The organism is Vagococcus changpingensis (assembly GCF_058211775.1).
In genome coordinates this window covers 115,343-173,013 of record NZ_JBYVZB010000002.1, presented here as the reverse complement: position 1 = coordinate 173,013, position 57,671 = coordinate 115,343, and the positions used below count along the sequence as shown (strand labels likewise).

Below are 57,671 nucleotides of genomic sequence, written 5' to 3'. Positions count from 1 at the left end.
GTTTACCGACGATATTACTTCGACCAATAATCACAACTTTTTTCCCAGCAAGTTGAACATTATGCTCTTTTAACAAAGTAATAATGCCATATGGAGTACATGGATGCATGTCTGGATCTCCTACAAATAATTTTCCAACATTTAAAGGATGGAAACCATCCACATCCTTTCTAGGATCAATGGCTAATAATACTTTTTCTTCATCTATATGTTTTGGTAGCGGTAGTTGAACTAAAATACCATCTACTGAATCATCTTGATTGTATGATTCAATAATTGATAAAAGATCTTCTTCTTTAATCGTTGTATCTAATCGTCTCACAATTGAATTAAATCCTATTTTTTGTGCTGATTTCTCTTTATTTTTAACATATACCTTACTTGCACTATCTTCTCCGATTAAAATGACCACAAGTGTTGGTATACGATAACCTTTAGTTTTCCATTCTGCCACTTCATTGGCTAAATCTTCTTGCATTTTATTTGCTAATGCTTTCCCGTCTAAAATTACTGTCATAGTCTCCATCCCCTCATTTTTTCATTTCGTTCTATTGTATCATAAGCTATTTTTGATAAAAAATATCATCTCGTTTAATAAAAAAACTAATTATGATAATATTCCTTAGTTAAAGGTCATCTTATCATAATTAGTTCTTATTATACTATGAATTTATATTTCAACAATAAAAATTACTGAATACTTTCATTTCTATTTACGTTAGTTGAAGACATTATCTACTTTATTTTTATACATAAACATATTAAACTAGCCATTAACACTTACTTACAAAAACTCCTAGTAGCTTATTTAAAAAGACAAAAAGAAATTAATCTTTTTGTCTTTTATGATTAAACAGTTTCTGTTTCTATATCTTCTAATACTGATGACAAAACACCATTAATAAAACGTTTCGATTCGTCATCGCTATACGTTTTAGCTAATTCAAGCGCCTCATTCAATGATACTTTGTTAGGTATATCTTTTAAATATAGCATTTCAAAAATGGCTAGACGTAAAATAATCAAATCAGCTTTAGCTAAACGATTAATTTTCCATCCTTTCAAATGTTTTTCAATCACTTCGTCAAGTATGTCTTGTTTTTCCGTAATCCCAGTTACAACCACTTCTAAATAAGTAGGAATCACTAAATCTTCTTCCTCTAACTCAAAACTCTTATCCATTAGTGATAGTGTATAACTAATGGAATCAATAATTGCAGCATCTTCTTGATACATCATTGAAAAAATTGTTTGAAAAGCTACTTCTCTTAATTGGTGTCTTGTTAATCCCACTCTAATCTTCCTCATCTTCTGAATCAAATAATTCATTTAAATCTGGCAATGTTGTTTTTTCAGGAACAACGCCAACAACATGGACATTTACTTCTGCTATCTCTAAATCTGTCATATAAAGAACCTGTTGTTTCACCTTTTCTTGCATATCAATAGCTGTTTTAGGCACTGATACACCATAATTCAAGAAGCAATACAGGTCAATTTTAATCTTGCCAGCATCATTTGTTAAATACACACCTTTGTCATGAACAGAACTTCCAAACAGTTCAGCAACGTTAGATGCTAAGTTACCGCGCATACCATAAACACCAGATACTTTGGATGCAGCAATACCAACAATAACTTCTATGACTTCAGGAGCAACGACAATTTCTCCATCAATCGCTTGATTTTGGTTACTTAATACCAAATTTTTATTTTCTGACATTAAACTTCCTCCTTTAGTTTATCACTATGCACGAGAAACATATGACCCATCAGTTGTATTAATAATCAAACGGTCACCAGCATTAATAAAGAATGGTACTTGGACAACTAACCCTGTTTCCATAACAGCAGGTTTTGATCCCCCTGATGATGTATCTCCTTTAATTCCTGGTTCTGTTTCTTTGACTTCTAATTCTACCGTATTTGGAAGATTTATTCCAATAGTTTCTGTTCCATACATCATAATATGACATTCGCTATTTTCCAATAAGTAATTTAATTCTTCTGCTATCTGTTCTTGTGGTAACTCTAGTTGCTCATAAGTATCCATATCCATAAAGACATAACTGCCTCCAGATTCATAAAGATATTGCATTTTTTTATTATCTATTTGAGCTTTTGCGACTTTTTCTCCACCACGAAATGTTTTTTCAGCAGTATTTCCATTTCGTAAATTTTTTAATTTTGTTCGAACAAACGCTGCACCTTTTCCTGGTTTAACATGTTGAAATTCAATGACACGATAAATATTACCATCTACTTCAATTGTTAAGCCTGTTTTTAAATCATTAACTGATATCATAACGGCCTCCTAAAATACTATTTTTCACATGAATTATCTATAAAATAATAAGCTCTTTTGGAGAATGTGTCAATCGGTCAATACCATCTTCTGTCACTAACATATCATCTTCAATTCGAACCCCACCAATTCCTGGCAAATAAATTCCTGGTTCATTTGTGATAACATTTCCTGGAACAAACATTTTTTCAGCTAATTTAGAAACATTTGGTCCTTCATGAATTTCTAAACCAATTCCATGTCCTGTTGAATGACCAAAAGCATCACCATATCCTTTTTCAGCAATATAATCCCTTGCTACTGCATCTAATTCTATACCAGTCATACCTGGCTTAGCTGTATCCAAAACCAATTGTTGTGCTTCTTTAACAATTTGATAGATTTCTTTCAATTTTTCACTTGGTTCACCTAAAGAAATCGTTCTTGTCATATCAGAAACATACCCATTATAATAACAACCAAAATCAATCGTAATAAAATCGCCAACTTCGATAACTTTATCACTTGCAACACCATGTGGCATAGCTGAACGTAATCCACTTGCGACAATTGTATCAAATGATACACCACTTGCTCCTAAACTTCTCATATAAAAGTCTAATTCATTTGCTACTTGTATTTCAGTCATTCCAGGTTTGATGTAAGTTAAAATATGTTCAAAGGCAGCATCAGCAATTTGACAAGCTTTACGAATGGTTTCAATCTCAGCGATATCTTTTACTTCACGTAAAGTTTCAATCACTCCTGTTACTGGTATTAAATCAACATCTACTAATTCTTCTAACACAGTGTATTGGAAAAACGATACTGTTTGTTCTTCAAATGCCATATTTTGAACTTTAGATTGATTCACTAGATCAGCAGCAACATTAAAAGCTGGTTCAACATTTTTAACAATTTCATATCCTACACATTGTTCACTTGCTTGTTCAGTGTATCTGAAGTCTGTAATAAAATATGCTTTGTCTAGAGTGATTAACGCAATACCTGTTGTTCCAGTAAAGCCTGTTAAATATCTTAAATTATATGAATTTGTAATTAAAAAACTATCTATTCCACGTTCCACCATTTTACTTCGTAATTTTTCTACACGTTCCATCATTTACGTCGCCCTCTTTTCATTATGCTACTTTTTATTATAACAAACTTATCAAGGAAATAAAATCAAACAAAATAAAAAAGCAACTTATCCCAACGAATAAGCTGCTTTAGAGTTTTAATTATTTAGCCACTGGATAAACTGATACTTGTGTTTTTTCGCGACCTTTGCGTTCGAAACGAACAACTCCGTCCACTTTTGCATACAATGTATCATCTCCACCACGACCAACATTTTCACCTGGATAAATTTTTGTTCCGCGTTGACGGTATAAAATTGATCCACCTGATACAGTTTGACCATCAGCACGTTTAGCACCTAAACGTTTTGATCTTGAGTCACGACCGTTAGTAGTAGAACCTCCACCTTTTTTATGGGCGAATAATTGTAAATTCATTTTTAACATGGATTTGCACCTCCTTGACTGAGTTTAACTTGTATAAATGCTTGATTATCAGCTTCAATTGAGCGTAGCCCAATTAATAAACTGTGAACCAATAAATTTGTTATATCAATTTGTTTATCTGATAAAGAATCCAATCTTTCAAAATAAAGATATCCTGACTCCATTTCATAAATGGGCATATAGTCTGCTAGTTCGTTAATACTATTTATCGTATTAATTGACAAAGCAGATGCTGCTGCACACACTATGTCGTATCCATAAGGACCTGATTCAGCATGTCCATCCATTTCAAATGATAAAAAGTCACCGGTCTCAGTTTGCTTAAATTTAGCCTGTATCACAAGCATACCTACTTTCTAAAAATTAGGCATTAATTGCTTCAATCATAACTTTTGTATAAGGTTGACGATGACCTTGTTTACGATGACTGTCTTTTTTAGGTTTATATTTGTAAGTGACAACTTTCTTTTGTTTTCCTTGTTTTTCAACAGTTCCTTCAACAGTTGCTCCTTCAACAAGTGGTGTTCCAACTTTTGTTGATTCTCCACCTACTAAAACGACTTCATCAAACACAACTTTACCGCCAGCTTCTACGTCTAATTTTTCAACGTAAATGGCTTGACCTACTTCTACTTTAACTTGTTTTCCACCAGTTTTTACAATAGCGTACATGTTTGTTCCGCACCTCCTTCTTCTATACTTAGACTCGCCGTTACAAGCGACTTGCGTTCTTAATACTTGTTTCGTGCGGTTGTAGTTGTGGTGCACACAAATACAACATTAACATTCTACCAAAAAAAAAGAGAACGGTCAATAACTTTTGACCATTCTCTATAAATTAGAGTGTTTCAGATACAAAAAAGTCGGACAACCCAACTTCAATAAACAATTCAGAGCGATACATTTTTGATACCATTGCGGCAATATAATGATTCGCGTAAATCTGACCTTCACTAACCCACGCATTTGAAATACCTAGCAACGAGTATACAACAAAGTTATTTACCAATTCTTTTGGCATTTTTCTAACTGGGATAGAGTTACCATAGTTCACATGAGCTAATACGTAGTCATATAAACGTTCACTAAATAATACGCGGTAATCTTCTGCATCGTTTTCATTTAGTAACGTAACAAAAAATTCTGGTGAGTTACCAATATAAGCAAACACACGATCTAAAACAATTCGTGGAATTTGTTTTTCTTCATCACCTTGATAAGGAATGTACTCCACCACTGATTCATAGAAATCTTCAATGATTTCTTCCATAATGGTTTCAATAAATGTATCTTTATCTCGATAATGTAAATAAAAAGTACCTCTAGTAACACCTGCTTGATTTGTTAAATCTTTGATGTTCATTTCACTCAAACTACGTGTTTTTAACAAATCTAGAAAAGCTTGTCTTAATTTTTTACGAGTTTTAATGACTCGTGGATCGATTTTCCCCATATTGTATATTCCCCTTACACATAAATTAATTGTTATATTGTTTAATTTCCCCATAATATCAACAATACTTTTGTAAGTATACATCATACTTCTACTTTTTGTCTAGTTTTTTAAAATTCCGTTTGTTTATCATCCATTTTTTCTTCTGTTTTTCCTTTTACATAGGTTTTTTTAAAAAATAAATTTTTATAAAAAAACAGTTGACTATCCTGTGAAAATTGTTTATGATTATTCTGTTGTTTGAAACAACCAATACTACTTATTCATTCAGTCGCAGTAGCTCAGCTGGATAGAGCATTCGCCTTCTAAGCGAACGGTCGGGGGTTCGAATCCCTCCTGCGACGTTATTTAACCCAACTGTTAATTTATTTATCAGTTGGGTTTTTTATTTTAATAAAAAATAAGGAATGTGACTCTATCACATTCCCTTGTCACTTTTTAAGTGTACATTATCCACTTCTTTTGAAATCATTAACACGCCATCTCCTAAGGGAAGAATCGTGACAGATAAGTCTTCATTTCCTAGTACGGTATCATATAATTGATTTAATTTTCGATAAATAGTTCGCTGGCTCTTAGGTATATCCTTTATATCATGCATGACTGTTCCCGCTTGAAATACGTCATCGATCATAATCACGCCACCTGTTTTTACTAACCTTAAACATTCTGGTAAAAACTCAATATACTTTGATTTTGCACTATCCATAAATATAAAATCATATGGCCCATCAAGAGTTCCTAATAAATCTTTTGCGTCACCTTCTAGTAAAGTTACTTGATCTTCAATTTCTAATTGTTCAAATGTATTCTTTGCTCGCCTAATCATAACGTCAAATCGGTCAATCGTCGTCACATGACTATCTTTTCCCATAGCCTCTATCATCAAACTAGCAGAAAAACCAATAGCAGTGCCAATTTCCAAAACATTTTTTGCTTTAATTTGTTTTAAGAAAAATCGTAAAAACGTCGCTGTTTCATTTGGAATAACTGGTACTCCTGTTTCTTTAGCTTCTTCTTGGACTTTTCCTACTTTACCGCTCATTTCCGGTTGTCTATGCCTAAGTAATTCTATTATTTCATCTTTTAAAACTGGACGATACATCATTTCATTTCTCATTTTTTATCACCTACCCCATCCTTACAAATTATACAAATTTTTTTATCGTTTGACAATTAGGTATTTTTTACTAATTGGTATATATTGACTAATAATGTATGATAGACTACTATTAAGGTAAAAAGAAAAGGTTTAGATTATATGATAGAACAAAATAAATATCTTGATTTACTTTATAAACAGTATGAAAATGAAGAAAACATTATTAGCGAAATCATAAATTTGAAAGCGATTCAAAACTTACCAAAAGGCACTGAACACTTTGTTAGTGATTTACATGGGGAGTTCAATGCTTTCCAACATTTATTAAGAAATGGATCGGGTAATGTAAAAGAAAAAATAAATGATGTCTTTAATAATGAATTAACTTTTAATGAAAAACAGAACCTTGCTTCACTTATTTATTATCCCGAGGAAAAATTAAAACATCTTGAAAAACAAATTAACGCTAATTGGTATAGACAAACAATTGATCAATTAATTCGTTTAATAAAATTTAGTGCGAGTAAATATACTCGCTCAAAATTAAGAAAATCTTTACCAAAACGTTTTTCATATATCATTGAGGAGCTACTTTATCAAGTAAAAACTAATGCTGATAAAGCAGAATATTATAATCAAATCATTTCTAATATTTTGACGCTCAAACAAGGAAACGCTTTAATTATTGACCTGTGTTACACTATCCAACGTTTAGTTATAGACCATTTACACGTTGTCGGCGATATATATGATAGAGGACCTGCACCAGATAAAATTATTGACGCTTTAATGAATTACCATTCAGTCGATATACAATGGGGAAATCATGACATCATTTGGATTGGTGCAGCAGCAGGTTCTCCTATTTGTATGATGAATATCATTCGCATTTCAGCAAGATATAATAACTTAGATATTATTGAAGATACTTATGGTATCAACTTACGACCGTTACTGACTTATGCAGAAAAGTACTACCTAGATAATCCAGTATTTCAACCGAAAACAACACCTGAAACGATATCTTCAAAAGAAGAGCTGTTAGAGACAACCAAAATACATCAAGCAGCCGCTATTTTACAATTCAAATTAGAGGAACAATTGGTTTCTAGGCGACAAGAGTTTAATATGGATCATAGAAAATTTTTAACAACTGTCGACTACACTGACTTATCGGTTCACCTAAAAGGAAAAAAGTATACTTTAACCAACACCTGTTTCATGACAGTAGATCCTAATAATCCCACTAAATTAACATTGGAAGAAGAAGATATTATTGAACGTTTAATGCATAACTTTATCCATTCAGAAAAATTAAAACGCCATACTGATTTTTTAGTAAGAAGAGGAAATATGTACCTGGTCTACAATGATAACTTGCTTATTCACGGTTGCGTTCCTTTAAACCAAGATGGTTCATTAAAAGCTTTCCATATCAACGGACACGCGTATAAAGGGAAATATCTATTAGATTTTTTTGAAACCAGCTTAAGAAGAGCTTACGCTAATCCACATAGTCATAACGATATCGACACAGATTTACTTTGGTATTTATGGTCAGGAGAAAATTCGTCATTATTCGGAAAAAAAGAAATGACTACTTTTGAACGATATTTCATTAAAGACAAGGAAACTCACATAGAAGAAAAAAATGCTTATTATAAACTTAGAGAGAATCAAGAAACGATTTCTTTTATTCTTTCTGAATTTGGTCTAAACAAGAAAGATAGCCACCTTATAAATGGTCATACTCCTGTTAAAGAGATTAAGGGAGAAACACCTATTAAAGCAGGAGGAAAAATGTTAGTAATCGATGGAGGATTTTCAAAACCTTATCAAAAAACAACCGGTATCGCCGGATATACTCTTTTATATAATTCTTACGGCATGCAATTAGTTGCTCATAAACCTTTTTCCTCTATAGAAGAAGTTATTTTACAAAACGATGATATTGCTTCAGTCAAACGAATTGTGGATAGACCTGTGGATAGAAAATACGTAAGAGATACGACTATTGGAGCAAGTTTACAAGAACAAATCAATGACCTAAATAAACTATTGAATTATTTAAACTATTAATAAAAAAACACATGCTTTTTAGATTTATCTCACCTAAAAAACATGTGTTTTTCATATAAAAAATCTAGAAAACATACATTCTCTAGATTAATAACTCTTATTATTTAGCTAAAGCAGCTTTTGCTTGGTCAGCTAATGTTGTAAATGCTTCTGCATCATGAATAGCAATATCAGCTAACATTTTGCGGTTCATATCAATGTTTGCTAATTTTAAACCATGCATGAATTTAGAATAACTTAAACCATTCATACGAGCTGCTGCGTTAATACGAGCAATCCATAATTTACGGAAGTTACGTTTTGTTTGACGACGATCTCTAAATGCGTATGTATAAGAAGTCATCACTTGTTCTTTTGCTGTTTTATATAATGTATGTTTTGAGCCATAGTAGCCTTTAGCTAACTTAAGCACTTTTTTACGACGTTGGCGAGTTACTGTTCCACCTTTTACACGTGCCATGATAATTCCTCCTTGAGTTGTTCATTATTTCAATATATATTTTTAGCTATTATCAGGAACTAAAAATTATTTCATGCGAGTCAATTGTTGACGAATACGTTTGTAATCGCCTTTTGATACCATTGCTGGACGACGTAATTGACGACGTTGTTTTTTAGTTTTTCCATGGAAACGGTGACTAGTAAATGCACGATGTCTTTTAAGACCTCCACCACCAGTACGTTTTACACGTTTTGCTAATCCACGGTGTGTTTTCATTTTTGGCATGTTATTTTCCTCCTCAGATTCTTACCTACTTATCTGTTTTTGGTGCAAGCATGATAAACATACTTCTACCATCCATTTTCGCTTTTTGCTCAACAACTGAGATATCACTTGTTTCATCTGCTAAGCGATTTAAGACGTTCTGACCAATTTCTTTATGGGTAATCGCACGACCTTTAAATCGGATAGAAGCTTTCACTTTATCACCTTTTTCAAGGAATTTACGCGCATTACGCAATTTGGTATTAAAATCATTGACATCGATTGTTGGGCTCAAACGAACCTCTTTCACATTAATGACTTTTTGTTTTTTACGGGCTTCGCGTTCCTTTTTCTGTTGCTCAAAACGGAATTTTCCATAATCCATAATTTTTGCAACTGGTGGTTTAGCATTTGGTGATACTAAAACAAGATCAAGATTTGCTTCTTGAGCAATTCTTAAAGCTTCTACTTTAGATTTAACACCTAGCTGTTCTCCGTCTACTGCAATTAAACGTAGTTCTCTTGCACGAATGCCGTCATTCACCATATTATCTTTTGCTATGGTCATTCACCTCCGAATTTTTTAGAGAAAAACACAGAAAAAAACGAGCTCTTTACAAATAAAGACCCCGCACCAAAATAGTATTTGATATTATATCAAAACTAAACGTTATCTAGCCCAACAATTTTTTATTGTTAAGGCGAGAAGCGGGTGCTTCTGCTTTAATTTCTCAACTTCTTAATTGTATAAGAATCAAACAAAAAAGTCAACAACTTTTTTATCATTTAATAACGTAGTATTCTATACTTGTTCTAAACATTATGTATGATATCTATCAGAAAGGATGAACAGCTCCTTCCATCGTGTTATGTTTAAAGAGTGTCATCTATGGGGTTAATTCCCATCTTAACCATTGTCAATTACCAACTGTACTATGCCCCATACACCATTTAATTTTTCTAAAATACGCCTGACACATTTTTTATCTTGCAATCCATTATCATCTGAATTTTCTGATACCACTTGGAAACAACTTAAAATAGATGATTGTACTCTTGAAAATACAACCTGGTTAAATACATCTCTTGATTCACTCAATCTTTCTACGTGCCACTTTGAACAGATCCACTTTTCTCCTGATAAAATCCAAGGACTTAATCCAAGGACTTATTGTAAATATGGATAAAATGATTAGCATCGGTTTAGCCCTTAGTATGGTGATAGACAAGCCATTTGATTCAAACAAATAAAAAACCACTTAAGAATTAACTTAAGTGGTTTTGTTTAATTAAAAGTTAGATTAAGCTTTAACGATGTTAGTTGCTTGAAGTCCACGTTGACCTTCTTCAACATCAAAAGTCACTTCTTGACCTTCTTCTAAAGTTTTGAATCCGTCACCTTGGATAGCTGAGAAATGTGCAAATACATCTTCTCCACCTTCTTGAGTGATAAAACCAAAACCTTTTTCAGCGTTAAACCATTTTACAGTTCCGTTTGCCATGTTGTGTTTCCTCCTTATTATCGCGTAATCATATACGCATATTTTGTTGCAATAAATGTGACGCTTAATAGGAGAAATGTAAACAGAACGTTAATTTTCCTAAAACGAATCAAATATACTACGCTTATTAATATATCATAAGTTTCATTTAAATACAACCTTTTTTTCAAATAATTAATTTTTTACCAAGCAAAAGCATTAGTTGGTTTTTCGAGATACTCTAACCAACTTTCTTCGATAATTTCTAAAAGAGTCAACGAAATTCCAGCCATATCAGTTGATGTCATATAATTTCCTGTTTTAGCGTAAACAACCGTTACACCCTCTAACTCTAACAGCCTTTTGACATCATTTGAAAAAACATACTGCTCCATTACCGTCGTTGTACCCAAACCATTTATAAGGATTGCAAATCTTTTATTAGTATGATCATCATACTGAACGAGTAATTTATTTAATAGCTCATTGGCTAAGTGTTCTGACGAATGAAAGGGTTCACTTCGATATCCTTCTTCACCATGAATGCCAATACCAAAGGAAATCATATCTTTTTCTAAGGTAAAGTTAGACGTTTCTCCAGTTAAACTTGTCCCACTTGACAAAGCCACCCCTAGACTATTCATTGAGTTGATGACTTTTTCTCCTATTGAAACTAATTCATCTAATGTTTTCCCTTCACTAGCTGCCGCTCCCAGTATTTTATGTACAAAAATAGTTCCAGCAACACCTCGACGTCTTTTTTCAAAACTTCCGGTTTCAACTGAACAGTCATCATTGACAATCACGTGAGAAACCTTATGACCCGCGTCTTTCGCTTGCTTTTCTGCTTGTAAAAAATTACTGACATCAGCCTCAAAGTTTTTTATGACTAATAAAACGCCGTCACCTTGATCTGTTTTCTGAATGGCTTTAAATACCTCTTCAGCTGTTGGTGGAATAAATACGGGGCCGCTCACCGAAGCATCAAGCATATTTTCTCCAATATACCCAAAATGTGCTGGTTCATGGCCACTTCCCCCACCACTAATGATTGAAACTTTGTTTGGTATACTGCTTTTTCGTAATAATATACCTGTTTTAGGAATTCTTTGTAAGATATCTTGATGAATGTATGCCACACCATTTAAAACTTGTGAAACAGTATCGTTTGGTTTATTGATAATCCGCGTCATAACATCCCCCCTTCTTCTTTTTCCTCCCTAGTCTAACATAAGTATATAAAACAATAAACAGCCAGATCATAGAGCATTCTGGCTGTTTGAAACCTTTAAATCATTATTTATGTTTCGCTTTGTAATCACGACCAATCTTATCTGCTGCAATAATGGCAGCCGCAACTTCTTCCTCAACAATAGGGAAAGGCATAGAGTGAATTGATTCTTCTGGAATACAAGCCTTTTTAGCCACTTCCATTGCTTCTTCAAACGTAATGCTTTCTACGCCAATGTCTTCTAAACAAACTGGTAAGCCAATAGATAAACTAAAATCAAGTACTTCATGTAATTCTTTTTGTGAGGCATTTTCTAAGACTAATTGACAAATCACACTAAAGGCAACTTTTTCGCCATGGAAATATGAATGAGTTCCTTCTAAAGCAGTTAATCCATCATGGATTGCATGAACAGCAGCTAAACCACTACTTTCAAATCCTAAACCGGATAATAAAATATTGGTCTCAACAATATTTTCTAACGCTGGTGTCACGATGTTATTGTCACATGCTATTTTGGCACTGTAGCCATTTTCAAGTAATGTCTCATAACATACTTTAGCTAATGTGTAAGCTGCAATCGTATTTTTAGCAGGAGCTGTTTCTTTTGTCACATACCCATTTGGTAAACCGGCATTAACATTTGAGAATGAATTCGCTGTTGCACGAGCTTCAAATAATGTTGATAACGCATCCCCCATACCTGATACTAAAAATCTGGTTGGTGCATTAGCAATAATCGTTGTATCAACCATGACCACACTTGGGCTTTGTTTAAAGTAAGCATAGTCATCAAATTCACCATCTTCAGTGTATAAAACAGCTGAATGACTTGTTGGTGCATCAGTTGCAGCAATAGTTGGCACGATAATTAAGTGATCTCCTTCAGCTACACATTTTGATGTATCAATGGCTTTACCACCACCTAAACCAATCACACAATCGGCTTCATTTTCTTTAGCAAATGCTTGTAACCTTGCTACTTCACCACGTGAGCATTCCCCATTGAAATGACTTGGAATAAATGTGATACCAAATTTTTCTGCTGTCTTGTCTAGTTTTTCTTGCACACGATTAATATCATCTTGATGTGCGATTAAAAGAGCTGTCTTTCCAAATGTTTTAACATAATAACCTAAGTTCAGTAATTCATCTTCGCCTTGTACATATTTTGATGGACTAATAAATGCTTTTCTCATGATTTTTCCCCCTAGTTATTTTACCTTTAATTCGCTTAATTGTTCTTCAATGGTTTTTAAATCAGCACCAGCTTGTATTAACGCGGCCGCTGTATAACTACTTTCCACTAATGCTGTATCATATAAAATGACATTTTTATCTGTCATGTCCATTGCTAATTCCAAGTTCATTTTAGCACTTCCTAAGTCATAAAAAGCCAGGATAGTGTCTGCTTCATTTTCTTCAAATGCTGACATAATCGTATCAAAACTAGTTCCAATACCGTTGTCTTCCAAACCGCCAGCTGTTGTAATCGAAACATCTTTGGCTACTTCTTTGATTAAACGAGTAATACCTGTTGTAATCTCTGATACATGTGATACTAATACGATTCCTAAACTCATCTATTTCACTCCTACTTCTATCATAGCTTCAAATAGGTAACTACTTGACATAGCACCTGGATCAATGTGTCCAATTGAACGTTCACCTAAATAAGAGGCACGTCCTTTTGTTGCTTTCATCTCTTTTGTTTCTTCGGCAATTTCTTTCACTTTTTCTTCTGTTAAAGAACCGTCTTTGAGAGATTCAATGACACGTGACCAAGTATCAAGCATTGTTTTTTCGCCTTGCTCACTTTTGCCACGTTTTTGAATTTCACTCATGCCACCTTCTAAAATTGTCACCAAATCATCTGATTTCATTGATGCTTTTGTCATTCCCATAAAAGCAGAACCATATAAAGGACCAGAAGCCCCACCGACTTTACTAATCAATGTCATAGCCGCTAACTTAAAGACATCTGTTGGTGTTTCTGGATTTTTTTCTTCGATAACTTTCATCATTTCACTCGTTCCACGAGCCATGTTAGCACCATGATCACCGTCTCCGATTGGTGTATCTAAATCACTTAAATACGCTTTATTTTCGCCAACTTTATCTGTAAAAAGTTGTAACCAATTTATAATTTTCTTTGCTTCCATACAATTTTCTCCTTTTTACCACGCAATTGTTGTAACAGGTGCTTTCAATGCTTCTGTCCATTCAGGTGTATCTAGGTGAATCATCGTTAACGATAATCCTTCCATATCAATTGATGTCATCACATCACCAACTTTTTTGAAGTCAACAATTAATCCATCTTCTTCTAATAGCGCTTTCACATCATTCATGAAAACAAACTGTTCCATTAATGGTGTTCCACCTAAACCATTCACTAACACACCATATTTATCACCAGATTTCCAGTTAAATTCATCTTTTAGTTTCCCAACTAATTCTTCAGCTAGTTTTCTTGATGATTGTAGTTTTTCTTTACGATAACCAGGTTCTCCATGGATTCCCACACCGAATTCAATTTCGTCTTCTTCTAAAACAAATCCTGGTTTCCCTACAGCAGGAACTGTTGCACCGGTTAAAGCAACACCTAGTGTTTTAATGTCTTTAACTAATTTGTCCCCGATTTCTTTTATCTCAGCTAATGTTTTACCATTTTCTGCGGCATGACCCAAAATTTTATGAACGAAAATAGTTCCAGCAACACCACGTCTTCCAGCTGTGTATGTGCTATCTTCAACCGCAATGTCATCATCAACTAAAACTGTTTCAACTTCAATGCCTTCCATTTCGGCTAAATCTTTTGCCATTTCAAAATTCATCACGTCACCAGAATAATTTTTAATGACAAGTAATACTCCAGCACCATCATCGGCTGCTTTAATTCCTTCTAGTACTTGATCTGGAGTAGGTGATGTGAAAATTTCTCCACAAACAGCGGCACTCAGCATTCCTTTTCCAACGAATCCAGCATGTGCAGGTTCATGACCACTTCCTCCACCACTTACGACACCGACTTTGTTACCAGAAATAGTCTTTTTAGCAATAACGTTTGTTCCTGGAACTCGTGTTACTAAATCACTATAAGCGTAAGAGAGTCCTTCAAGCATTTCATTTAATATATCATCTGTTTGATTAATTATTTTTTTCATCGTCGCTTCCTCCGTTTTCTTATCTATGTCTGTATTATATAAAGAAAAGGCTTTCTTCGTAATGGACAGTTTTGAAAATGTGTCCGCTTTCAAAAATGAATCATATTTGTCTTTTTCGTTTTAGCTTGTTATTCTATAGACAGGGTCAACTAAAGGAGGTCTCTCATGGCGTCAACTGGTTCTTTAATCACAAAAAAAGTCATCGCCTATTCGTTAAAAGATTTATTAAAGACAACTCCCTATCAAAAAATATCCATCAAAGATATTATGTCTCATGCTGAATATCGTAGACAAACCTTTTATGATCATTTTACAGACAAAGAAGATCTGATTATTTGGATTTATCAACAAGAACTCACTGAAATTGTGGAGCATTTTATCAACTATGATCACTGGACAGTGATTATTAAACGATTGGTTGATTATTTCGAAAAAAATAAATTATTTTACCAAAAGACGCTACTAGAATCCTATGTTTTTGATGCTCAGTTATCGACTCAACTACAACAATTTATTTTATACCTAATCACCCATCAAAAAAAAGAAACGATAAAACAAATCAAACTTGAAGAAACGGCTGATTTTTATGCATTTGCTGTGACAGGCGTCATTAAAAATTGGTTGTTTCATGATTGCCAAACACCAAAAGAACAACTTACCTCATCTATTATTACTCAACTATCTTTTCTCATCAGAGAAAAATAAAAACATCTTTGCGTTTTTTTATCCGCAAAGATGTTTTTACTATTTCTCTTTAAAAGTTGCTTCTAATCGATAAATTGGTTGTCCCTTCGAAGAAAATTTTTCTTCATACTCTGTCATAATATTGCCTTCATAATCGCTACCATGCAAGTCAAGCCACACTTGATTTAAAACCATACCATATTGAGACAAACTAGCTAATGAATATTCAAATAAACCTTGATTATCCGTTTTAAAGTGAAGTTGTGCACCTGACTTTGAGATAGTTTCATAGGTTTTTAAAAATGTTTTATACGTTAGCCGTCTTTTAGCATGCTTCTTCTTTGGCCATGGATCAGAGAAATTCAAATAAATTTGAGACACTTCATCTTCTTCAAAAAAATCAGTTAAATCTGCTCCATTGACTAATAATAATTGCAAATTAGGTAACTGCTCAACTAATTGTTTTTCTAATACTGAAATCATAGCATTTGTTTGCAGTTCAATACTAACATAGTTAATATCAGGATGAGCTTTTGCCATTTCGACAATAAATTGCCCTTTTCCACTCCCCACTTCTATGTGGATGGGTTGTTCTTTTGCAAAACGTTCTTGCCATTTACCTTTCCACAAGCTACCATCAGTTAAAATATATTGTGGATTGTCTTTAATTGTCTCCATTGCACCTGGTTTGTTTCTTAATCGCATAACGTATTCCTTTCTCTATAAAATAGCCCCTTGACTTTTAAGTCAAAGAGCTACTCATACCTCATATAATTTTTTTAATAATGAAACATAGTTTGACATTTGTTTGTATTCTTCTCGATAATAACTTCTTTTAATTTGCTGCAACAAGTTCATGCCTGCGTACCAATTAATACGCTCCAACACTTCATCATCAACTTGTATACCATACATTTCTAACCAATTAGGCCAATCCTCTCTAGAAACATATTGCCCTAATATAGTCCCCAAATCATAAGCTGGATCAGCTAAAACAGAATAATCCCAATCAACCAAATATAATTCTCCATTTGATGCTAACATCCAATTATTATGAATAGCATCTCCATGACACGCAACAAATTCAACTGATGCATAAGATGGTAAGTGATTTTCTAAATAACGAAAAATACGCATTAAATAATCGTCGTTTTTCAATTCCTTAGGTAAATCAGTTATATAATCTTTCAAAAAATCAAAGACTGATTTTTCTGCACCATCCATTCTTTTAAGCATTGATTTTAATGACTCTGATTGATGAAGATAACGCAACATATGTGCAACATCTTCACTCTCAGGGAGTTCATCTACCTCTAATTGTCGTCCTTCTAACCATTCTTGTGCAGTTAATATGTCCCCATTACTTGTTCTTTTTGTCCAAAGTAATTTCGGCGTCAAACCTTCACGAGATAATGCGGCTAAAAAAGGAGTAGAATTACGCTTAATAAAGACCCTCTCATTTTCTTTCATACCTTTATAAGCTTTCCCGGTATCTCCTTTTATTGGTTGGAGATTCCAGTTTTTATCAAAATTAAACATGTCTATTACTCTCCATAACTGTCCTTTACTCACTTTTACCATCATTCCACTGTTCCACTACGGGATTACGAAAATTTAGTATAACACATTTCTATTAAAGTTTTTCATCTATTTGCATTTTTTTCAATTTTTTTTAGTCTCAAAGGAAGATACCCCCACGAGAATACTAAGCATACCACCACAAATATCCCAAATAATTGCATTGCCTCTACTTTATTAGGTAATACAATCAACACAATTATGCCATAAATAATTGTCATGATAATTAATACACTTCTTATTATAGATAAAACTGCACCAGATTTTTTCTTAGGAGAAACAGGATACAGCTTAATCATCAACATATAGTCGAATGCATGATACATTGGAATTAATTGAAATCCCAACAAATAGATAAACAAACTACCTAGTATAGCCATTAACCAAAATGACTGAGTAAAAAATAAAAGAATCGCGCCTACAGCAACCAATCGTAATGTTAAGCTACTATACTCAGAACTTCTTGCAGCAACTCTTGCATACAGATAAAGATAAGTATTCTCTGAGGTTTTCTTAACTTTATTCAGTAAGCCATCTAAATATTTCCGTCTTCTAACATCTGATGACAAGCCCGGAACATCCGTAAATAAATTAAAGAATGAATAAATTCGTTTCATTCTTTTTCTCTCCATGTTAATACTCTTTTCCCAATTCAATTGACTTATTTCTAACGTTTGTTTTGCTAATACCACTAGCAAGGTACTCACAATAATTGAAATGACTGTTCCAATATAAAATGATAAAAATAAACTTGAAGAAAGACCAATTAAAGCTCCAATACACCATACAAATCGATGCGTTATCACCTTTTTCTCTGTATTAAGATAAAGTGACTCTAACTGTATCCATAAATCTGCATATTTTAATGAAATCAAGCTTGCAATTATGAATAATGCCATAGAAAGAGTCACCGATGTTGTTGCCGCTACTAAAGGAAACGTCACTCCGACAATTAGAGATAAGCTAATCATTGGTAAAATAGTCGAATATCTTAAACTTTGTTTCAAATAAGTCATCATCGCTCTTTCCTTTGGCAGTAAAAATACCATATCTGCTTCTTGCATCAAGGTACTCAATCGTCCAATAAATAGACTGATAATCCAAAGCAGCAGCACCATAAAAGGTACCCACGTAACCAATGGAGTCAATGTTTTTAAATATTCGGAATAGTAATAACCAAAACCTCCTAGTCCAACCATACAAATTAAAATAAAATGATCATTCATCACATATTTTAAATAGCGAAGCATTTTTTTTCGATGTTTAGTAAGACGTAATTTATAAAATTCTGCCATTATTTCCCCTCCTCTTTAGTAAGAGATAAATAAATATCATCTAAAGAAGAATCTGGTAAATTAAACTCCTCACGTAATTCCTCCATTGTCCCATTCGCCCTAACTTCACCATTATGCAAGACCACAAAACGATCGCAATATATTTCAGCTGTAGCTAAAATATGAGTGGACATCAAAATAGCAGCACCTTGTTGTTTCATTTCATTCATCAATTCAAGAAGAGCATTGATAGCCAATGGATCTAAGCCTAAGAATGGCTCATCTATGATATATAAACTTGGCTCTGTTAAAAAAGCACACAATACCATAACTTTTTGTTTCATTCCTTTTGAAAAGTGAGTGGGAAACCAATCTAATTTATTTTCTAAACGAAATAATTTTAATAAATACTCCGCACGTTTTAAAGCTTCTTCTTTAGGAATATCATACGCCATCGCCGTCACTTCAATATGTTCCCTTAATGTCAATTCATCATACAATATTGGACTTTCTGGTATAAAGCCTATTTTTTTTCGATAAAATTCAGGGGCATTAAAAATGGTCTCATCATCAATGGTAATTTTTCCTTTTTGTGCATTAAGTAACCCAATAATATGTTTTATGGTTGTACTTTTACCTGCGCCATTAAGACCGATTAACCCAACCATCTCACCAGATTTCACTTCAAAATTAACTGATTTTAAAACAGGGACATGACCATAGCCTCCTGTTAGATTTTCTATTTTTAAACTCATTATTTTTCCTCCAATATATACTAGACTGATTATATCATATATCGTTCGTTTACTTACTTATTTTAATATTCATTGTCCTAGCTTTTCATTCAATTGTGATAATGTTACACTAAAACAGAAAGCTAATAAACATAGGAGGAACAAAGCATGACTGATTGTATTTTTTGCAAAATAATAGAAAAAGAAATACCTAGTTACCCTGTATATGAAGATGATATGGTATATGCCTTTTTAGACATTACTCAGACCACTAAAGGACATACTTTGGTGATTCCAAAAAAACATGTTACTGACATTTTTGAGTATGATGAGAAGTTAGCATCAGATGTTTTTACTAGAATCCCTAAAATTGCACGTGCTATTGAACAAGCCTTCCCCGATATGGTTGGATTAAATATGGTTAATAATAATAAAGAAGCGGCTTATCAAAGTGTCTTTCATTCACATGTCCATCTTATTCCAAGATATGGGAAAGAGGACGATTTTTCAATGACCTTTGCAGATAATGGTTCAAAATACTCAAAAGAAGATATGCTATCCATTGCTCAGTCCATTAACAAGGAGATTCAAAAATGAAAAAAAAAGAGAAAAATAACTCTTTTTCAGGAAAAAAATTTATTAAAGGCTTTTTAATCGGAGGAGCTATTTGTGGGGGGGCTACTCTCTTACTAGCTCCACGATCTGGAAAAGAAACCAAACAATCAATCACTAATAAAATAGAAACAGATATCAATTTTCTTCTATCACTAAGTAATCAAATTGATACTACCAAAATACAAGCTAATCAATTAGTAACCTTATCACAAGAATTATTACCTGTCTTTGAACAAGAAACATTAAAAAGTCTTAAAAAATTTAAATTTAAAGCCAAACCAAGGATCGAACAAATCAAAGAACAATTAGCAAAAATTGAACAAGATATCACTGAATTTAAAGACACTCTTGAACAATAAAGTCTTAAATTATTTATAAATTATTATTAACTTTTTAGATAACTATTTAGTTTCATTCTTTTTATGGTATAATAATAAACATGCTTATGAATCATCCATAATATTTATTGAAAACTAGATTGGAGAATTAACATGAAAAACAAAAAATTAAAATTAGCCGCTGTCGCGCTATTAAGTATGATTACTTTAGCAGGTTGTTCTGGCGGTAAAGATATCGTTACAATGAAAGGTGGAAAAATTACTGATACTCAATTTTTCGATGAATTGAAGAAAAGCCCTACTTCATCTGAAACATTGGTTAACATGATTATTCAAAAAATCACTTTAGACGATTACGGTAGTAAAGTTGACCAAAAAGAAATTGATAAACAATACTCTACTTATGAAAAACAAAATGGTGGTAAAAAATCTTTTGAAGCCCTACTGAAACAAAACAACATGACAGCTAAACAATTTAAAGATAATATTAAACAAAGTTTGGCCTTCAAAGAAATGTTGAAATCTCACATCAAAGTAACAGATGCTGATCTTAAAGAAACTTGGAAAACATATCACCCACAAGTAGAAACTCAAATTATGTCATTTGACTCTAAAGAAAACGCTGAAAAAGCATTGAAAAAAGTCAATGATGGTGATGATTTTGCTAAAGTAGCGAAAAGTGACTCTCAAGATACTGTCACTAAAGAAGATGGTGGTAAAGTGAAGTTTGACTCAACTGCTACAACTGATCCTGCTGGTGTAACAGTTCCTACTGAAGTAAAAGAAGCTGCATACAAATTAGAAGACGGTAAGGTATCTGATTTAATCACTGTTCAAAACCAACAAACTGGTACAGATGTTTATTACATTGTAAAAATGGTTAAAAATAAACAAAAAGGTAATGATTACAAACCTTATGAAAAAGAATTAAAAGACATTTTTGAACAAACTAAAATATCTGATCCTACTTTCCAACAAGAAGTTATTGGAAAAGAATTAGAAAAAGCAAATGTAAATATTAAAGATAATCAGTATAAAAATATATTAACACCATACTTACCACAAAAAGAAACAAAAACAAGTGATAGCAAAACATCAGAGTCTAAAACAAGTAAATCTTCAGATTCTAAAACAAGTAAATCCTCAGAATCTAAATCAACTGAATCTAGTAAAGAAGAAACCACTGAATCAACTAAATAATGCTAATAATAAAAAACGTGCATCTCCTAATGAGATGCACGTCTTTTATTTAATACAATAATTCAATTAAATCACTTACTTCAATATTTCCAAAGTATTTTTTAACATCAATTTTTTCAACAGCTTTTGATATTGATTCTTTGTCATATTTGATTCCAGTAAGAATATCTTCCACATCAGCAATTTGACCTAATCCAAAGAAATCACCAAAAATACGAATCTCTTTAATTTCACCATCGGATACATTCATTTTTGCTTCAATTGAACCAATTGGGTATCTTTTACGTCGTACAATATCAAATTCAGGCGAACGACCGTAGTTCCAATCCCAATTACGATATAATTTATCAGAAATAGCATTGATTTTTTTCCAGTCTTCTTCTGTTAATTTATATTCATTTACATCATTAATATCTGTTGTTTCAAAGATTTTTAATAAAATTTCTTTTCTAAAATCTTTTGTTGACATATATTGGTAATCATCAGATAAAAAAGGTTTGATGTTAGTGACACGAGAACGAATTGATTTAATTCCTTTTGACTCAATCTTATCTTTTCTCACCTTTAATGCATTTACAACTTCATTCACATCGCTATCAAACATCAATGTTCCATGAGCAAACATACGACCATTTGTTGCATACATCGCATTTCCTGAGAATTTTTTATCGTCAATGACTAGATCATTTCTTCCTTTTAATTCTGCTCCTTCAACTCCTAGCTCATGAAGGGCATCAATAATCGGTTGAGTCACCTTCGCAAAATTTCTAAAGGATTCTCCATCATCTGGCATAATAAAACTAAAGTTTAAATTTCCTTCATCGTGATAAACTGCTCCCCCACCACTTAATCGACGAACCACATGAATACCATTATCTTCAACATAATCCATATTAATTTCTTCAATCGTATTTTGGTTACGTCCAATGATAATTGATGGCTCATTAATATAAAATAATAAAATTGGCTCATCTACTGGCATTTCCTGTAATAAAAATGTCTCAATAGCTAAGTTAATACGTGGGTCTGTTATTTCTTCATTTGATACATAAATCATCGATACATCTCCTTATAATGTCTTATTTAAATTAATTTTTGCAAGTTGAATTGGAATATCTCCAGCATAATATTGAGTCTGTTTTAAAACTTCATCTAAATCAAGGGATTGATTTAAATGACTAATGATTACTTGTTTAACATTAGCTTGTTTAGCTAATTCACCAGTTTCTTTGGTTGTTAGATGAGCTTTATGATGCTCATTACCTTCTAAAAAATAAGTATCAGTAATTAACAAATCAGCCTCTTGACAAAAATCAGATAGCCCTTCCAAATAGCCTGTATCTGCCGTAAACACAAACACTTTGCCTGTACTTTTTTCGACAATTCTTGTTGCAAAACAAGGAACAGGATGAACCGTACGTTTAAACGTTATTAGAAATGGACCCAGTTCAAGCTCTTGTGTTTCATGATAGGCAATACCTTTTGAAATACCTGTCATGGTTAGCTCATTAAATTTTTCCATATTTTCAGTATGACCATATATCAGCAATTCTTCCACAGGTTTTGTTGGTTTTAATTGGCGTAAATATTGTAAAACGCCTAAATCTGCCATGTGGTCATGATGATAATGAGTCAAAAGAACAGCATCTAACGTCAAAGGATCTAACTTTTCCTCTAACCTAACAAGTGTTGTACTTCCAGCATCTAATAACAATGAAAAATCATTTGATTGAACAAGGTATGATGTTGTACCTTCCCCTTGATAAGGGTAACCTCCCCAATAGCCTAATACAGTGATATCCATAATACGACTTCCTTTCCATACAATATTATCCTACGACTAGTCAATAAAAGATACAAATACTTTGGTAATATTATCAACTAATTCCTAAAATCATTCAATAAAAATCATTTTTTAAAACAATTTTGTTCTTTATAAAAAATAAACAGATACTTTTACGTACCTGTTCATTTCATTTAGTAAGATGTTAATTCTTTTACTTTATCAGCATCTAATCGTTTCACTACTTCTGTCACTAATTTAACAGTGTTTAAATAATCATCTTCATGAATAATAGATGTGTGCGAATGTAAGTAACGAGTTGCCACTGTAATCGCAAGTGATGGCACGCCATTACGTGTTAAATGTTGCATTCCAGCATCTGTTCCTCCACCTGTGATAACAGTATATTGGAATGGAATATCCAGTTCTTCTGCCACATCAATGACAAAATCACGCAATTTTCTGTGTGGAATCATTGACGCATCAAAAATTAAAATTTGTGGTCCTTCACCTAACACAGAATCCGCTTCTTTTGGTGTCATACCTGGTGTGTCTCCTGCAGTCCCTGTATCAAGAGCAAATGCAATATCAGGATTAACTAAATGAGTACTTGTTCTGGCACCACGTAATCCAACTTCTTCTTGTACATTACTTCCTGCAAATAAAATATTTGGATGACCTTCTTTAGCTAAATTTTCTAGTACTTTTAATGACACGGCCGTTCCAATACGATTATCCCATGCTTTTGCTAATAAATATTTTGAATCATTTAATCGTTTGTACTCAATGTAAGGCGTCACCATATCTCCTGGTTTGATGCCCCACTCATTTGCTTCTTCTTTACTTGTTGCGCCAATATCTATAAACATATCTGCAATATCATATGGTTGTTTTCTTGCTTCAGCAGACAAAACATGTGGTGGTTTTGAACCAATTACACCATGAATTTCTTTTCCATTAGATGTTGTGATAGTCACTTGTTGAGCCAGCATGACTTGTCCCCACCAACCACCTAATGTTTGGAATTCAATAAAGCCTTTATCAGTGACTTTAGTCACCATAAATCCAACTTCATCCATATGACCAGAAATTAAGACACGTGGGCCTTCCTTTTCACCAATGTGACGTGCATTAATCCCACCTAACCCATCAAACAATAATTTATCAGCATATGGCTCAGCATATTTTTTAAATAGTTCTGTCACCTGTGTTTCATTACCAGGTACGCCTTTTGCATCTGTTAATTCTTTTAAAAATAATTCTTCTTGTTTATCTAACAAACTAGTCACCTCTTTTTAATTTCATTAACTTTAGTATAACATTTTTAACCGAAATATAAAAAGATGAGAATTAATTCATTGAAAAAGTCTGACATTTTTTTAATTTTAAGATATATGCTCATTTTTTTCAATAAACCTATCAAGTAAACAAAAGAAATCGTCAACGTTTATTAAACCAAACGAAGCAAAAATGATTCCATCTGATTAAGTAAAAATGAAAAATTGGGGTGTTAATTATGTTATTAAAACAAAGATTAAACAAGAGTATTATATTCCTTAACACAAAAAAAAGAGGCTAGTAAGCCCCTTTCATGCTAGTTTAATCACATTTATTTTATCTTTATAAAAATGTTTGTCAAATACAACATCCTGATTTTCTATAGCAGAAATCGCACAAACAATCCCGTCTGTTACAATTTCTTCTGTCGATTTTTCCTCATCACTCAATCCTTTAGCCAATCCTAATAACATACCAGTATGATTTAATTTGCTAACGTCCAAGTGTTCAATAGAGACATCATACAATTCGTCAGTATGATTGAGATAACCAATACCTGCTTCATTATAAATAAAAACAAACGGAACATCCTCAAATAATGGATCTGTCATAATTTCTGAGGGCAACATCGTTGAAATAGTCTCTTTTGATAACGAAAGAAGATTTGACAATCTATTTTCTTGTACACAAATGGCATAAGGCTTACTATCCCCACTCAGCACTAATTTAAGTATATCGTCACAACCATCAAATACAACACGTTGATTATCAGTTACTTTTGTTAATAAGGATTGACACATCATTTGTGTATTATCCACTTTATCTGCAGTTAATACAATTGCTCCTATTCCTTCAATTAATGTTTGATAATCTTGTTCATCATGGCTATATAAAATACTTGGTTGGTCATTCAGCTGGATAAACTGTTGCTCAAATAAAGAATCCACTTGACTATCATCAGTAAAAAATACTAACGTTGGCACATCATTTAATATTGGATATAAATGTTCCATTACTTTTTGTTGTTCCGCTATTTTTTGCTGTACTTCTGGTGTTTGTTGTTGAAATAAATTAACTGAGACTATCATATGACCCACCCCTAATGTTTGATACGTTAATTATCACAAATACTTTTAACTTTTTAAGGATAAAATCATAAAAAAAAGATGAATACTATACGCATTCATCCATTTCAACGGAAATAGGCTTCTTTATCTAAACATTTTTCCCAAATCACCACATTAGATTCAACCAGGGATTGTGGGACATCGATAATTCGTTGATTACTACTTCCTCGAAATTGCAAACTTAAATCTCTCTTTTCCAACTCAAATCGACCATCAACTAACACATCCACATAGCTCAGTAATTCTAATTTATCATCTGTTTCTTCCAAGAGTTCTTCAAATGTATAGCCTGTCCACGACCAAATATCTTTTGTGTGACCAAATTCTTTTCTAACACGTTTAACTAATGACAAGCATACTTCTGTATTTAAGAAAGGTTCTCCCCCAAGTAATGTTAATCCTTGTACATAATCATGTGATAAATCCTCTATTATTCTATCTTCTAGTTCGTTAGTATAAGGTGTTCCATATCTAAAATTTTGGATGGCTCGATTAAAACATCCCTTACAAGCAAATAAACAACCACTAACATAAATACTGCAACGAACACCTTCTCCATCTACAAACATAAAGGGTTTATAGTCAGCAATGTATCCTTTACTATATTTAGCAGAGTCCCACTCTTTTGGTTTTGGATTTCTCATTTCTATACTCCTTTAAAAAATAAAAAAGAGTGTGATACTCTTTTTTATTTCATATGTTTTACTCGTGATGAAATTTCTTTATGACGACCATGAACCATTGGTCTTGCTTGTGGGTTACCTAAGTAGCCACATGTTCGTTTTACTACATCACATGTTTTTGGGTCATTATTGTGACATTGTGGACATTCAAAACCACGTTCAGTTGGGTTAAAATCCCCCTCAAAACCACATTCATAACAATGATCAATTGGGGTATTAGTACCTAAATACCCAACTTTATCATAAGCATAATCCCACACCGCTTCTAATGCTTTTCTATTTTGTTGCAAGACTGGATATTCACAGTAATGAATGAACCCTCCTGAACAATATTTAGGGTAATCTTTTTCAAAATCTAATTTTTCAAATGGCGTAGGATTTTTTCTCACATCATAGTGAAAACTATTTGTGTAGTATTCTTTATCTGTAATATGTTCAATCTCCCCAAATTTTTCTTTATCTAAACGACAGAAACGATCCGTTAAACTTTCACTAGGTGTTGAATATACGCTAAAGTGATAACCATACTCATCGCCCCATGCATCAGTATGTTGTTTTAGATATTTCAATATTTCTAAAGTAAATTCTTTTGCTTCAGGATTATCTTCCCATTCTCCACCAAAAAATGATGAAGCCACTTCATACAACCCGATATAACCAAGTGATACAGTTGCTCGTTTATTTTTAAATAATTCATCAACTGACTCATTTTTGTTCAATCTATTGCCAAATGCACCGTACATATATAAAATAGGCGCATTAGCTGGTCCTGCTTCTTTACATCTTTTCACACGAAAAATCAGAGCATCTTTAGCAATAGATAAACGCTCATCTAACATTGACCAAAATGTTTCTATGTGACCCTTAGCTTCCAACGCGATGCGTGGCAAATTCAATGTCACTACGCCTAAATTCATACGTCCAGCATTAACTTCTTTGCCTGTCTCGTCTTTCCAACCTTGTAAAAATGATCGACATCCCATTGGTACTTTAAAACTACCAGTTAACTCAACAATTTTATCGTAATTCAATATGTCAGGATACATTCTTTTAGTCGCACATTCTAACGCTAACTCTTTGATATCGTAATTTGGATCACTTGGTTTCAAGTTAACACCATCTTTAATCGTAAAAATTAATTTTGGGAAAATCGCTGTACGATGTTCTCCTCCAAGCCCCTTAATACGATTTAAAAAAATTGCTCGTTGAATTTCTCGCTCAAACCAATCCGTTCCAAGACCAAATCCTAATGAAGTGAATGGCGTTTGGCCGTTAGAAGTAAATAATGTATTAATTTCATACTCTAAACTTTGCATAGAATCATAAATATCTTTACTTGTTTTTTGTTTTGCATATTCATCGTGTTTAGACTCATCATCTATCCATTGCTTAGCATCTTCTAAATGTTTTTCATAATTTTTTTTCGCAAATGGTGCTAAAAACTCATCGATTCGATTAGCTGAACAGCCACCATACTGGCTAGATGCTACGTTAGCAATAATTTGTGAAATTTGTGCTGTTGCCGTTTGAATTGACTTAGGAGGCTCAACTTCAGCATTTCCAATTTTAAATCCATTATTCAACATACTCTCAAAATCAATTAAACAACAATTTGTCATAGGTGAATAGGGATGATAGTCTAAATCATGATAATGAATTTCACCTTTCTGATGAGCATTTGCCACATGGGGAGGCAACATTCTCAAACCGATTGATTTTCCAACAATTCCTGCAGTCAAATCTCTTTGGGTATTAAATACATCACTATCTTTATTCGCATTTTCATTTACTAAACGTTGATCCTTATTTAGTAATTTCTCAATTGTCACATTAATATCTGTTGATTCTGCTCGTTCAAAATCCCGCTTAGTTCGATAATTTATATATTCTTGAGCTAAAGAATATTCACGATTTTCAAGAAGTATATGTTCGACGATATTTTGAATCTCATAAATTTTCACATCTTTAGAAAAACGAGATGTAATCTCAGAAACAATTTTAAATACTAATTCATCAATTTTTCTAATAGATAAATCATCAATTGGACCATTTATTTTATTTTCTGCTTTCAGTAGTGCCGCTGTTATTTTTGCAATGTCAAAATCAACCGTACGTCCATCTCTTTTAATGACATTAATCGTATCAATTTCTTCTGATATTTTGCTCATTTTTTCGCTTGGTTCTGCTGTTTCTATCATTATCATCTAACTCCCTTAATATATTCAATTAATATCTTATCCCAACGAGAGTCTTTTTTCAACTATATATAGTATATATTTTTGTTACAAAAGATTTAAAAACACTATATATAGTATAAATATTGGTTTGATAATATCTTTTATTTGTCAATAGTTGTTTTGTTTTTTTATTCACTTAATCATAAAAAAATGAACTATTCTGTATTAAAAGAATATTCCATTTTTTTATCTATCATTTCTTACTTTTCATTTTTTATAAAAAATCTAATCGTCATTAAAAATGCTGCAATAACAAATAGTCGTTTACCTTTATTAAATTTTGTAAATAAAAAAACAGATGAATTTCTCCATCTGTTTTTTGTTTCTTATTGGTAAACGTTATTTAGCATAATCAACTGCTCTAACTTCACGAACAACCGTTACTTTAATGTGTCCAGGATATTCAAGCTCGTCTTCTATTCTCTTACGAATGTCATGAACCAATATAACGGCTTCGTCATCTGTCACTTCACTTGGTTTCACTACAACTCTAATTTCTCTACCAGCCTGTATTGCGAAACTTGTTTCAACACCAGGGAAATCATTAGCAATTCCTTCTAAACGTTCTAAACGTTTAATATAGTTTTCCAATGACTCACTTCTTGCTCCTGGTCGAGCAGCTGATAAAGCGTCTGCTGCTGCAACTAAGACAGAGATTACAGAAGTTGCTTCTACATCACCATGATGAGAGGCAACAGCATTTATTACTACTGGATTTTCTTTATATTTACTTACTAACTCTGTTCCTATTTCAACATGAGAGCCATCTACTTCATGATCTAAAGCCTTACCAATATCATGTAGTAATCCAGCTCTACGTGCTAACGTTGCATCTTCTCCTAATTCCTCAGCTAAGACACCAGCTAGTTTTGCTACTTCGATTGAGTGATTTAAAACATTTTGACCATAACTTGTTCTAAATCTTAAACGACCAAGTATTTTAATTAAATCAGGGTGTAATGAATGAACTCCCACTTCAAATGCTGCGTTCTCACCGTACTCGCGAATCCGTTCATCCATTTCCTTACGAGATTTTTCCACCATCTCTTCAATTCTAGCTGGATGAATACGACCATCTTGAATTAATTTTTCCAATGTCATTCGAGCAATTTCTCGTCTAATTGGATCAAATCCAGATAAGACGACTGCTTCTGGTGTATCATCAATAATCAAATCAATACCTGTTAATGTTTCAAGTGTTCGTATATTTCGGCCTTCTCGTCCGATAATTCGACCTTTCATATCATCGTTTGGTAATGTAACAACTGTCACTGTCAATTCAGAGATCTGGTCAGCAGCACTTCGCTGAATCGCTAAAGCTAACATATTACGTGCTTTACGATCTACTTCATCTTTTACACGTTGTTCACTTTCTTTAATCAACATTGCCCGATCATGTGACAATTCTGCTTTCATGTCGTTCATGATAATGTTTTGTGCTTCATCTTTAGATAGACTGGCAATACGCTCTAATTCTATCTCTTGTTTTTCAATTAAGGTCGATACCTCTTTTTCCCGCTCATCAATCAATTGTTTCCTTGAATCAAGTTTTTCCTCTTTTTCTTCAAGTGAACGTTCGCGTTTTTCTAAAGAGTCATCTTTTCGATCAAGATTGTTTTCCCTTTGTAACAGTCTATTTTCTTGATTTTTTAATTCAGCTCTTTCTTCCTTCAGCTCACTTTCGATTTCGAATCGGTATTGTTGATTCAGTTCTTTTGCTTCCAACAAATGCTCTTTTTTTAGAGTCTCAGCCTCTTTCTTGGCTTGTCGAATAATTCCGGTGGCAGTATTATTCGCACCCTCTATAGACCTCTTATGTCGAGTCATGGCAATAAAATAGCCAATTGCTAGACCTACAATTAAACCGATGATAGCAAGGAGTATTGTAGCAGCCATAAAAACACCTCCATACTATCTTTATTATTGTGTTATTCGTAGATGTAAAACATATTACTATGACTTAAATCATATATAAAATATGAGTGTATATATTTAACTATACATTATATATTCTAATCTTTGTTAAAAGGAGTGTCAACTTAAAAAAGAGGCTAAACAACAAAGCATAAAAAAATAAACTACTGTCTAAATTAATAGAATAACATAATTCGTTATTATTACTTTAAACAGTAGTTTATTATACAATTAATCTTCGGATTCGACAGACATTTCCTCTAATTTTTCATTTTCTTCTTCTACCTCTTCAGGTTTTACACCATCCATATTATAAGCTAAACGTACTTTTTGATAAATCTCTTCCATCATCTCTGAGTGTTCAGCCAAATATTTTTTCGCATTTTCACGGCCTTGACCAATACGTTCATCTTGATAAGAATACCAGGCACCACTTTTATTGACGATGTCTTTATCTGCAGCCATGTCCAGTAATTCGCCTTCTTGCGAAATTCCTTCACCATACATAATATCTACTTCTGCTATTCTAAAAGGTGGCGCCACTTTATTTTTAACGACTTTAATTTTTGTACGGTTACCAATGATATCGGTCCCTGATTTTAATTGTTCTGCACGACGAACTTCTAAACGGACTGTTGCATAAAATTTCAATGCACGCCCACCTGGTGTTGTTTCTGGATTTCCAAACATCACACCAACTTTTTCACGGATTTGATTAATAAAGATAGCAATGGTTTTGGTTTTATTAATTGTTCCTGATAATTTTCTTAAAGCCTGAGACATTAAACGAGCTTGCAGACCAACATGTGAATCTCCCATTTCTCCATCAATTTCAGCTCTTGGTACAAGTGCTGCAACAGAATCGACTACAACAATATCAATTGCTCCACTTGAAACTAGTGCTTCCGCAATATTTAACCCCTGTTCTCCAGTATCCGGCTGTGATAACAATAGCTCATCAATATTAACTCCTAACGCGCTTGCATATTTAGGATCTAATGCATGCTCTGCATCGATAAAGGCAGCCGTCCCGCCAGCTTTTTGAACTGAAGCAATAGCGTGTAGTGCAACCGTTGTTTTACCAGAACTTTCTGGACCGTAAACTTCCACAATTCTTCCTCGTGGGTATCCGCCAACACCTAAGGCAGAATCTAAAGCAAGAGAGCCACTAGATACTGTTGAAATTTGTGTATCCACTTTCTCTCCCAATTTCATTACTGAACCTTTACCAAAATCTTTTTCTATTTTTTTTAACGCAGCATCTAAGGCTGCTTTACGATTATCTGCCATGTATGTACCTCCAGTTATTTTATCTCTTCACTCTTTAATATACTTTTTTTTAATCAAAAAAGCAAGAAAAAAGCGAACAAATATTCGCGTTCCCGATTAAATAGTTAATCGTATAAAATTGTATCCATGCTTTATAGCACCGTCTTTCATATAAGATAAGTGACGTTTAAATATTCTTTTTTTACAGATAATATCTTCTTTATTAGCCAAGAAAAACCAAATAATCCCTTCAGGTAATTCATCATTTCCATGACTCACATCTCCTAATAACACCATTACATAATCTGTTTGAAACATCTCTAATCCTGATTTTGCTAACTCTTTCCCGAGCGTGTTATCGTCACTTACCTCAATTGTTTGATTAAATATAGAAGATAACATGCTCTTACTATTGACGTTGAATCCTGCTTTTACAACTTGTTCCCCACCAGCTACCTCAGTCCCTACAGTAAAAAAACGACCATCCGTTAATAGATCAATCACTGATAATGTTTTTCCTTGTTTCTTTAATTGGTTAATAACAACTTCTTGAATGGTTAATTCTTCTCCATAACCATAAAAATAACGCTTTTCAATATCTAATATTTTTTCTTCCATTTCATCTAATAACTCTTTAGCCGTATCTAAATTTGAGCTCTGTGCCGTAAGTCTTAACATCACTTCATTTGACTTAGCATAAGGTGCTACTGTTGGATTAGTTTGCGCATCGATAATGTCTGATAAATCTGTTACTAACTGCGACTCGCCAATATCAATAAATCGTAAATAACGCGATACCAATTCCTTATGGTGTGGAGATAGTTTTCTGAGTAGAGGTTTAGCTTCTTGTTCAAACATAGCCGTTAATTCACTTGGTGGCCCTGGTAAAAGTAGATAATTAACACCATTCACTTCAATAAAAGCACCACATGCCAAACCTGTTGGATTTTTTAATGTTATGCCTTTCTTAAAGGTAAGTGCTTGTTTTTTATTATTTTCTGGCATGACTTTATCTGTCGATGAAAACAAATGGTAAATCTTTTCTAGAGATTCTTTATCATATTCTAACGGTTCATTAATAAATTCACTCACTGCTTCTTTTGTTAAATCATCTGTTGTTGGCCCCAACCCTCCACACAAAATAATTAACTCACTTCTTTTTGAAGCTAAATTCAAGGTATCTATTAAACGTTTTTTATTATCTCCAACTGTTGTTTCAAAATAAACTTCATAACCTAAATCAGCTAACTCTTTCGACAAAAAAGCGCCATTTGTATTAATAATTTGCCCCAACAGTAATTCAGTTCCTACTACAATCAGTTCTGTTTTCATTCTTATTCCTCCACTCATAAATTAAAATACGCTTTTTCCTATTTTATCACATTATATTTAAATAAAAAAAAGACTAAGTTTACAATAAAATCAACCTTTCATGATAAACTAAAATCAAATAATAATATATACGGAGGTAAATCATGGGGCAATATAATAGCGTTTTCGACATCATTGGACCAGTCATGATAGGACCTAGCAGTTCACATACTGCTGGTGCTGCAAGAATTGGAAAAGTCATCCGACGTATTTTAGGTGAACAGCCACTTTCTGTTGATATCTATTTATATGAGTCTTTTGCAAAAACTTATCGTGGTCATGGAACTGATATCGCGTTAGTTGGTGGGTTACTTGGGATGGATCCAGATGATGACCGTTTAGCCAAATCCTTGGAAATCGCTCATGAAAAAGGAATGGAAGTAGCTTTTATACCTAAAATTGAAAAAGCTGACCATCCTAATCAAGTTAAAATGATATTAAAAACAAAAGATCGTAGCATGACATGTACTGGTATCTCTATTGGTGGTGGATCCATTCAAATTTCTGAACTTAATGGTTTTAAAATTAATTTAGATTTTTCAACACCAACCTACATTACTTTCCATCAGGATAAACCAGGAGTTGTTGCTAACGTAACGCGACTGTTATCTGAAAAAAATATTAACATCAGCACCATGACATTAACAAGAGAAGCCAAAGGAGAAAAAGCTATGATGATTATCGAGGTAGATAATCGTGTGGATGGCTTACTCGATTCTCTGAGACAAATTGAACATATTGATGCGGTTGATTTTTTCAACTAGAAAGGAGACAAACATGTTTGAAACAATTGAAGAATTAATTACTTTAGCAAATGAACATGGTTCAATTGCCGAAGCTATGATCCAAACAGAAATAGATGTTTCACAGCGACCACGTGATGTGATTATCGCTCATATGGAAAAAAATCTTTCTATTATGTTAGCCTCAATTGAAAAAGGGGTAAAAGGTGTTACTTCTGTAACCGGTTTAACTGGTGGAGATGCTCCTAGGATGAATGACTATGTCAATCAAGGAAACTTTTTAAGTGGTGAAACTATTTTACGTGCTGTACAAAATGCCATAGCAGTTAATGAAGTTAACGCTGAAATGGGGTTAATTTGTGCCACACCTACTGCTGGTAGCGCTGGAGTTGCTGCTGGAGTATTATCTGCTTTAACAGATAAACGTGATTTAACAAAAGAACAACAAATCAACTTTTTATTTGCAGCTGGTGCTATCGGTTTAGTCATTGCAAATAATGCTTCAATTAGTGGTGCTGCTGGTGGGTGCCAAGCAGAGATTGGATCAGCTAGTGCTATGGCAAGTGGTGCTTTAGTCGAAACGTGTGGTGGAACACCTGAACAAGCATCTCATGCTGTTGCAATAACCCTTATCAATATGCTAGGTCTTATCTGTGACCCAGTTGCTGGGTTAGTTGAGATACCTTGTATTAAAAGAAATGCCTTAGGTGCTTCCCAAGCATTTATTTCTGCTGATATGGCTTTAGCAGGAGTTAAAAGTGTTATTCCTGTAGATGAAGTAATCGAAGCGATGCATCAAGTCGGAATGCAAATGCCCTCTGCTTTTAAAGAAACTGCTGAAGGTGGATTAGCAGCAACTAAAACAGGTAAAAAAATTATGCATCAACTTTACAATAATCAACCTAAATAAAATAAGCACCTTGTTAGACTTCAATCTAATAAGGTGCTCTTTATTCTTATTTTTAATGATAATAATCAAAACGGCCTTTTTTAAGAAGTGTTCCTGCAGTCCCAACATCAAGAAGAGATTTATTGATAATACTTTTCTTAACAATTGATCCCATATATCCTTTAACTTCTTTTCCACCAAGGATTTGGCCCATCCCAACATTATTACCAATTGAAGCTACCGTTCCTAAAGATTTAAAAGTAAAGGCTTCAGTAGGTTGGTTGTTCAATAAGCGAGCTAAGTTGTTTGCAGCTGCTTCACCTTGTTTAATTGCGATTTGAGCTGTCGTTGGAAATGGTCGACCAGATTCTTCATCCATTACGGCACTCACATCACCAATCATAAAGATATCAGGGTAACCTTCAACGCGTAAATCTTTTTCCACCATCACACGTCCACGACGTTCTGCAAATCCAGATTCTCCAACAACATGGCTTCCTTTAACCCCTGTTGTCCAAATAATTGTATGTGCATGAACTTCTTTTAGTTCACCATTTTCTTCATAAACAACTGTATTTTCTTTAATTTCTTTAATTGGTGTGCCAACTTTAAATGTCACACCACGTTTTTTTAATACGTCAATACCAAATTGACCAAGTTTTTCTGAAAACATTGGCAATAAGGTTGGCATTGCTTCAATACAAGTAATTTTCACTTTATCCATTGGGAAATTCATTGTTTTCGCCAATTTTGGAATACGGTTTGTAATCTCACCTAAATATTCAATACTTGTAAAACCAGCACCACATACTACTATTGATAAATCTAATTCATTTTTAGATTGTTGATAATTAGATAACATTTTATCTAGGTGTGCTTGTGCTGCTTCTGCTGTTTTAATATTTACTAATGGCAAAGAAAATTCATCTACACCTGGAATGCCAAATGTTTCTGATTCAAAACCTAATGCCATTACTAAATAGTCATATGATAGCTCACCATTGTTTTCTAACAATACTTTTTTATCATCTTTTTCAACCTTAATAACAGTATCTTTTATAAATTCAACTTTTTTTGTATCAATAACATCCACAATATTAAATGTTATTTTACTTGCTGGTTCTGTTCCAGCAGCTACTTCGTGTAATTGCGTTGATTCATAATGATAATCATTTTTATTCACTAAAACGATATCCGCCTCAACATTTTTCTTGCTTAATTCTTTAGCTGTCTTTAGGCCTGCATAGCCTGCCCCCAAAATAACGACTCTTGGTCTGCTCATTTTTTTATTCCCTCCAACTTTTAGTCCATCGACACTATATGATTTTTTCACAAAAAAGTCAATTTTTTTGACTGTGACTTTTTAAACAAACATGCTTCTATTTTTTTAGCGTTCTAGAGTAGTACCAAATACTAATAATTGTCACTAAACTCACAAATGCACCGTATATCAGTAAATGATTCACAAATTCACTTCTTGAAAGTCCAAATGAATTTAATTCAGTTAAAATAACACCTAATCCTAAAATAAATCCACTCATAGTTAATTGAGATGATTTAGCTAATACTTCTAAACCCAACTGATTTTTTTTTGCTTTACTTACTTGACGATAATAAATAAACATACTGACAAAAATGATAAGTAACGTAACGATTTGTATAATTAAATTCATAGTTAAGGCTCCTCTATTATCGAATTAAAAAAACATGCTTTAAATTGTAACATTTTTTTTATCATTTGACTATTTTTTTATTGCTTTAAAATGTTGGTATACATTAGTTGCGACTCGTTGAGGTAAGCCTGATTTAATCAAATCTTGAATACTTGCTTCCTCAATTTTTTTCATCGATTTAAATTTTGTCAATAATTGTTTTTTACGCTTTGGTCCAAGACCATTTATACCATCTAATTTAGAAGCAAAACTTGTTTTACTATGTGTTGAGCGATGAAACGTAATAGCAAATCGATGGACCTCATCTTGTATGCGCTGAAGCAAAAAGAATTCAGATGAATTACGCTTTAATGGAATAACTTCCAAATCTGGACCAAATAATAACTCACTTGTTTTATGTTGATCATTTTTTGCTAATCCTGCAATTGGTATATCTAAACCTAATTGATTATCTAACACATCCTGAGCTGCATGTACTTGTCCTTTCCCACCATCAATTAAGATTAAATCTGGCATTGGTAAATTGTCCTTTATTACTCGCGAATACCTTCGATAAATCACTTCTTTCATTGAGGCATAATCATCTGGACCTTCAACTGTTTTAATTTTAAATTTGCGATAGTCTTTTTTTGATGGTTTTCCATCAATATAAACTACCATCGCAGAAACAGGATCTACTCCCATGATATTCGAGTTATCAAATGCTTCTATTCTATTAGGTATTGGAATATTCATTGCTTGTCCTAATTTTTCTACAGCGCCGATTGTTCTATCTTCTTTTCTTTCTATTAAACTAAATTGTTCTTCTAAATAAATTTTGGCATTTTTATTGGCTAAATTCACTAAATCTTTTTTCTCACCGCGTTGAGGTTGTAAAATTTTAGTTGGAATCATCGCTTCGACAAGGCTTTTATCCAGTTCTTTTGGTAATAGTATTTCTTTGGGAATAAAATGGTGATTCTCTTGATAAAATTGCCCAATAAAAGTCAATATATCTTCTTCTGGCTCATTATAAAATGGAAAATCAAATACATTTCGTTCAATTAGTTTTCCTTGTCTAACAAAAAAAACTTGAACAACCATCCACCCTTTGTCAGCATAATAACCAAATACATCGCGATCAACAAAATCTGCATTGGTCATTTTTTGTTTTGTCATCACACTTTGAATCGACTGAATTTGATCACGGTATTCAGCCGCTTTTTCAAACTCCATATTTTCAGACGCTTTTATCATTTTTTCTTCTATCTTTTTTTGAATTTCTGTATAGCCGCCATTTAGGAATTTTTTAATCTCTTCTACCATCTCTTTGTACTTCGCTTCTACCACTGGGTTCACACATGGTCCTAAACATTGTCCCATATGATAATATAAACATACTTCATTTGGTAGATTTTTACATTTTCTAAGTGGATAGATTTTATCTAGTAGTCGCTTGGTTTCATTGGCTGCTTTAACATCAGGATACGGGCCAAAGTAAATGGCGTTATCTTTCAATACTTTTCTAGTAATAAGCAGTCTTGGTGCTTTTTCATTGGTAATTTTAATAAAGGGATAGCTCTTATCATCTTTTAACATGATGTTATATTTCGGCATATTTTTTTGAATTAAATTAATTTCTAACAATAGAGCTTCCGTGTTCGACTCTGTAATAATCGTTTCAAAATCTACAATCTCGCTAACTAGTCGTTGTGTCTTCTCATCATGCGTCCCTGTAAAATAAGACCGCACACGATTTTTTAAAATTTTCGCCTTACCAACATATATAATGGTATTATGTTTATCTTTCATCAAATAACAGCCTGGTTGATCCGGTAACAAAGCTAATTTATTTTTTATTCTTTCGTTCACTAGTTCAATCTCCTTGTACTCTCTCTTTATCAAGTCAAGTATACAATTTGTTGAAAAAAAAATCATTCCACAGTGATTATAGCACCATAGAATGATTATAATTTTAAAGATATTTATTAAATACTTGTTCTAATTGTGGTTTTTGTTGGACACCAACCATTTGTTCAACAACTTGACCATCTTTTTTAAGTAGTAATGTTGGAATACTCATAATTCCGTGTGCTTGACTTGTTTGAGGGTTTTCATCCACATTTACTTTAACAATTTTTACTTTGTCTTGGTATTCTGTTGCAATACCATCTAAAATAGGTCCTTGCATACGACATGGTCCACACCAAGGTGCCCAAAAGTCTACCAATACTAATCCTTCATCTGTTTCTGCTGCAAAGTTTGCATCTGTAATATTTTCTACCATATTCATTCATCTCCTAAATCATCTTTTATTTTATAAACTGATTATACCATCGGGGGTAGTAAAGAACTAACAATCTGCTCACTTTTTAGAAAGTTACAATTGTCGCGCCGTCTCCACCTTGATTGCTAGGAGCAAAATTATATTTTTTTACTCGACGATTATTTTTCAAGTACTCTTGTACCCCTTGTTTTAAAGCACCTGTTCCACGTCCGTGAACAATTGTTACTTGAGGATAACCTGCAAGTAAGGCTGCATCAATGTATTGATCAACTTCTGCTAAGGCATCTTCATAACGTTTACCACGTAAATCCAGTTGAGTTGAAACTGATTGACGACTACCGCCACCATCACTTTTCACCGTTGATACACGCATGCGAGATTCTTTCTCTGGTGCAATTCGTGTCATGCCATCTTCTGAGACAGTCATCTTCAGAATACCTAATTGAACTTGCCACTCTTTATTGCCAACTTTCTCAATCAATGTTCCTCTTTGACCAAATGCTTCAACTAAAACATCATCACCAACTTTAAATGTTTTTTTCTCTTTCGCTTTTTTCAAGACTTTATTTTTCTTCAAGTGCGTTTCATCATGTTTTAGATTTTCTAATCCTGATTTAACTTCAATCAATTCATGTTCTTTAACGGATTGATTATTCCCTGTTCTTAGTTGCATTTGACGAATCTCTTTAATCATTTTTTCCGATTCTTCTTGCGCTTTACTGATGACTTCATTTGCTTCTTTTTTCGCTTTATTCATCTCTTTTTCACGTTCAGTAAAGAATCGTTCATACGCTTCTTTTAAATCATGATAAAGATTTTCCGCCTCATCAGCATAGTGACGCATTTCCAAATATTCGGTTTCCGTCATTTTCCGTTGATTTTCTAAATCAGAAATCATATCATTTAAATCTTGGCTTTCTCCGTCAATAAGTTGTTTAGATTGCTCAATGATATCAGGTGATAACCCTAAACGTTTTGATATTTCAAACGCGTTACTTCGACCAGGAATTCCAATTAACAAATGATATGTTGGACTAAGTGTATCAACATCAAATTCCATACTAGCATTAATTGTATTTGGACGATTATAGCCATAAACTTTTAACTCAGGGTAGTGAGTCGTTGCCATAACATAGGCGCCGATTTCTCCCACTTTATCTAGAATAGAAATAGCCAATGCTGCTCCTTCTTGTGGATCTGTCCCCGCTCCTAACTCATCAAATAATACCAAACTATCTGAATCAAGATTATCTAAAATTGACACAATATTTGTCATATGTGAAGAGAACGTTGATAAATTCTGTTCAATTGATTGCTCGTCCCCAATATCTGCATAAATATTTGAAAAGATTCCAATACTACTTTCTTCTCCAACAGGAATTGGTAACCCTGATTGCCCCATTAATTGAAGTAATCCTAATGTTTTAAGCGTAATCGTCTTACCACCTGTATTCGGTCCAGTGATGACCACAGCTTGATACTCTTTACCAATTACAATATCATTTGGTACCACAACATCTTCATCAATTAGTGGATGTCTAGCTTGTTTAAGGTTAACATCCTTGTCCTCGCTCAATCTTGGCACAACAGCTTTCAATTGTTTACCAAATAATGCTTTACTATTAATGAAATCTAGTTTACCTAAAACATAGGCATTTTGTAAAATATCTTGTCTGTAAGGTTCTAATTCATTAGAAAGCTCAGCTAAAATACGCTCGATTTCTTTTCTTTCAGCAATTTGGTGTTGTCTTAAACGATTATTTAATTCAACTACTTGCCTTGGCTCAACAAAAACTGTTTGACCAGATGCACTTTGATCATGAACAACACCACCAAAATGACTGCGATACTCACTTTTTACTGGGATAACATAGCGATCATTTCTCATTGTCACGATCGTATCACTCAAGTAATTTGAATTTTTTCCACGAAGTATGCCATCAAGCTGTTCTCTAACTGCTTGCTCTGACCGTCTAATACTTTGTCTAATTTGTTTTAATTCAGGTGACGCGTCATCTGTTACATGACCATCTTCATCAATTGATAATCGAATGATTTTTGATAAATCAGGTAACGCAATCATTTTTTCTGACCAATCATATAATCGATGTAAAGCAACCTCAGCATCGTTTAAATCATCAAAAAAGGATTGAATCTCTAATACTGTTCTTAGCACACGTCCAACTTGAGCTAACTCAACCCCATTAAGCATGGCACCTATTTCAATTCGTTTCATATGTGGTTTAATATTTTCTAAAATCGGCATAGGAATCCCACCACGCAAACGTAGAACTGTCATCCCATCTTCCGTTTCCATTAACGCTTCTTCTATCTCATCATATGAATGAGAAGCCTTTAACTCACTCACATGCTCTAATCCTGATTTTGTCACAATATGTTGTGATAATAATTGTTTCACTTTATCAAATTCTAAAATGTCTTCTATTGTCTTTTTCATTCTATTTCACTTCCTAAAATACGACTTATGTAAATAAAGAGCCCATTTTACTAGGCTCTTCTTTTATAAAATAATTTGTTTAATCCACCACTGATACAAACTAGATGACAGTATTGGGGTATGTTCAATCATCGCTCTAGCAACACCTGAACTAGCAAAAGCATTTTGAATAAAACCTAGTGGTATCATGCTTATTATCGTTAACACGATGACTAATCCAATATAGGTTAAAGCAAGATTAATTAATCCTCCAACTAACTGGTTACTTTTATGAAGCAATGGAATAAAAGTTAATCTGTAACACAACATACCGACAAATTTTGTTACCAAATAGCCTACGACTAAAACAATTAAAAAGCCAAATGCTGCATAAAAAGCTTTATCTAAATCAAATATCAGCTGATTATCAAAAACAGCTAGTTTCGTTGTCTTTGTTGGCGCAGGATAAGGGATTAATAGTTCAATTTTTTTTCCTACAGATTGATACATGCTTTTTGCCATAAAAAAACTTAACAAATAGCCCACAAAATAAACCAACTGTAAAGTAAAACCTCGTCGATAGCCTGCATAAAATCCTGTCAATAATACTAAAATACTAATTATTGTTATAACCATTGAAAAACCTACTTATTTTTTTATTTGTTTGATTGTTGTTTTTTCTTCTGATGATTGTTGCGTTTAATTTTTTCTTTTGCTTGTTCATTCACAATTTTTTGAATCTCAATCTGATTCAACATCTCTTCATCTGTTAACTCTCGATTTTCTTGTATCACTTTTTTTCGTGTTTCTTTTTCTCTTGACTCGATTTTATCAAGACGTTCTTCTAACTTCTTCATTTTTTCTAGTTCATCTTCTAATTCACTAATATCTTTTTTTAAGTTTAAAATTGTTTCCTGCTGTTTTATTTGAACAGATAGTGTATTAATCGCTAATAAGATAGCAGCCTGTTCTGTTGATAGCTTAGGAGCATGTTTCATAATTGTTTCAAGCTGCTCGTTTGCCAACTGATTAACAATATCCATATGATGATGACTTTCTTTTCCTATGATTGTATATGTATTACCAGCAATGGTTGCTTTATATCGTTTGTTCTCTTCAAAAGCCATTTTAAATCCTCCCATAAATCCTTCACTAAAAGAAGCAACTTAATTATATATGACTTTCTTTTAATTGACAATTCAGCAAGTTGTACCTTAAGAATCATTCATGATAAAAACATGTTATACTTAACATAAATTTTTTAAAAAGGAAGTTGAATATGCAACAAACTATAACATTATTAGCCTCTGACAAGCTAATCAGTGAACTAACAACAGCTTATGAATCATATTTCCAAAAAACACCCCCATACGCATTATTTCAAGCCAAAATTCCTGGAGTAGTTATCACAGCTTATCAATCAAAAAAAGTTGTCTTTCAAGGAGTCAACGCTGAAAAAGAAGCCGCTATGTGGGAAAAGCGTGGAGCTAATACGACGCAAAAAAAACAATCTTCTAGTTCTTCAAACTCGTTGCCAAAAGATTTTGCTTCATGGAACGTTGTGGGGAGTGACGAGGTTGGAAATGGTAGCTATCTTGGACCAGTTGTTGTCTGTGCTGCTTATGTTGATGACACACATATGCCACTATTAAAAGAGTTAGGCGTAAAAGACTCAAAAATGTTAACGGATCATGACATTAAACGGATTGCCAAAGAAATCATCCATGTCATACCTTACCGAAAACTAGTATTAACACCAAAAAAATATAATGAAATCCAACCAGAATACAATGTCAATCGAATGAAAGTTGCCTTACATAATCAAGCCATCTATCTTTTAATGCAAGATATCAGCCCAATTACCCCTAAAGGTATACTAATTGATCAATTCACTCCTGAATCAAACTATCGCAAATACTTATCAAAAGAGCAAAATCGGGTGACTAAACCTCTTTACTTTACAACGAAAGGTGAGCAATATCATTTGTCTGTTGCTGCAGCTTCTATTATCTGCCGAGCAGAATTTTTAACTAGTTTAGAAAAAGCAAGTCAAGAACTTGGATTTACTATGCCTTCAGGTGCTGGACAAAAATCAGATATAGCTGCTGCTAACATCATCAAAAAAGGTGGCATGCCCCTTTTAGAACAATATGCAAAAGTTCATTTTGCCAATACGCAAAAAGCCTACCATTTAATTAATCGTTAAATACAAAATTGTTTTGTTTATTTTGGAATATGTCTTCTAGTAGTGGTATTTTATAAAAAATTACACATTTTCGTCTTTTCCGTCAGTAAAAGAACGACGTAAAAAATTTACGTCGTTCTTTTTTGATCGTTTTTGATTACACTTGAAGAAGTTTGTAAAAAGGAGAAAAAATATGCCGATAAAAAATCATATAAAATTATTACTTGCCACAGCACTATTATCTGTTGGTATACATACTCATGCCGTAGAGGTTCCTGTCGCTACAACTAGTAGTTCAACCATCGTTACTGATACACCACAACACACGAATCTAACAACTGATGAGTACATTTCTATGAGCGCTACTGATTTAGCTAAGCTAGTAAGAGAGAAAAAAGTTACAACCGAAGAATTAATTGATTTAGCTTTTCAAGTCAATGACATAGAAAACCCACGAACAAATGCTTTAATTACAACAAGAAAAGACCTTGCTTTAAAAGAAGCAAGCGAGATGGTCGATAACGGTCAACCATTTTTTGGTGTCCCTATTGTAATGAAAGGATTAGGTCATAGTATCGTTGGTGGAAGTAACTCCAATGGGTTAGATTTTAACAAACATGTCACAACAAAATTTAACGGGCGTATTGCCAAATCATTACAAGATTTAGGCTTTGTTATCATTGGTCAAAGTAACTACCCCCAATTAGGATTGAAAAATGTGACTGATTCGACTCTTTATGGCCCTACTGGAAGTCCCTGGAATCCTAACTATCAAGCCGGTGGGTCTTCTGGTGGCTCTGGTGCTGCCGTGGCATCTGGTGTGGTGCCTGTTGCGTCTGGTAGTGATGCTGGTGGCTCTATCAGAATTCCAGCATCATGGAATGGTCTTGTCGGATTAAAACCTTCTAGAGGCATCATTTCAGGAAATGCTAAAACTGGACAAGTCGTCAATTTCCCACTTGCTAAAAATATGGAAGACACAACAGCTTTGTTTGAGAATCTATTAACATCTGATATTAATCCTACACCGGCTAATCTTACTGGTATAAAAGTAGGTTACACCACTACTTCACCTGTTGGGACACCTGTCAGTGATGATGCTAAACAAGCTGTTATGAACGCTGTTAACTTTTTAAATTCAAAAGGATTTGTCACTGAAGAAATCTCTATTCCAGTTGATGGGATTAAACTAATGCATGGTTATTATGAGATGGCAACTGCTTCAGGTAGTTTAGCCAACTTTTTAGCTAAGCAAACATTAAAAAGAAGTTTACATATAGACGATGTTGATCCAGTTACGTGGGCTCTTTACCAAGCGAGTGAATTGGTTCATAAAGAAGACTTAGAAAAAGTCAATGCTTATAACGATGAGGTTAAAGAAACAATGGAAGCTTTGTACAAAGACTATCCTTTAATATTAACGCCAACTACGGCTTCAACTGCTCCAGGGCTAACTGAATCTTTACTAACACCAGAATACGCTGAACAAATTAAACATATTGATGAGTTAAAAACAAAAGATGAACGAATGAAAGTTGTCTACGATCAATGGTTAAATTCATTGGCTTACACACCTTTTACTCAGTTAGCAAATTTAACTGGCCAACCTGCTATTAGTTTACCAACTTATGTCAGCAAAGGTAATTTACCTTTAGGAATACAATTTAATGCTGCGACAAATCAAGATAGACTTTTACTAGAAATAGGAAAATTATTTGAAGAAAATAATCAATTTAAGCAACTACACACTAAAAAAGATGTAGTCATTCCTGAAACAAGCGATACAATGACGTCCTCTACTGAATCGACAACAGAAACTGAGTCTAGTTCTTCTTTAAGTAGCGAAAGTGAAACAAGTCAGACAAATAACACTATCAGTCAATCTGAAAATGAGTCGACACAAGAAACAACTAGCGTAACAGATACAATACTTTCAGAAAGTAATACTGACTCTACAACTCAAACGATAAGTGACGAATCAAAGAATTCTACCACTAGTACTTCCGAGACAACAGATGTAACAGTAAGTAGTAGTCAACAAGAATCAAGTTCTACGTCATCCTCTTCTACTCTAATAACTGAAGATGATAATACTTTAGTCACTCCTGCTCCTGAAACAACTGATAGTACAGAAATAAGTTCTAGTAAACAATCAAGTCAATCAGCCAGTTCAGAGACTAGTGAAACAAGTAGCCAGACAGACACTAATTCTCAGAAAACAGTTTCTAAAAATAAAAAAGTAAACAATGATAATCAAGAACTAAACTCTTTATCTCGTCTTCCTAAAACAGGAGAGGTTGTTCAAAAATATCTGCCATTCATAGGAATTCTAATCATTGGTTTAGCAGCTATTTTTTGGTATATGAAAAAGAAAAAACAATAAACATAAAACTGACAGTTGATTTATTCACTGTCAGTTTTTGTATACCATAACTAATTCAATTTCATTTGTGTCCTCATCAATTTGAGTTTCACTAATTTTAAATCCTTCTTTAGTGTAAAAATTTACTGCTTGCTTATTTTTTTCATAAACAGTTAAAGATAATTCTTCAAAATCAACTTTTGCTCGTTCTATTAGTTTATTTCCGATACCTTGCCTTTGATAATCAGACGATACAAATAATCCCGCTATATAGCTTTCTAAAATACCTAAAAAGCCAATAATTTTTCCATTTTCATCTGTTGCTATATAGATATCTGCTTTAGGTAGCTCTTTTTCTACAAACTCTATATTGTCTTCCCAATATGAATTAGCTATATAGGAGTGGGCCTTTTTGTTAGTATCAAGCCAAATCGACATAATATCTTGTAATTGATTTTCCATTAAAACCTCTAATTTAGTGATCATCTTAGCATCCCTTCCTAATATCTTTGCATGAAAGAAAACAATGGATAAGTTAAAATCCCAATTAATATACCTAATGTCATATCTTTTATAACATTTCCCAAAACAATCCCGATTAGAAGACTTAAAAATAATACAGTATAGCTTCCTTTATACTTTTTCATTTACTTTCCCTCTTCTCAAACTTCCAAAACTCTACAAAAAAAGCTAAACCCAATCATATCAAGGGTTTAGCTCTTATTTTAAGATGTTTAATCTTCTTCTGCTTCGAATGCATTGAAAACTTCTTCAATCATATCCCATTCAGCTTCTGTTTCAATTTCCATTAAACGACCTTCTGCTTCGTTATCTTCTTGCTCATAAGCATAAGCTAATAATTCAACTTCTTCACCTTCTGGTGTACTTGCATCATATAATAATACATAATCTCTACCGAATTGTTCTTTACCATCAATTGTTAAGTGAATACGAAATAATACTTCATTTCCTTCATCATCAATTAACGTAATTAAATCATCTGCCTCATGTTCATGATCGTGGTTACAGTCATCTGTGTGTACATGTTTATCTGTCATCATTTATTCCTCTTTTCTGTTCATCTTTGCTTCCTCTTCATTATACAAAAAAAAAGATAAAAAGGCTATTAAACCTTTTTATCCAAATAATTTTGAAGAATCATTACAGCAGCTAATTTATCAATCACTTTTTTTCGCTTGGCTCGAGACGTATTAGCTTGCTCAACTAACATTCTCTCAGCTGCGACAGTTGACAATCGCTCGTCTTGATAAACGACTGGTAAATTAAAGGTTTCTTTTAATAAATCACCATAAGCTATTGCTGCTTCTGCTCTTGGACCAATCGTATTATTCATGTTCTTAGGTAAGCCAACCACAAATTCTTCAACTTCGTATTGTTTGACTAAATCTGCTACACGTTCAATACCGAACTCGCCTTCATCTTCATTAATTTTTATAATTTCTAACCCTTGGGCTGTCCAACCAAGTAAGTCACTTACGGCAACACCAACAGTTCTAGATCCTACATCTAATCCCATTTTTCTCATAATAGATCGATACCATTATGCACTAAATAGTTTTTTACCAATTCTTCCATAATTTCGTCTCTCTCATGACGACGAATTAAATTACGAGCATCTTGATAACGCGGAATATAGGCTGGGTCTCCTGATAATAAGTAACCAACAATTTGATTAATAGGATTATAGCCTTTTTCTTTTAGCGCCATATAAACAATCGCTAATGTTTCACTTACTTCACGTTTATTGGCATCCCCAAAATCAAATTGGACTGTTTCATCAACAAAACTCATTGCAATTCCCCCCTTTAATATGTCTCTATGTTATTTTAACTCATAGTGTTTGAAACAACAATTAATAACTCAAACTTTTACAAAGTATTAATTATTGAGGTAAATTGAAGCGACTTCCCACTTCATAGCTATCATCTAGCTCTAAAATTCCTTTTTCTTTTGGTGCATTTGGTAAGTGTAATTCTTTTGCAGAACAAACCATACCAAAACTTTTCACACCACGTAATTCTCCAGGCCAAATAATTAAGCCATCAGGCATCATAGCACCTACTTTTGCAACAACTACCTTTAAACCAGCTTTAATGTTTGGTGCACCACATACAATTTGTAGATGTTCACCATTATCAACCTCAATGTCGTTTACCGTTAAGTGGTCAGAATCTTCATGTGGTATACATGTATGAACATATCCCACAACAAATTTTGGCGAATGATCTACTTCAAACTCATGAGAAAATCCTGCCTCTTTTAATGTCAAATTAAGCTCAGTAATTTGTGATGATGATAACTCGATTTGGCCATTTCCATTTAAATTAGTAATATGATCTGACGCATCAAAAATATTCCAACCCAAAATGTGATCTGTTTCATTTTCTATAATACAAGCTACATTATCTTTTTTAACAACAGATACTTCTTTACTATTTCCTTTTGCTACAACAATAATCAGCGTGTCACCAACTGCTTCTAAATTATAACTAACAATCATTAATTTTTTCCTCACCATTCTTTTTGTTTTACTCAGGTCGAACAACTAAGACATCACATGGTGCTGTTCGTATAATATGATCACTCACACTTCCCATAACTAATCGTTCTACCGCATTTAATCCTGATTGTCCAACCATAATTAAATCTGTATCATATTTTTCTGGCAGTTCTGTTGCCATCATCACTTTAGGGGAACCAAACTCTAAGGTTGCTTTTACTCGGTCATAACCTAAATCGTTTGCTATCTGGAGATAGCTCTCGAGCAACTCTTTTGCTTGATTAGTTTCTTCTTGAACAATATCTGGAGAAAAAGTAGAAAACGCCATAGTCCCGCCGTATAATTTATTTTCGATGATATGTGCTACAACGATATCTGCATTATTACGTTTTGCCACAGCGACAGCCTTTTCAAATGCTTGTTGGGCTTGTTCACTACCATCTGTTCCAACTAATATTGAACGATATTCTTGTGATTCTAACATACTATCTCCTCCTTTTATAATTCACTGATAAACGTCATAATTTCTTCTTTCGTTTTACGGTCTTTACTAACAAAACGACCTAGCTCTTTACCGTCTTTGATTGCTACAAAACTTGGAATGCCTAGTATTTCCCATTTTTGGCAAATATCGATAAACACATCTCTATCCACTTGGACAAACGTGTATTCAGGAAAACTCGCTTCAATTTCTGGCATGTCTGGTTTAATAAAGACACAATCACCACACCAATCAGCTGTAAAAAATAGCATGGTTTTTCCTTCTTCAAGTGGTTTAGCTAATTCTTCATACGTTGTTGGGATTAACATCTCTTCACTACTTTCCGTATATTATTGTATCAACTTCTGTTTTATCTAATGTTGTGATTAATTTCAAGACCATTTCTCTTGCAGCTTCATAGTCTTTGATACTAAACATGGTTTGATGAGTATGGATATAACGACCTGGCACACCAATTACCGCACTTGGAACCCCGTCATTGACTAAGTGTGCTGCACCTGCGTCTGTTCCACCTTTTGAAACAAAGTATTGATAGGGAATGTTATTATCTTCTGCTAACTCAAGGATATATTCACGCATGCGACCTAACATAATCATTCCTGGATCAAATATTCTTAATAAGAATCCTTCATCTAATTGACCGTTTGCATCTTTTTTACCTGACATATCATCAGCTGGTGAGCAGTCCACTGCAAAGAATAAATCAGGTTTAAATTTGTGAGTCGATACTTTTGCTCCACGTAACCCAACTTCTTCTTGCACGTTTGCTCCTGCAATTAAGGTATTTGGTAATTCTTGACCATATAATTCTTCTAAAACATCTAACACCAGTGTACAACCATAGCGATTATCCCACGCTTTTGAAATGAGTCGTTTACCGTTTGCTGTTTTAATTGTTTCAGCTTGAGGAACAATCCCGTCTCCTGGACGTACGCCAAATTCTTCTGCTTCTTCTTTTGATACAAATCCTGCATCAAATAAAATATCCGCAACATCTATTCCCTTTTGCTTATTTGCTCCTCTTAATAAATGCGGTGGAACTGATGTCGAAATAATTGGATAGTCACCTTTTTTTGTTTGTAACGTAAAACGTTGTGCCGATACAGTGTAAGGATTCCATCCACCTAAAGGAACGACTCTAAATAACCCATTTTCTAAAATTTGGCTCACCATAAAACCAACTTCATCCATGTGAGACGCTAACATGATACGTGGTGCTTCGTTTGATTTGTTTTTACGAATACCAAACACACCACCTAATCCATCATATTCTACTTTATCAACAAATGGTGTCATTTCTTTAGCCATAACCCGTCGCATGTTGTCTTCAAAGCCACTGACACTTTGAATTTCAGTTAATGTTTTTATACGATTAAATAATTTATCATCCATGATTATCTACTAATTATATAATTAGTAGTTCACCTCTCTTTCTTCTTCACTTAATTATAACATAAGCAAAGCTTAGTCAAAAACCAATCACTTGATTTTTTAACTTCTTTTTTCTTTCCATTTTAATCATTTATGCTACAATAATAACATCAGTATTACCATAGGAGGTAACGACATGTTTCATAAAAAACAAAAAACAAAAGAAGTTTATCATCATGGATTAACGACTGGTTTAGGTATTGGTTTAGCAATGGGTGCCGTTGCTGGTGCTTTAGTCACAAAATGGTACAAAGAAAATAAAGTTCTTTCAGCAGACGATATTTTAGAGCAAGTAAAATCTGATTTTCTACAAGATGGCCCAATCGAAGGCTCTTGGATTCACTTTAAAAAGGAACCTTTAGACAAATTTGCTATTAAAACAGATGTCTATACAGGTGGTATTTCTCGTGTTGAAGAAGGACAACTTGTTCAATATGAATTTACAGCAGATGCTCATACTGGTTCAATCATTGATATCCATAAAATTGAAGATTAATAGATAAGAGTGTGTTGATTTTTTATCAGCACTCTTTTTTTCGTATAAAAAAACTCCCTCAGAAATGTTCCCGAGAGAGTTTAATTTATGACTAGATATTAATGGAATTGCATTCCACCATCTACAATAATTGTTTGACCAGTAATGTAATTTGAGTCTGGTCCTGAAAGGAATGATACCACACTTGCTACTTCTTCTGGTTCAGATAAACGTTTCATTGCAATATCTTTAGCAAAAGTTTGCATTCCCCATTCATCATCTTTTCCTGCATTTTTACCAACTTGATGAGCAATGTCATACATCATAGGTGTTTTAACAATACCTGGAGCATAAGCATTTACTGTGATTCCTTCTTCAGCTAAATCACGTGCCGCGATTTGAGTCATTCCGCGAACCGCAAATTTTGATGAACTATAAAGCATTAAATTAGGGTTTCCTACAACACCGGCTTGAGATGTTGCGTTAATCACTTTACCGCCGTGACCAAATTTACGGAACATTTCTGTTGCGATTTGAGTTCCCCATAATACTCCACCAACATTAATGTCATAAACTTTTTTGAAAAGTTCTGGCGTAATGGTTTCAATTGGTGTTGTTGGAGCAATCCCAGCATTATTTACCATAACATGCAAATCACCAAATGTTTCAACAATCACTTGAATAGCTGAAGCTAATTGTTCTCTATCAGAAACATCAGCTGTTGCAGCAAAAGCATTCTCTCCTAAGTGTTCAACCGCTTTTTGTGCGATGTCCTTATTATAATCAATCACACCTACTTTAAAGCCATCGTCATATAATCGTTTTGCAATAGCAAAACCAATTCCTTGTCCTGCTCCTGTAACTATCGCAACTTTACTCATAATTCTATCTCCCCTTTAGCGGGTTGTCTATTGTGACAATCAACAATCCTTATTTTTTCTTGTTTAGTATACTGCTACTATTAATTTGTTGCAAATTACTTTTTATTGTTATTTAATTTATTGCTAAATACCCACATTTTATGCTTTGTCAACCTTTTCATAAATACATTATTGTTTTATTTATAACAAAAAAGAACCTAGAGTTATTCTAGATTCTTTTTTATATAATTTAATGTTAATGAAGAATTCGTCCTTCTTTAAGGTTATCTCCTACTTTTTTAAAGATTCTCTCTGCTTTTGGATACAAAATATACCCAACAATGAAGAATCCGATTGTTATACTAATCAAAATAGTGATAGCTTTAAGTGCTGACGGCCAATAAATACCACCCACTGATTCTCTTAATAAGTTTACAGCATAGGTAAAAGGAATATAAGGGTTAATTGCTCTAAAGAACGGTCCTGACATTTCAATTGGGAAGTTTCCTCCACCTGCTGAAATAGAAAGAACCAAGATAATAATGGCAATTCCTTTACCAAGATTATCAAATAAAGCAACTAGCACATACACCATCATCATAAAGGCTAAATCAATAATTAAAGCAAATATCACATTCCATACTGGATTTTTTGTATAGGTTCCAAGGAGTAATTGATTTCCAACTGTTACAATTAACGCTTGGAAGAAACCTACTACCAAGAATGTTCCCATACGAGCTAAAAACTGTTGACGTTTTGAAAAACGCCCTACGTGTTCCTCGTCTAAATGGAATTTAGTTGATGCAATACTTGAAAATAAGACTGCCCCAACCCATAAACAAAGTGCTGTATAAAAAGGCGTACTTGCTGATCCATAGTTTGGAACAGGATACACATCTTTCGTTTTAAGTTTGACCGGACTAGAAATAAACTTACTCTCAGCATTAGCATCTCCCTTAAGATACTTCACTGCCTCCTCTAAATCAATGTCCTTTTCCCCTTTTCTAATGGCATTTGCTGCCTTTTGAACACCTTCTTTAACATTCGGCCAGTCTTCTTTAATCATCACTTCTGCTGCATTTAAAGCTGTTTCCAATTTAGGTGCCTTTTCATTAACTTTGGACATGGTCTCTTTTACATCATTTTCAATTCCAGGTAAATCATTTTTAATAAATAATGTTGCCTTATTCATTTTACTTTGAACAACAGGAAAATCATTTTTAAAAAAATCAGCACCTTGATTAATACCATTAATAATTAAATCCATATTGCCATTTAGCATAACATTAGCTGTATGAATCTCATCTTGAATAGCTGGCATCTCTTTTTGATAATCCTTCAAGAATCCTATTGCTTCATTAATAATACCTGTTGTATTTGTTAATAAACTATCCAACGTTTTCATTGTATTGTTATCAATAATTGTACCAGTAATGTTTCCGGCTGACGTTAACATGTGTTGAACATTTTTTAATGTTTGATCAACTTGTGCTTCAATTTCTTGTGGGTTGATTGATACAACAATCTGATTTAATGTATTGCTGATTTCAGTTAATTTTGCTTGTAATTGAGCAGGTGCGTCTGCGTAGCTTTCCCAATTATCTAAAATAGATTGAACGTTTGCCTGAGCATGACTCACATGTGATTCTAAATCATCTAATTGTGCCAATGCATTAGAAAAATCAGGTGCATTTGGTAAGGTAGATAATTGAGTCAATGTTTCTTTTAATGACTGAATAATTTGTAGTTGTGTGCTTAATTGGTTATCCAGTTTTACAAGTTGAGCATGAATTTGTGCTGTATGTGTTTCAGTATCTAATGCCGCAATATCAGCTGCTAATTTAGCTGACACTTTAGACAAGGTATCTAATACTTCCAATCCTTGTGTCAATCCTTCTGTCACTGTTGGCAACACATTTGCTATCTCTTGTAATTGTTTTTGTAAATCCGGAATCATGCCATCAGCTGTGTTAATCAACTCTGTCACGTCTGGTAACACTTTTTGTGCTGTTCCAATGACTTCTAACCCTTTTGTTGCTTCATTAATGGCCTCATCCATCATCTTCACAATTTTATCCATGTCATTGTCAGCTTTGTTTAACTGAGTTCCGGCATTTTTAATTTTTGGAATATTTCCTTGAACATCATAAACGATTTGACCATATTGGGCTATCTCAGGTAATTTTCCATTTAATGCCACAACTTTGTCCGTTGTTTTATTTAATTCAGGAATATAATCAACAAATTCATTAGCCAATGCTAGTTTTTGTTTAAATTCTGGCATTTTAGTTTGTAATTCCAAAACTTCTTTTGTATAGCCATCTATCTCATCAAGATTTTCATCTACTTTGATAATTTTTGACGTAATTTTTTTAATAGAAGGTAAATTGGCATCAAGGTTAAACCCAATCTCATTAAATACTTCTAATAATGTTTTACTAGCTGTTTCAATAAATTCTGTTGAAATAGTATCTTGAATGGTCCCAGCACCTTTATCAGATATTTTTGGTGCAATGGCATTAATTTTTTGGTTCACTTGATATTCAATTTCTGGATAATCAATTTCACCTTTAGTAAAACTTAAAAGATTCTCAGTGAAGTTCTTTGGTAAATAAATTCCTGCATAATACTTACCAGTTTTCACTTTATCATCAAGCTCTTGCTTTGATGACACAAATTGCCAGCCAATTGTTTTATTATCTTTTAAATTTTCAACTATCTCTTCACCAATATTGATTTCTTTACCTTTCAAATCAACTGTTTGATCATCGGAATAAATCCCAATCTTGATACCACCAGTATTTGAATATGGATCCCATAGTGCAGCAATGTTAAACCATGCATATAACGATGGGATAATCATCAATGCTATCATCAATACAAACGTGAGCTTGTTATGAAAAATCCTTTTCCAATCTAGTACAAATAAATCCCATACATTTTTTATTCTATTTAACATTGAATTGACCTCTCATCCTCTATAAAATCATTCCAATTTCTATGTGGTATTTCACCATACTCACGAAAGACATCAGATAATATATCTTCTACTGTGATTCTTTCTAATTCTTTGTTCCATTTTTTATCCGCTCGCGAAAAGCACTCGGCAATTTGTTCATCACCTGTTTGAGCAATTTTAGTAAAATCACTAAAAGCTCTCTCTAAAACACCCACTTTTGGAAATGAGTGAAACGGCTCTTCTATTGCTTCAACAATGTGTAATAGCGTAATATCAGATAACTCTTTTTTAATGTAAAATCCACCATTATTTCCAGATACCCCTTCAATAATATTTGAAACCACTAACTTTCTTAGTAACTTTCTAATATAAGAAGAAGAAACTGACAGTTTTTGATAAATTGCGATTGATGACACAGGTACGTCTTTTTCCTGTGTCGATAATAATGCCATGATTGCCAACGCTTGTTCCGTTGCATTGGTTAACTTCAAGTGATATCACTTCCTCTCATTCTTACATTCGGCTATTATAGACTTTTTTTATCCACAATGCAATAGAAAGGTTTCATTATTTTATCATTTTCAATACAACATGTTTTTGGAATAAAAAAAGAACAGTTCTATTCGGACTGTTCTCATATGATTTTTAAATACTAATGAACTCTCCTGGTTCTAATACTTTACCTGTATTTTCTGGTAATAAACCAATAAACTCATATGGATTTTGTTCTATAACAGGAAAGGTATTATAATGAATCGGTATAGTCAATTTTGCTTGAATAACGTTTGATGCTTTTGCAGCGTCTGCTATCCCCATTGTAAAGTTGTCACCAATTGGTAAAAAAGCGACATCTAAATCAAAATCATCTTTCAACAAAGATAAATCACTATAAAAAGCAGTATCTCCGGCATGATAAATTGACTTATTATCAATGGTAAAGATAAATCCAGCGGGTTCTCCCATATAAATCATCTCACCATCCAACTCATATCCTGAACTGTGTTGTGCAAAAACCATTTTAACTTGACCAAACGGAAAATCAAACTTTCCTCCTATATTCATAGGATGAACATTCTTAATTCCTTGACTTGTTGCAAAATGACAAATTTCTGGAATAGCAACAACTTGAGCATTGTTTTTTTTAGCTAAATAAACCAAATCCCCCACATGGTCACTATGTCCATGAGTAATAAAAATATAATCTATTTCCACTTTTTCTAGTGTTAGGTCTGTTAATTTATTTCCTGTAATAAATGGATCAATTAAAATACGAGTATGATCATCTGTTTCTATAATAACGACTGAATGACCATGATAACTAATTTTCATATAATTTCCTCCTAACTTATTAGATAAATCAATTATACCTATTTCTATAAAATAACTCAAAAAACTGAATGGAATAATACCATTCAGTCATGCTTTAGACTTGTTTTTTTAGAAACATCTTAATAAAAAATAACTAGGGGGGATAGCTTATTTCTATATAAGATAAACAAATTATTTTCTTATTTTCAAGCCTAATGATTAACATAAAAAATTATAGCAGGGTCCAATCTCTATAAAGGCATGACCACTACATCTTTACTATATAATGTTAGTTTTTTTAAAAAGAGGGGATTGGTAATATCAATATAAAAATCTATTATATTGATAAAGAATAAAGATTAATTTCCTTGTATTTTTTGTTTTTTATGTTCTTCTTTTATTTCATTTAATAACTTGTCATCTAAAAGTAAATCCAACGCTGTTTCTGCTAACAACTGGGCAGCAATTCCTATTGAATTTAAACCTTTCTCACTTTTAGCGGCTGCTTTAAATTCTTCTGAATGACCTGCAATGTATTCATCAGAGATAGATACTGTTGGTTGAATGGTTGGAATCACTTGACTAACATTTCCAACATCGGAAGAACCGATATTTTGTCTTTCACCACTATATATTTCTTCTTCTGAAATACCGATTCTCTCAAAATGACTAACAAAAATATCATCAAATGTTGGTGTCACAATAATATCATCTACTCCATTTTGAAATAACCCAAATTTGTAATCTGCTCCTGTCGCAATTGACGCACATTTAACAATATTTTCAACTTTTTGATAGACATCATCTAACGTTTTTCTATTAGCTGCTCTTAAATAAAAACGTCCAGACGCATATTCAGGAACAACGTTCGCAGCAACTCCCCCATTAGTAATAATGCCATGAATATTCACATCTTTTGGTAGATGAAGCCTTAGTCCATTAATACCATTAAACACTTGTATTAAAGCATCGAGCGCATTAACTCCCTTTTCAGGTGCTGCTGCAGCATGAGAAGCCACACCAAAGAATTCAATATCTACCGGATCGTTTGCTAATCCTAAAGCCGTCTTGCCATACTTGTGTGCAGGATGAACGCAGAGGGCGGCATCAACGTCATCAAAAAATCCCTCTCTTACAAAACTACCTTTAGCTGATCCATTTTCCCCTCCTTCTTCTCCAGGTGTTCCATAAATGCGAATTTCACCACCAACTTCATCTATCACTTGTTTTAATGCACTAGCAGCTAAAACTGAATAGTTTCCAAATAAGTTATGTCCACATGCATGACCAATTCCAGGTAAGGCATCGTATTCAGCCAAAAATGCTAAAGTTGGTCCAGGCTTGCCAGATTTATATCGTGCATCAAATCCTGTATGGTGACCAGCAACATTTTTTTTAACGTCAAAACCTTCTTTTTTCAATTGATTAATTAATACATCTGATGAGTAAACTTCATAGTTACTGACTTCCGGATGGGCGTGTATGTCTAATGCTAGTTCTTTATATATAGGTAATTGTTTTTTAATATAATTTTTTATAATTGCTGATTGTTCTGCTCTTGTCATAGTCCTTTTCTCCTTTAAGTAGCCTTATTTTTTACCAAATGTATCCCATGCTGGAATACTTGAGCCTTTAGATGTTTCTTCAATCACTTTTTTCGTATCTTCTGTTTGATAAGCATCTACTATTTTTTGGTATGTTTCGTTATCTTCATCTTCTTTTCTTGCCACAATAATATTGACATATGGTTTTGATGTATCGTCTACTGGTTCTAAGAATATCGCATCTTTCGTTGGATGGTATCCAGCATCTACTGCCACACCACTATTGATAATAGCTGCTGCAACATCTTGTAAAGAACGAGGTGTTTGAGAAGCATCTAATTCTTCAATTTTTAAATTCAATTTATTCTCTGTAATATCACTCACTGTTGGTGATTGTTTTTT

The 57,671-nt window shown here is 33.3% G+C and carries 65 protein-coding genes, 1 tRNA gene and 2 other annotated features (2 of these 68 running past the window's edge); of the genes, 11 read left to right on the top strand and 55 right to left on the bottom strand.

Going from position 1 to position 57,671, the window contains the following annotated elements; translation table 11 throughout:
* From folD to AC37UB_RS05230, 9 genes are all read right to left on the bottom strand, one after another.
* Positions 1–517 carry the 5' portion of a bifunctional methylenetetrahydrofolate dehydrogenase/methenyltetrahydrofolate cyclohydrolase FolD gene (gene folD / locus AC37UB_RS05270; protein ID WP_117972530.1) on the bottom strand. 347 nt of this gene lie to the left of the window's left edge, so only the first 517 of its 864 coding nucleotides appear in the window; the start codon lies at positions 515–517; the stop codon falls past the left edge of the window.
* Between the two features lie 332 nt (positions 518–849).
* Positions 850–1,293, bottom strand: a complete 444-nt coding sequence (gene nusB, locus AC37UB_RS05265; protein WP_490685414.1) for a transcription antitermination factor NusB — start codon at positions 1,291–1,293, stop codon at positions 850–852.
* Position 1,294: 1 nt separating this feature from the next.
* Positions 1,295–1,723, bottom strand: coding sequence for an Asp23/Gls24 family envelope stress response protein (locus AC37UB_RS05260; RefSeq protein WP_117972529.1), 429 nt, complete (start codon positions 1,721–1,723; stop codon positions 1,295–1,297).
* A gap of 24 nt (positions 1,724–1,747) precedes the next feature.
* Positions 1,748–2,305, bottom strand: coding sequence for an elongation factor P (gene efp, locus AC37UB_RS05255; protein WP_117972528.1), 558 nt, complete (start codon positions 2,303–2,305; stop codon positions 1,748–1,750).
* A 37-nt stretch (positions 2,306–2,342) separates the two neighbouring features.
* The gene (locus tag AC37UB_RS05250; protein WP_117972527.1) at positions 2,343–3,407 is read right to left on the bottom strand and encodes a M24 family metallopeptidase; all 1,065 of its coding nucleotides are present in this window, start codon (positions 3,405–3,407) and stop codon (positions 2,343–2,345) included.
* Positions 3,408–3,525: 118 nt separating this feature from the next.
* Positions 3,526–3,810: a 50S ribosomal protein L27 gene (rpmA, locus tag AC37UB_RS05245; protein ID WP_071456391.1), complete on the bottom strand. Its 285-nt coding sequence runs from the start codon at positions 3,808–3,810 to the stop codon at positions 3,526–3,528.
* A complete protein-coding gene (locus tag AC37UB_RS05240; RefSeq protein ID WP_117972526.1) occupies positions 3,804–4,151 on the bottom strand; it encodes a ribosomal-processing cysteine protease Prp in 348 nt (115 codons plus the stop codon). The genes rpmA and AC37UB_RS05240 overlap by 7 nt, the downstream gene beginning before the upstream one ends.
* Positions 4,152–4,173: 22 nt before the next feature.
* Positions 4,174–4,482 (bottom strand): 50S ribosomal protein L21, encoded by a 309-nt coding sequence (gene rplU, locus AC37UB_RS05235; protein ID WP_071456389.1) that lies wholly within the window; start codon positions 4,480–4,482, stop codon positions 4,174–4,176.
* 20 nt (positions 4,483–4,502) lie between these two features.
* Positions 4,503–4,573: a sequence feature (ribosomal protein L21 leader region), on the bottom strand.
* A 75-nt stretch (positions 4,574–4,648) separates the two neighbouring features.
* Positions 4,649–5,263, bottom strand: coding sequence for a TetR/AcrR family transcriptional regulator (locus tag AC37UB_RS05230; RefSeq protein ID WP_158559374.1), 615 nt, complete (start codon positions 5,261–5,263; stop codon positions 4,649–4,651).
* Between the two features lie 270 nt (positions 5,264–5,533).
* On the opposite strand from AC37UB_RS05230, the gene AC37UB_RS05225 reads away from it, so the two are divergent.
* Positions 5,534–5,607: transfer RNA gene (locus tag AC37UB_RS05225), tRNA-Arg, on the top strand.
* Between the two features lie 74 nt (positions 5,608–5,681).
* Here AC37UB_RS05225 and AC37UB_RS05220 read toward each other — a convergent pair.
* On the bottom strand, positions 5,682–6,383 hold the full coding sequence (locus tag AC37UB_RS05220) for an O-methyltransferase (protein ID WP_117972524.1): 702 nt from the start codon (positions 6,381–6,383) through the stop codon (positions 5,682–5,684).
* A 141-nt stretch (positions 6,384–6,524) separates the two neighbouring features.
* Between AC37UB_RS05220 and AC37UB_RS05215 the strand changes: the two genes are divergently transcribed.
* Positions 6,525–8,444, top strand: coding sequence for a fructose-1,6-bisphosphatase (locus AC37UB_RS05215; protein WP_117972523.1), 1,920 nt, complete (start codon positions 6,525–6,527; stop codon positions 8,442–8,444).
* 100 nt (positions 8,445–8,544) lie between these two features.
* On the opposite strand, the gene rplT is transcribed toward AC37UB_RS05215, so the two are convergent.
* From rplT to dhaK, 10 genes are all read right to left on the bottom strand, one after another.
* Complete coding sequence (rplT, locus tag AC37UB_RS05210) at positions 8,545–8,904, bottom strand: 50S ribosomal protein L20 (RefSeq protein ID WP_071456385.1); 360 nt, start codon at positions 8,902–8,904, stop codon at positions 8,545–8,547.
* A gap of 66 nt (positions 8,905–8,970) precedes the next feature.
* Complete coding sequence (rpmI, locus tag AC37UB_RS05205; RefSeq protein ID WP_071456384.1) at positions 8,971–9,171, bottom strand: 50S ribosomal protein L35; 201 nt, start codon at positions 9,169–9,171, stop codon at positions 8,971–8,973.
* A gap of 25 nt (positions 9,172–9,196) precedes the next feature.
* A complete protein-coding gene (gene infC, locus AC37UB_RS05200; protein WP_117972522.1) occupies positions 9,197–9,718 on the bottom strand; it encodes a translation initiation factor IF-3 in 522 nt (173 codons plus the stop codon).
* Positions 9,719–9,743: 25 nt separating this feature from the next.
* Positions 9,744–9,880 (bottom strand) — a sequence feature (ribosomal protein L20 leader region).
* A 177-nt stretch (positions 9,881–10,057) separates the two neighbouring features.
* The gene (locus AC37UB_RS05195) at positions 10,058–10,249 is read right to left on the bottom strand and encodes a hypothetical protein (protein WP_158559372.1); all 192 of its coding nucleotides are present in this window, start codon (positions 10,247–10,249) and stop codon (positions 10,058–10,060) included.
* 202 nt (positions 10,250–10,451) lie between these two features.
* Entirely contained in the window at positions 10,452–10,652 is a 201-nt protein-coding gene (locus tag AC37UB_RS05190; protein WP_071456381.1) for a cold-shock protein, read from the bottom strand.
* 182 nt (positions 10,653–10,834) lie between these two features.
* Entirely contained in the window at positions 10,835–11,824 is a 990-nt protein-coding gene (gene dhaQ, locus AC37UB_RS05185; RefSeq protein ID WP_117972520.1) for a DhaKLM operon coactivator DhaQ, read from the bottom strand.
* Positions 11,825–11,927: 103 nt separating this feature from the next.
* Entirely contained in the window at positions 11,928–13,061 is a 1,134-nt protein-coding gene (locus AC37UB_RS05180; RefSeq protein ID WP_241699282.1) for a glycerol dehydrogenase, read from the bottom strand.
* Between the two features lie 15 nt (positions 13,062–13,076).
* On the bottom strand, positions 13,077–13,445 hold the full coding sequence (gene dhaM / locus AC37UB_RS05175) for a dihydroxyacetone kinase phosphoryl donor subunit DhaM (protein WP_117972518.1): 369 nt from the start codon (positions 13,443–13,445) through the stop codon (positions 13,077–13,079).
* Positions 13,446–14,024: a dihydroxyacetone kinase subunit DhaL gene (dhaL, locus tag AC37UB_RS05170; RefSeq protein WP_490685413.1), complete on the bottom strand. Its 579-nt coding sequence runs from the start codon at positions 14,022–14,024 to the stop codon at positions 13,446–13,448. It abuts the gene before it with no gap.
* Positions 14,025–14,039: 15 nt separating this feature from the next.
* Positions 14,040–15,029, bottom strand: coding sequence for a dihydroxyacetone kinase subunit DhaK (gene dhaK, locus AC37UB_RS05165; protein WP_117972516.1), 990 nt, complete (start codon positions 15,027–15,029; stop codon positions 14,040–14,042).
* A gap of 165 nt (positions 15,030–15,194) precedes the next feature.
* Between dhaK and dhaS the strand changes: the two genes are divergently transcribed.
* On the top strand, positions 15,195–15,734 hold the full coding sequence (gene dhaS / locus AC37UB_RS05160) for a dihydroxyacetone kinase transcriptional activator DhaS (protein ID WP_490685412.1): 540 nt from the start codon (positions 15,195–15,197) through the stop codon (positions 15,732–15,734).
* A gap of 39 nt (positions 15,735–15,773) precedes the next feature.
* Here the strand turns inward: dhaS and trmB are convergent, their stop codons facing one another.
* The 4 genes from trmB to AC37UB_RS05140 form a co-directional block, all read right to left on the bottom strand.
* Complete coding sequence (trmB, locus tag AC37UB_RS05155; RefSeq protein ID WP_490685411.1) at positions 15,774–16,418, bottom strand: tRNA (guanosine(46)-N7)-methyltransferase TrmB; 645 nt, start codon at positions 16,416–16,418, stop codon at positions 15,774–15,776.
* A gap of 54 nt (positions 16,419–16,472) precedes the next feature.
* Positions 16,473–17,252 carry a phosphotransferase family protein gene (locus AC37UB_RS05150; RefSeq protein ID WP_117972513.1) on the bottom strand — a complete coding sequence of 260 codons (780 nt, stop codon included), beginning with the start codon at positions 17,250–17,252 and terminating at the stop codon, positions 16,473–16,475.
* A gap of 104 nt (positions 17,253–17,356) precedes the next feature.
* The gene (locus AC37UB_RS05145) at positions 17,357–18,586 is read right to left on the bottom strand and encodes an ABC transporter permease (RefSeq protein WP_117972512.1); all 1,230 of its coding nucleotides are present in this window, start codon (positions 18,584–18,586) and stop codon (positions 17,357–17,359) included.
* A complete protein-coding gene (locus AC37UB_RS05140; RefSeq protein WP_117972511.1) occupies positions 18,586–19,320 on the bottom strand; it encodes an ABC transporter ATP-binding protein in 735 nt (244 codons plus the stop codon). The genes AC37UB_RS05145 and AC37UB_RS05140 overlap by 1 nt, the downstream gene beginning before the upstream one ends.
* 147 nt (positions 19,321–19,467) lie before the next feature.
* On the opposite strand from AC37UB_RS05140, the gene AC37UB_RS05135 reads away from it, so the two are divergent.
* The 3 genes from AC37UB_RS05135 (at position 19,468) to AC37UB_RS05125 (ending at position 21,452) form a co-directional block, all read left to right on the top strand.
* Positions 19,468–19,896 carry an HIT family protein gene (locus AC37UB_RS05135; RefSeq protein ID WP_490685410.1) on the top strand — a complete coding sequence of 143 codons (429 nt, stop codon included), beginning with the start codon at positions 19,468–19,470 and terminating at the stop codon, positions 19,894–19,896.
* On the top strand, positions 19,893–20,273 hold the full coding sequence (locus tag AC37UB_RS05130; RefSeq protein ID WP_490685409.1) for a YtxH domain-containing protein: 381 nt from the start codon (positions 19,893–19,895) through the stop codon (positions 20,271–20,273). Before AC37UB_RS05135 ends, AC37UB_RS05130 begins: the two co-directional genes overlap by 4 nt.
* A gap of 132 nt (positions 20,274–20,405) precedes the next feature.
* A complete protein-coding gene (locus tag AC37UB_RS05125) occupies positions 20,406–21,452 on the top strand; it encodes a peptidylprolyl isomerase (protein ID WP_117972508.1) in 1,047 nt (348 codons plus the stop codon).
* 49 nt (positions 21,453–21,501) lie between these two features.
* Here AC37UB_RS05125 and lplA read toward each other — a convergent pair whose 3' ends face one another.
* From lplA to AC37UB_RS05080, 9 genes are all read right to left on the bottom strand, one after another.
* The gene (lplA, locus tag AC37UB_RS05120) at positions 21,502–22,509 is read right to left on the bottom strand and encodes a lipoate--protein ligase (RefSeq protein ID WP_117972507.1); all 1,008 of its coding nucleotides are present in this window, start codon (positions 22,507–22,509) and stop codon (positions 21,502–21,504) included.
* 12 nt (positions 22,510–22,521) lie between these two features.
* Complete coding sequence (locus AC37UB_RS05115; RefSeq protein WP_241699277.1) at positions 22,522–23,256, bottom strand: MBL fold metallo-hydrolase; 735 nt, start codon at positions 23,254–23,256, stop codon at positions 22,522–22,524.
* Between the two features lie 173 nt (positions 23,257–23,429).
* Positions 23,430–24,515 carry a M42 family metallopeptidase gene (locus tag AC37UB_RS05110; RefSeq protein ID WP_117972505.1) on the bottom strand — a complete coding sequence of 362 codons (1,086 nt, stop codon included), beginning with the start codon at positions 24,513–24,515 and terminating at the stop codon, positions 23,430–23,432.
* A gap of 309 nt (positions 24,516–24,824) precedes the next feature.
* A complete protein-coding gene (locus AC37UB_RS05105; protein WP_241699276.1) occupies positions 24,825–25,601 on the bottom strand; it encodes a hypothetical protein in 777 nt (258 codons plus the stop codon).
* A 104-nt stretch (positions 25,602–25,705) separates the two neighbouring features.
* On the bottom strand, positions 25,706–26,284 hold the full coding sequence (nrdG, locus tag AC37UB_RS05100; RefSeq protein ID WP_117972503.1) for an anaerobic ribonucleoside-triphosphate reductase activating protein: 579 nt from the start codon (positions 26,282–26,284) through the stop codon (positions 25,706–25,708).
* A gap of 44 nt (positions 26,285–26,328) precedes the next feature.
* The gene (gene nrdD, locus AC37UB_RS05095; protein ID WP_370448230.1) at positions 26,329–28,491 is read right to left on the bottom strand and encodes an anaerobic ribonucleoside-triphosphate reductase; all 2,163 of its coding nucleotides are present in this window, start codon (positions 28,489–28,491) and stop codon (positions 26,329–26,331) included.
* A 408-nt stretch (positions 28,492–28,899) separates the two neighbouring features.
* Positions 28,900–30,456, bottom strand: coding sequence for a ribonuclease Y (gene rny, locus AC37UB_RS05090; protein ID WP_117972501.1), 1,557 nt, complete (start codon positions 30,454–30,456; stop codon positions 28,900–28,902).
* 249 nt (positions 30,457–30,705) lie between these two features.
* Positions 30,706–31,764, bottom strand: coding sequence for a recombinase RecA (gene recA, locus AC37UB_RS05085; protein WP_117972500.1), 1,059 nt, complete (start codon positions 31,762–31,764; stop codon positions 30,706–30,708).
* A 96-nt stretch (positions 31,765–31,860) separates the two neighbouring features.
* Entirely contained in the window at positions 31,861–33,075 is a 1,215-nt protein-coding gene (locus AC37UB_RS05080) for a CinA family nicotinamide mononucleotide deamidase-related protein (protein WP_490685408.1), read from the bottom strand.
* Positions 33,076–33,218: 143 nt separating this feature from the next.
* Here AC37UB_RS05080 and sdaAB point away from each other — a divergent pair, with 143 nt between their 5' ends.
* Together sdaAB and sdaAA are read left to right on the top strand one after the other, a co-directional pair.
* Positions 33,219–33,878, top strand: coding sequence for an L-serine ammonia-lyase, iron-sulfur-dependent subunit beta (gene sdaAB / locus AC37UB_RS05075; protein WP_117972498.1), 660 nt, complete (start codon positions 33,219–33,221; stop codon positions 33,876–33,878).
* Positions 33,879–33,891: 13 nt separating this feature from the next.
* A complete protein-coding gene (gene sdaAA / locus AC37UB_RS05070; RefSeq protein ID WP_117972497.1) occupies positions 33,892–34,767 on the top strand; it encodes an L-serine ammonia-lyase, iron-sulfur-dependent, subunit alpha in 876 nt (291 codons plus the stop codon).
* A gap of 52 nt (positions 34,768–34,819) precedes the next feature.
* Here the strand turns inward: sdaAA and AC37UB_RS05065 are convergent, their stop codons facing one another.
* From AC37UB_RS05065 to zapA, 7 genes are all read right to left on the bottom strand, one after another.
* A complete protein-coding gene (locus AC37UB_RS05065) occupies positions 34,820–36,028 on the bottom strand; it encodes an NAD(P)/FAD-dependent oxidoreductase (protein ID WP_117972496.1) in 1,209 nt (402 codons plus the stop codon).
* 97 nt (positions 36,029–36,125) lie between these two features.
* A complete protein-coding gene (locus AC37UB_RS05060; protein WP_117972495.1) occupies positions 36,126–36,419 on the bottom strand; it encodes a hypothetical protein in 294 nt (97 codons plus the stop codon).
* Positions 36,420–36,488: 69 nt separating this feature from the next.
* Complete coding sequence (gene uvrC, locus AC37UB_RS05055; RefSeq protein ID WP_490685407.1) at positions 36,489–38,270, bottom strand: excinuclease ABC subunit UvrC; 1,782 nt, start codon at positions 38,268–38,270, stop codon at positions 36,489–36,491.
* Positions 38,271–38,373: 103 nt separating this feature from the next.
* A complete protein-coding gene (trxA, locus tag AC37UB_RS05050) occupies positions 38,374–38,685 on the bottom strand; it encodes a thioredoxin (protein ID WP_117972493.1) in 312 nt (103 codons plus the stop codon).
* An 85-nt stretch (positions 38,686–38,770) separates the two neighbouring features.
* Positions 38,771–41,143, bottom strand: a complete 2,373-nt coding sequence (locus tag AC37UB_RS05045; protein ID WP_241699274.1) for an endonuclease MutS2 — start codon at positions 41,141–41,143, stop codon at positions 38,771–38,773.
* A 63-nt stretch (positions 41,144–41,206) separates the two neighbouring features.
* Positions 41,207–41,758, bottom strand: a complete 552-nt coding sequence (locus tag AC37UB_RS05040; RefSeq protein ID WP_117972491.1) for a CvpA family protein — start codon at positions 41,756–41,758, stop codon at positions 41,207–41,209.
* 20 nt (positions 41,759–41,778) lie between these two features.
* Positions 41,779–42,249 (bottom strand): cell division protein ZapA, encoded by a 471-nt coding sequence (gene zapA, locus AC37UB_RS05035; RefSeq protein ID WP_158559368.1) that lies wholly within the window; start codon positions 42,247–42,249, stop codon positions 41,779–41,781.
* Positions 42,250–42,401: 152 nt separating this feature from the next.
* On the opposite strand from zapA, the gene rnhC reads away from it, so the two are divergent.
* Together rnhC and AC37UB_RS05025 are read left to right on the top strand one after the other, a co-directional pair.
* Positions 42,402–43,328, top strand: coding sequence for a ribonuclease HIII (rnhC, locus tag AC37UB_RS05030; protein WP_241699273.1), 927 nt, complete (start codon positions 42,402–42,404; stop codon positions 43,326–43,328).
* Between the two features lie 172 nt (positions 43,329–43,500).
* A complete protein-coding gene (locus tag AC37UB_RS05025) occupies positions 43,501–45,690 on the top strand; it encodes an amidase family protein (RefSeq protein WP_490685406.1) in 2,190 nt (729 codons plus the stop codon).
* Positions 45,691–45,720: 30 nt separating this feature from the next.
* Here the strand turns inward: AC37UB_RS05025 and AC37UB_RS05020 are convergent, their stop codons facing one another.
* The 9 genes from AC37UB_RS05020 to pepA all read right to left on the bottom strand — a co-directional run bounded on the left by AC37UB_RS05020 (position 45,721) and on the right by pepA (position 50,084).
* Positions 45,721–46,131 carry a GNAT family N-acetyltransferase gene (locus AC37UB_RS05020; protein WP_199500884.1) on the bottom strand — a complete coding sequence of 137 codons (411 nt, stop codon included), beginning with the start codon at positions 46,129–46,131 and terminating at the stop codon, positions 45,721–45,723.
* A 38-nt stretch (positions 46,132–46,169) separates the two neighbouring features.
* The gene (locus tag AC37UB_RS05015) at positions 46,170–46,316 is read right to left on the bottom strand and encodes a hypothetical protein (protein ID WP_158559366.1); all 147 of its coding nucleotides are present in this window, start codon (positions 46,314–46,316) and stop codon (positions 46,170–46,172) included.
* An 87-nt stretch (positions 46,317–46,403) separates the two neighbouring features.
* Entirely contained in the window at positions 46,404–46,727 is a 324-nt protein-coding gene (locus AC37UB_RS05010; protein ID WP_117972487.1) for a DUF1292 domain-containing protein, read from the bottom strand.
* Positions 46,728–46,795: 68 nt separating this feature from the next.
* Positions 46,796–47,215, bottom strand: coding sequence for a Holliday junction resolvase RuvX (ruvX, locus tag AC37UB_RS05005; protein ID WP_117972486.1), 420 nt, complete (start codon positions 47,213–47,215; stop codon positions 46,796–46,798).
* Positions 47,212–47,481, bottom strand: a complete 270-nt coding sequence (locus AC37UB_RS05000) for an IreB family regulatory phosphoprotein (protein WP_117972485.1) — start codon at positions 47,479–47,481, stop codon at positions 47,212–47,214. Before AC37UB_RS05000 ends, ruvX begins: the two co-directional genes overlap by 4 nt.
* A 91-nt stretch (positions 47,482–47,572) precedes the next feature.
* Positions 47,573–48,190 carry a YtpR family tRNA-binding protein gene (gene ytpR, locus AC37UB_RS04995; protein WP_117972484.1) on the bottom strand — a complete coding sequence of 206 codons (618 nt, stop codon included), beginning with the start codon at positions 48,188–48,190 and terminating at the stop codon, positions 47,573–47,575.
* A 28-nt stretch (positions 48,191–48,218) separates the two neighbouring features.
* On the bottom strand, positions 48,219–48,674 hold the full coding sequence (locus AC37UB_RS04990; protein WP_117972483.1) for a universal stress protein: 456 nt from the start codon (positions 48,672–48,674) through the stop codon (positions 48,219–48,221).
* Between the two features lie 14 nt (positions 48,675–48,688).
* Positions 48,689–49,000, bottom strand: coding sequence for a thioredoxin family protein (locus AC37UB_RS04985; RefSeq protein WP_117972482.1), 312 nt, complete (start codon positions 48,998–49,000; stop codon positions 48,689–48,691).
* Between the two features lie 7 nt (positions 49,001–49,007).
* Entirely contained in the window at positions 49,008–50,084 is a 1,077-nt protein-coding gene (gene pepA / locus AC37UB_RS04980) for a glutamyl aminopeptidase (protein ID WP_117972481.1), read from the bottom strand.
* A gap of 175 nt (positions 50,085–50,259) precedes the next feature.
* Between pepA and AC37UB_RS04975 the strand changes: the two genes are divergently transcribed.
* On the top strand, positions 50,260–50,619 hold the full coding sequence (locus AC37UB_RS04975) for a PepSY domain-containing protein (protein ID WP_117972480.1): 360 nt from the start codon (positions 50,260–50,262) through the stop codon (positions 50,617–50,619).
* A gap of 98 nt (positions 50,620–50,717) precedes the next feature.
* Here AC37UB_RS04975 and AC37UB_RS04970 read toward each other — a convergent pair whose 3' ends face one another.
* The 6 genes from AC37UB_RS04970 to AC37UB_RS04945 all read right to left on the bottom strand — a co-directional run.
* On the bottom strand, positions 50,718–51,479 hold the full coding sequence (locus AC37UB_RS04970) for a (S)-acetoin forming diacetyl reductase (protein ID WP_117972479.1): 762 nt from the start codon (positions 51,477–51,479) through the stop codon (positions 50,718–50,720).
* Positions 51,480–51,714: 235 nt separating this feature from the next.
* Positions 51,715–54,417: a YhgE/Pip domain-containing protein gene (locus AC37UB_RS04965; protein WP_117972478.1), complete on the bottom strand. Its 2,703-nt coding sequence runs from the start codon at positions 54,415–54,417 to the stop codon at positions 51,715–51,717.
* Positions 54,411–54,908, bottom strand: a complete 498-nt coding sequence (locus tag AC37UB_RS04960) for an RrF2 family transcriptional regulator (RefSeq protein WP_117972477.1) — start codon at positions 54,906–54,908, stop codon at positions 54,411–54,413. The genes AC37UB_RS04965 and AC37UB_RS04960 overlap by 7 nt, the downstream gene beginning before the upstream one ends.
* 154 nt (positions 54,909–55,062) lie before the next feature.
* Positions 55,063–55,746 (bottom strand): metal-dependent hydrolase, encoded by a 684-nt coding sequence (locus AC37UB_RS04955; protein ID WP_117972476.1) that lies wholly within the window; start codon positions 55,744–55,746, stop codon positions 55,063–55,065.
* A 338-nt stretch (positions 55,747–56,084) separates the two neighbouring features.
* Positions 56,085–57,290: a M20 family metallopeptidase gene (locus AC37UB_RS04950; RefSeq protein ID WP_117972475.1), complete on the bottom strand. Its 1,206-nt coding sequence runs from the start codon at positions 57,288–57,290 to the stop codon at positions 56,085–56,087.
* Positions 57,291–57,314: 24 nt separating this feature from the next.
* Positions 57,315–57,671, bottom strand: partial view of a MetQ/NlpA family ABC transporter substrate-binding protein gene (locus tag AC37UB_RS04945; RefSeq protein ID WP_117972474.1) — the 3' portion only. The gene runs 495 nt beyond the window's last position; the window shows 357 of its 852 coding nt (coding positions 496–852); its start codon lies beyond the right edge, outside the window; its stop codon occupies positions 57,315–57,317.

Coding starts and splice junctions, on each gene's coding strand:
- AC37UB_RS05260 (WP_117972529.1), bottom strand. CDS start 1,723: ATGTCAGAAAATAAAAATTTGGTATTAAGTAACCAAAATCAAGCGATT.
- efp (WP_117972528.1), bottom strand. CDS start 2,305: ATGATATCAGTTAATGATTTAAAAACAGGCTTAACAATTGAAGTAGAT.
- AC37UB_RS05250 (WP_117972527.1), bottom strand. CDS start 3,407: ATGATGGAACGTGTAGAAAAATTACGAAGTAAAATGGTGGAACGTGGA.
- rpmA (WP_071456391.1), bottom strand. CDS start 3,810: ATGTTAAAAATGAATTTACAATTATTCGCCCATAAAAAAGGTGGAGGT.
- rplU (WP_071456389.1), bottom strand. CDS start 4,482: ATGTACGCTATTGTAAAAACTGGTGGAAAACAAGTTAAAGTAGAAGTA.
- AC37UB_RS05230 (WP_158559374.1), bottom strand. CDS start 5,263: ATGGGGAAAATCGATCCACGAGTCATTAAAACTCGTAAAAAATTAAGA.
- AC37UB_RS05220 (WP_117972524.1), bottom strand. CDS start 6,383: ATGAGAAATGAAATGATGTATCGTCCAGTTTTAAAAGATGAAATAATA.
- AC37UB_RS05215 (WP_117972523.1), top strand. CDS start 6,525: ATGATAGAACAAAATAAATATCTTGATTTACTTTATAAACAGTATGAA.
- rplT (WP_071456385.1), bottom strand. CDS start 8,904: ATGGCACGTGTAAAAGGTGGAACAGTAACTCGCCAACGTCGTAAAAAA.
- rpmI (WP_071456384.1), bottom strand. CDS start 9,171: ATGCCAAAAATGAAAACACACCGTGGATTAGCAAAACGTGTAAAACGT.
- infC (WP_117972522.1), bottom strand. CDS start 9,718: ATGACCATAGCAAAAGATAATATGGTGAATGACGGCATTCGTGCAAGA.
- AC37UB_RS05190 (WP_071456381.1), bottom strand. CDS start 10,652: ATGGCAAACGGAACTGTAAAATGGTTTAACGCTGAAAAAGGTTTTGGT.
- dhaQ (WP_117972520.1), bottom strand. CDS start 11,824: ATGACGCGGATTATCAATAAACCAAACGATACTGTTTCACAAGTTTTA.
- AC37UB_RS05180 (WP_241699282.1), bottom strand. CDS start 13,061: ATGAGAAAAGCATTTATTAGTCCATCAAAATATGTACAAGGCGAAGAT.
- dhaM (WP_117972518.1), bottom strand. CDS start 13,445: ATGAGTTTAGGAATCGTATTAGTATCACATGTATCAGAGATTACAACA.
- dhaL (WP_490685413.1), bottom strand. CDS start 14,024: ATGGAAGCAAAGAAAATTATAAATTGGTTACAACTTTTTACAGATAAA.
- dhaK (WP_117972516.1), bottom strand. CDS start 15,029: ATGAAAAAAATAATTAATCAAACAGATGATATATTAAATGAAATGCTT.
- dhaS (WP_490685412.1), top strand. CDS start 15,195: ATGGCGTCAACTGGTTCTTTAATCACAAAAAAAGTCATCGCCTATTCG.
- trmB (WP_490685411.1), bottom strand. CDS start 16,418: ATGCGATTAAGAAACAAACCAGGTGCAATGGAGACAATTAAAGACAAT.
- AC37UB_RS05150 (WP_117972513.1), bottom strand. CDS start 17,252: ATGTTTAATTTTGATAAAAACTGGAATCTCCAACCAATAAAAGGAGAT.
- AC37UB_RS05145 (WP_117972512.1), bottom strand. CDS start 18,586: ATGGCAGAATTTTATAAATTACGTCTTACTAAACATCGAAAAAAAATG.
- AC37UB_RS05140 (WP_117972511.1), bottom strand. CDS start 19,320: ATGAGTTTAAAAATAGAAAATCTAACAGGAGGCTATGGTCATGTCCCT.
- AC37UB_RS05135 (WP_490685410.1), top strand. CDS start 19,468: ATGACTGATTGTATTTTTTGCAAAATAATAGAAAAAGAAATACCTAGT.
- AC37UB_RS05130 (WP_490685409.1), top strand. CDS start 19,893: ATGAAAAAAAAAGAGAAAAATAACTCTTTTTCAGGAAAAAAATTTATT.
- AC37UB_RS05125 (WP_117972508.1), top strand. CDS start 20,406: ATGAAAAACAAAAAATTAAAATTAGCCGCTGTCGCGCTATTAAGTATG.
- lplA (WP_117972507.1), bottom strand. CDS start 22,509: ATGATTTATGTATCAAATGAAGAAATAACAGACCCACGTATTAACTTA.
- AC37UB_RS05115 (WP_241699277.1), bottom strand. CDS start 23,256: ATGGATATCACTGTATTAGGCTATTGGGGAGGTTACCCTTATCAAGGG.
- AC37UB_RS05105 (WP_241699276.1), bottom strand. CDS start 25,601: ATGATAGTCTCAGTTAATTTATTTCAACAACAAACACCAGAAGTACAG.
- nrdG (WP_117972503.1), bottom strand. CDS start 26,284: ATGAGAAATCCAAAACCAAAAGAGTGGGACTCTGCTAAATATAGTAAA.
- nrdD (WP_370448230.1), bottom strand. CDS start 28,491: ATGAGCAAAATATCAGAAGAAATTGATACGATTAATGTCATTAAAAGA.
- rny (WP_117972501.1), bottom strand. CDS start 30,456: ATGGCTGCTACAATACTCCTTGCTATCATCGGTTTAATTGTAGGTCTA.
- recA (WP_117972500.1), bottom strand. CDS start 31,764: ATGGCAGATAATCGTAAAGCAGCCTTAGATGCTGCGTTAAAAAAAATA.
- AC37UB_RS05080 (WP_490685408.1), bottom strand. CDS start 33,075: ATGAAAACAGAACTGATTGTAGTAGGAACTGAATTACTGTTGGGGCAA.
- sdaAB (WP_117972498.1), top strand. CDS start 33,219: ATGGGGCAATATAATAGCGTTTTCGACATCATTGGACCAGTCATGATA.
- sdaAA (WP_117972497.1), top strand. CDS start 33,892: ATGTTTGAAACAATTGAAGAATTAATTACTTTAGCAAATGAACATGGT.
- AC37UB_RS05065 (WP_117972496.1), bottom strand. CDS start 36,028: ATGAGCAGACCAAGAGTCGTTATTTTGGGGGCAGGCTATGCAGGCCTA.
- AC37UB_RS05060 (WP_117972495.1), bottom strand. CDS start 36,419: ATGAATTTAATTATACAAATCGTTACGTTACTTATCATTTTTGTCAGT.
- trxA (WP_117972493.1), bottom strand. CDS start 38,685: ATGGTAGAAAATATTACAGATGCAAACTTTGCAGCAGAAACAGATGAA.
- AC37UB_RS05045 (WP_241699274.1), bottom strand. CDS start 41,143: ATGAAAAAGACAATAGAAGACATTTTAGAATTTGATAAAGTGAAACAA.
- AC37UB_RS05040 (WP_117972491.1), bottom strand. CDS start 41,758: ATGGTTATAACAATAATTAGTATTTTAGTATTATTGACAGGATTTTAT.
- zapA (WP_158559368.1), bottom strand. CDS start 42,249: ATGGCTTTTGAAGAGAACAAACGATATAAAGCAACCATTGCTGGTAAT.
- rnhC (WP_241699273.1), top strand. CDS start 42,402: ATGCAACAAACTATAACATTATTAGCCTCTGACAAGCTAATCAGTGAA.
- AC37UB_RS05025 (WP_490685406.1), top strand. CDS start 43,501: ATGCCGATAAAAAATCATATAAAATTATTACTTGCCACAGCACTATTA.
- AC37UB_RS05020 (WP_199500884.1), bottom strand. CDS start 46,131: ATGGAAAATCAATTACAAGATATTATGTCGATTTGGCTTGATACTAAC.
- AC37UB_RS05015 (WP_158559366.1), bottom strand. CDS start 46,316: ATGAAAAAGTATAAAGGAAGCTATACTGTATTATTTTTAAGTCTTCTA.
- AC37UB_RS05010 (WP_117972487.1), bottom strand. CDS start 46,727: ATGACAGATAAACATGTACACACAGATGACTGTAACCACGATCATGAA.
- ruvX (WP_117972486.1), bottom strand. CDS start 47,215: ATGAGAAAAATGGGATTAGATGTAGGATCTAGAACTGTTGGTGTTGCC.
- AC37UB_RS05000 (WP_117972485.1), bottom strand. CDS start 47,481: ATGAGTTTTGTTGATGAAACAGTCCAATTTGATTTTGGGGATGCCAAT.
- ytpR (WP_117972484.1), bottom strand. CDS start 48,190: ATGATTGTTAGTTATAATTTAGAAGCAGTTGGTGACACGCTGATTATT.
- AC37UB_RS04990 (WP_117972483.1), bottom strand. CDS start 48,674: ATGTTAGAATCACAAGAATATCGTTCAATATTAGTTGGAACAGATGGT.
- AC37UB_RS04985 (WP_117972482.1), bottom strand. CDS start 49,000: ATGTTAATCCCAACAACGTATGAAGAATTAGCTAAACCACTTGAAGAA.
- pepA (WP_117972481.1), bottom strand. CDS start 50,084: ATGGATGATAAATTATTTAATCGTATAAAAACATTAACTGAAATTCAA.
- AC37UB_RS04975 (WP_117972480.1), top strand. CDS start 50,260: ATGTTTCATAAAAAACAAAAAACAAAAGAAGTTTATCATCATGGATTA.
- AC37UB_RS04970 (WP_117972479.1), bottom strand. CDS start 51,479: ATGAGTAAAGTTGCGATAGTTACAGGAGCAGGACAAGGAATTGGTTTT.
- AC37UB_RS04965 (WP_117972478.1), bottom strand. CDS start 54,417: ATGTTAAATAGAATAAAAAATGTATGGGATTTATTTGTACTAGATTGG.
- AC37UB_RS04955 (WP_117972476.1), bottom strand. CDS start 55,746: ATGAAAATTAGTTATCATGGTCATTCAGTCGTTATTATAGAAACAGAT.
- AC37UB_RS04950 (WP_117972475.1), bottom strand. CDS start 57,290: ATGACAAGAGCAGAACAATCAGCAATTATAAAAAATTATATTAAAAAA.